The 57671-nt window shown below is 38.4% G+C and carries 53 protein-coding genes (2 of these 53 only partly in view); 27 read left to right on the forward strand and 26 right to left on the reverse strand.

Features of this window, described 5'->3' with window-relative positions:
- From ftsA to lpxC, 3 genes are all read left to right on the forward strand, one after another.
- A protein-coding gene (ftsA, locus tag GQR53_RS05660) for a cell division protein FtsA (RefSeq protein WP_007582937.1) crosses the window boundary here: on the forward strand, positions 1–1033 show its 3' portion. It extends 200 nt beyond the left edge of the window; 1033 of the gene's 1233 nt are visible here — the last part of the coding sequence; its start codon lies beyond the left edge, outside the window; the stop codon is at positions 1031–1033.
- A 21-nt stretch (positions 1034–1054) separates the two neighbouring features.
- On the forward strand, positions 1055–2299 hold the full coding sequence (ftsZ, locus tag GQR53_RS05665) for a cell division protein FtsZ (protein WP_002957998.1): 1245 nt from the start codon (positions 1055–1057) through the stop codon (positions 2297–2299).
- Positions 2300–2405: 106 nt separating this feature from the next.
- The gene (gene lpxC, locus GQR53_RS05670) at positions 2406–3317 is read left to right on the forward strand and encodes a UDP-3-O-acyl-N-acetylglucosamine deacetylase (RefSeq protein WP_165743110.1); all 912 of its coding nucleotides are present in this window, start codon (positions 2406–2408) and stop codon (positions 3315–3317) included.
- Positions 3318–3398: 81 nt separating this feature from the next.
- Here the strand turns inward: lpxC and yjjG are convergent, their stop codons facing one another.
- The 3 genes from yjjG to GQR53_RS05685 form a co-directional block, all read right to left on the reverse strand.
- Positions 3399–4073, reverse strand: coding sequence for a pyrimidine 5'-nucleotidase (gene yjjG / locus GQR53_RS05675; protein WP_165743111.1), 675 nt, complete (start codon positions 4071–4073; stop codon positions 3399–3401).
- A 13-nt stretch (positions 4074–4086) separates the two neighbouring features.
- Positions 4087–4632, reverse strand: a complete 546-nt coding sequence (yjjX, locus tag GQR53_RS05680; RefSeq protein WP_096040826.1) for an inosine/xanthosine triphosphatase — start codon at positions 4630–4632, stop codon at positions 4087–4089.
- A 63-nt stretch (positions 4633–4695) separates the two neighbouring features.
- On the reverse strand, positions 4696–5595 hold the full coding sequence (locus GQR53_RS05685) for a phosphoribulokinase (RefSeq protein ID WP_002958002.1): 900 nt from the start codon (positions 5593–5595) through the stop codon (positions 4696–4698).
- A gap of 157 nt (positions 5596–5752) precedes the next feature.
- On the opposite strand from GQR53_RS05685, the gene GQR53_RS05690 reads away from it, so the two are divergent.
- Together GQR53_RS05690 and GQR53_RS05695 are read left to right on the forward strand one after the other, a co-directional pair.
- Complete coding sequence (locus GQR53_RS05690) at positions 5753–6628, forward strand: hypothetical protein (protein WP_165743112.1); 876 nt, start codon at positions 5753–5755, stop codon at positions 6626–6628.
- 75 nt (positions 6629–6703) lie between these two features.
- Positions 6704–7069 (forward strand): hypothetical protein, encoded by a 366-nt coding sequence (locus GQR53_RS05695; protein WP_007376965.1) that lies wholly within the window; start codon positions 6704–6706, stop codon positions 7067–7069.
- Positions 7070–7146: 77 nt separating this feature from the next.
- Here the strand turns inward: GQR53_RS05695 and GQR53_RS05700 are convergent, their stop codons facing one another.
- The 6 genes from GQR53_RS05700 to GQR53_RS05725 all read right to left on the reverse strand — a co-directional run bounded on the left by GQR53_RS05700 (position 7147) and on the right by GQR53_RS05725 (position 12603).
- Positions 7147–9720 (reverse strand): M1 family metallopeptidase, encoded by a 2574-nt coding sequence (locus GQR53_RS05700; protein ID WP_165743113.1) that lies wholly within the window; start codon positions 9718–9720, stop codon positions 7147–7149.
- Between the two features lie 148 nt (positions 9721–9868).
- Complete coding sequence (locus GQR53_RS05705; protein ID WP_024605975.1) at positions 9869–10549, reverse strand: hypothetical protein; 681 nt, start codon at positions 10547–10549, stop codon at positions 9869–9871.
- A gap of 99 nt (positions 10550–10648) precedes the next feature.
- Entirely contained in the window at positions 10649–10999 is a 351-nt protein-coding gene (locus GQR53_RS05710; RefSeq protein WP_002958007.1) for a DUF2750 domain-containing protein, read from the reverse strand.
- Positions 11000–11016: 17 nt separating this feature from the next.
- Complete coding sequence (locus GQR53_RS05715; RefSeq protein WP_165743114.1) at positions 11017–11595, reverse strand: glutathione S-transferase family protein; 579 nt, start codon at positions 11593–11595, stop codon at positions 11017–11019.
- Positions 11596–11659: 64 nt separating this feature from the next.
- The gene (locus GQR53_RS05720) at positions 11660–11941 is read right to left on the reverse strand and encodes a peptidylprolyl isomerase (RefSeq protein WP_165743115.1); all 282 of its coding nucleotides are present in this window, start codon (positions 11939–11941) and stop codon (positions 11660–11662) included.
- An 86-nt stretch (positions 11942–12027) separates the two neighbouring features.
- Positions 12028–12603, reverse strand: coding sequence for a glutathione peroxidase (locus GQR53_RS05725; RefSeq protein WP_002958010.1), 576 nt, complete (start codon positions 12601–12603; stop codon positions 12028–12030).
- Positions 12604–12684: 81 nt separating this feature from the next.
- On the opposite strand from GQR53_RS05725, the gene GQR53_RS05730 reads away from it, so the two are divergent.
- From GQR53_RS05730 to GQR53_RS05740, 3 genes are all read left to right on the forward strand, one after another.
- Positions 12685–13173, forward strand: coding sequence for a GNAT family N-acetyltransferase (locus tag GQR53_RS05730; RefSeq protein WP_165743116.1), 489 nt, complete (start codon positions 12685–12687; stop codon positions 13171–13173).
- Between the two features lie 119 nt (positions 13174–13292).
- On the forward strand, positions 13293–15287 hold the full coding sequence (locus tag GQR53_RS05735) for an ATP-binding protein (RefSeq protein WP_165743117.1): 1995 nt from the start codon (positions 13293–13295) through the stop codon (positions 15285–15287).
- A gap of 54 nt (positions 15288–15341) precedes the next feature.
- The gene (locus GQR53_RS05740; RefSeq protein ID WP_165743118.1) at positions 15342–16469 is read left to right on the forward strand and encodes a response regulator; all 1128 of its coding nucleotides are present in this window, start codon (positions 15342–15344) and stop codon (positions 16467–16469) included.
- A 34-nt stretch (positions 16470–16503) separates the two neighbouring features.
- Here GQR53_RS05740 and queG read toward each other — a convergent pair whose 3' ends face one another.
- The 4 genes from queG to GQR53_RS05760 all read right to left on the reverse strand — a co-directional run bounded on the left by queG (position 16504) and on the right by GQR53_RS05760 (position 20537).
- Positions 16504–17637, reverse strand: coding sequence for a tRNA epoxyqueuosine(34) reductase QueG (queG, locus tag GQR53_RS05745; RefSeq protein WP_024594635.1), 1134 nt, complete (start codon positions 17635–17637; stop codon positions 16504–16506).
- A 66-nt stretch (positions 17638–17703) separates the two neighbouring features.
- Positions 17704–18924 (reverse strand): methyl-accepting chemotaxis protein, encoded by a 1221-nt coding sequence (locus tag GQR53_RS05750; RefSeq protein ID WP_165743119.1) that lies wholly within the window; start codon positions 18922–18924, stop codon positions 17704–17706.
- 45 nt (positions 18925–18969) lie between these two features.
- On the reverse strand, positions 18970–19674 hold the full coding sequence (locus GQR53_RS05755; RefSeq protein ID WP_165743120.1) for a glycerophosphodiester phosphodiesterase family protein: 705 nt from the start codon (positions 19672–19674) through the stop codon (positions 18970–18972).
- A complete protein-coding gene (locus GQR53_RS05760) occupies positions 19671–20537 on the reverse strand; it encodes a DMT family transporter (protein ID WP_165743121.1) in 867 nt (288 codons plus the stop codon). The genes GQR53_RS05755 and GQR53_RS05760 overlap by 4 nt, the downstream gene beginning before the upstream one ends.
- Before the next feature lie 325 nt (positions 20538–20862).
- On the opposite strand from GQR53_RS05760, the gene GQR53_RS05765 reads away from it, so the two are divergent.
- From GQR53_RS05765 to rlmB, 5 genes are all read left to right on the forward strand, one after another.
- Positions 20863–21963 carry a histidine kinase gene (locus tag GQR53_RS05765; protein WP_165743122.1) on the forward strand — a complete coding sequence of 367 codons (1101 nt, stop codon included), beginning with the start codon at positions 20863–20865 and terminating at the stop codon, positions 21961–21963.
- Positions 21963–22577 (forward strand): response regulator transcription factor, encoded by a 615-nt coding sequence (locus GQR53_RS05770; RefSeq protein WP_165743123.1) that lies wholly within the window; start codon positions 21963–21965, stop codon positions 22575–22577. The genes GQR53_RS05765 and GQR53_RS05770 overlap by 1 nt, the downstream gene beginning before the upstream one ends.
- Positions 22578–22675: 98 nt before the next feature.
- Positions 22676–23410 carry an enoyl-CoA hydratase/isomerase family protein gene (locus tag GQR53_RS05775; RefSeq protein WP_024599311.1) on the forward strand — a complete coding sequence of 245 codons (735 nt, stop codon included), beginning with the start codon at positions 22676–22678 and terminating at the stop codon, positions 23408–23410.
- A gap of 201 nt (positions 23411–23611) precedes the next feature.
- Entirely contained in the window at positions 23612–26107 is a 2496-nt protein-coding gene (gene rnr, locus GQR53_RS05780) for a ribonuclease R (protein ID WP_165743124.1), read from the forward strand.
- Positions 26104–26847 carry a 23S rRNA (guanosine(2251)-2'-O)-methyltransferase RlmB gene (rlmB, locus tag GQR53_RS05785; RefSeq protein WP_165743125.1) on the forward strand — a complete coding sequence of 248 codons (744 nt, stop codon included), beginning with the start codon at positions 26104–26106 and terminating at the stop codon, positions 26845–26847. The genes rnr and rlmB overlap by 4 nt, the downstream gene beginning before the upstream one ends.
- Before the next feature lie 210 nt (positions 26848–27057).
- On the opposite strand, the gene GQR53_RS05790 is transcribed toward rlmB, so the two are convergent.
- Entirely contained in the window at positions 27058–29136 is a 2079-nt protein-coding gene (locus GQR53_RS05790; RefSeq protein ID WP_165743126.1) for a TonB-dependent receptor, read from the reverse strand.
- Positions 29137–29324: 188 nt separating this feature from the next.
- Positions 29325–30176 (reverse strand): LysR family transcriptional regulator, encoded by an 852-nt coding sequence (locus tag GQR53_RS05795; protein ID WP_165743127.1) that lies wholly within the window; start codon positions 30174–30176, stop codon positions 29325–29327.
- Between the two features lie 126 nt (positions 30177–30302).
- On the opposite strand from GQR53_RS05795, the gene GQR53_RS05800 reads away from it, so the two are divergent.
- The 6 genes from GQR53_RS05800 to GQR53_RS05825 all read left to right on the forward strand — a co-directional run bounded on the left by GQR53_RS05800 (position 30303) and on the right by GQR53_RS05825 (position 36448).
- Entirely contained in the window at positions 30303–30902 is a 600-nt protein-coding gene (locus GQR53_RS05800; RefSeq protein WP_002958026.1) for a hypothetical protein, read from the forward strand.
- Between the two features lie 98 nt (positions 30903–31000).
- Positions 31001–32083 (forward strand): glycine cleavage system aminomethyltransferase GcvT, encoded by a 1083-nt coding sequence (gene gcvT / locus GQR53_RS05805; protein WP_165743128.1) that lies wholly within the window; start codon positions 31001–31003, stop codon positions 32081–32083.
- A gap of 73 nt (positions 32084–32156) precedes the next feature.
- A complete protein-coding gene (gcvH, locus tag GQR53_RS05810) occupies positions 32157–32546 on the forward strand; it encodes a glycine cleavage system protein GcvH (RefSeq protein WP_002958029.1) in 390 nt (129 codons plus the stop codon).
- Between the two features lie 175 nt (positions 32547–32721).
- Positions 32722–35613, forward strand: coding sequence for an aminomethyl-transferring glycine dehydrogenase (gene gcvP / locus GQR53_RS05815; protein WP_165743129.1), 2892 nt, complete (start codon positions 32722–32724; stop codon positions 35611–35613).
- A gap of 248 nt (positions 35614–35861) precedes the next feature.
- Positions 35862–36158 carry a type II toxin-antitoxin system RelE/ParE family toxin gene (locus GQR53_RS05820; RefSeq protein WP_165743130.1) on the forward strand — a complete coding sequence of 99 codons (297 nt, stop codon included), beginning with the start codon at positions 35862–35864 and terminating at the stop codon, positions 36156–36158.
- A 5-nt stretch (positions 36159–36163) separates the two neighbouring features.
- Positions 36164–36448 carry an addiction module antidote protein gene (locus tag GQR53_RS05825; RefSeq protein ID WP_007579952.1) on the forward strand — a complete coding sequence of 95 codons (285 nt, stop codon included), beginning with the start codon at positions 36164–36166 and terminating at the stop codon, positions 36446–36448.
- Between the two features lie 599 nt (positions 36449–37047).
- Here GQR53_RS05825 and GQR53_RS05830 read toward each other — a convergent pair.
- From GQR53_RS05830 to GQR53_RS05850, 5 genes are all read right to left on the reverse strand, one after another.
- On the reverse strand, positions 37048–39498 hold the full coding sequence (locus GQR53_RS05830; protein ID WP_165743131.1) for a tetratricopeptide repeat protein: 2451 nt from the start codon (positions 39496–39498) through the stop codon (positions 37048–37050).
- Positions 39499–39862: 364 nt separating this feature from the next.
- A complete protein-coding gene (locus GQR53_RS05835; RefSeq protein ID WP_165743132.1) occupies positions 39863–41011 on the reverse strand; it encodes a hypothetical protein in 1149 nt (382 codons plus the stop codon).
- A gap of 303 nt (positions 41012–41314) precedes the next feature.
- Complete coding sequence (locus GQR53_RS05840; RefSeq protein WP_165743133.1) at positions 41315–41623, reverse strand: hypothetical protein; 309 nt, start codon at positions 41621–41623, stop codon at positions 41315–41317.
- A gap of 237 nt (positions 41624–41860) precedes the next feature.
- Positions 41861–42106, reverse strand: a complete 246-nt coding sequence (locus GQR53_RS05845) for a DUF4235 domain-containing protein (protein WP_002958040.1) — start codon at positions 42104–42106, stop codon at positions 41861–41863.
- A gap of 271 nt (positions 42107–42377) precedes the next feature.
- Complete coding sequence (locus GQR53_RS05850; RefSeq protein WP_165743134.1) at positions 42378–42761, reverse strand: hypothetical protein; 384 nt, start codon at positions 42759–42761, stop codon at positions 42378–42380.
- Between the two features lie 460 nt (positions 42762–43221).
- On the opposite strand from GQR53_RS05850, the gene GQR53_RS05855 reads away from it, so the two are divergent.
- The 6 genes from GQR53_RS05855 to GQR53_RS05880 all read left to right on the forward strand — a co-directional run bounded on the left by GQR53_RS05855 (position 43222) and on the right by GQR53_RS05880 (position 47161).
- On the forward strand, positions 43222–43716 hold the full coding sequence (locus tag GQR53_RS05855; RefSeq protein ID WP_024604742.1) for a general stress protein: 495 nt from the start codon (positions 43222–43224) through the stop codon (positions 43714–43716).
- Between the two features lie 378 nt (positions 43717–44094).
- The gene (sodC, locus tag GQR53_RS05860) at positions 44095–44664 is read left to right on the forward strand and encodes a superoxide dismutase family protein (protein WP_197098184.1); all 570 of its coding nucleotides are present in this window, start codon (positions 44095–44097) and stop codon (positions 44662–44664) included.
- Between the two features lie 16 nt (positions 44665–44680).
- Positions 44681–44914 carry a ChaB family protein gene (locus GQR53_RS05865; RefSeq protein WP_165743135.1) on the forward strand — a complete coding sequence of 78 codons (234 nt, stop codon included), beginning with the start codon at positions 44681–44683 and terminating at the stop codon, positions 44912–44914.
- 232 nt (positions 44915–45146) lie between these two features.
- A complete protein-coding gene (locus tag GQR53_RS05870; protein WP_165743136.1) occupies positions 45147–45761 on the forward strand; it encodes an acyl carrier protein phosphodiesterase in 615 nt (204 codons plus the stop codon).
- Between the two features lie 85 nt (positions 45762–45846).
- On the forward strand, positions 45847–46782 hold the full coding sequence (locus GQR53_RS05875) for a hypothetical protein (RefSeq protein ID WP_165743137.1): 936 nt from the start codon (positions 45847–45849) through the stop codon (positions 46780–46782).
- Between the two features lie 37 nt (positions 46783–46819).
- Entirely contained in the window at positions 46820–47161 is a 342-nt protein-coding gene (locus GQR53_RS05880; RefSeq protein ID WP_024604747.1) for a YajD family HNH nuclease, read from the forward strand.
- 3 nt (positions 47162–47164) lie between these two features.
- Here GQR53_RS05880 and GQR53_RS05885 read toward each other — a convergent pair whose 3' ends face one another.
- The 5 genes from GQR53_RS05885 to GQR53_RS05905 all read right to left on the reverse strand — a co-directional run bounded on the left by GQR53_RS05885 (position 47165) and on the right by GQR53_RS05905 (position 52368).
- Positions 47165–49342 carry a response regulator gene (locus tag GQR53_RS05885; RefSeq protein ID WP_165743138.1) on the reverse strand — a complete coding sequence of 726 codons (2178 nt, stop codon included), beginning with the start codon at positions 49340–49342 and terminating at the stop codon, positions 47165–47167.
- 296 nt (positions 49343–49638) lie between these two features.
- Entirely contained in the window at positions 49639–50316 is a 678-nt protein-coding gene (locus tag GQR53_RS05890; protein ID WP_165743139.1) for a DUF799 domain-containing protein, read from the reverse strand.
- A gap of 1 nt (position 50317) precedes the next feature.
- Positions 50318–50665 carry a DUF4810 domain-containing protein gene (locus GQR53_RS05895; protein WP_008165258.1) on the reverse strand — a complete coding sequence of 116 codons (348 nt, stop codon included), beginning with the start codon at positions 50663–50665 and terminating at the stop codon, positions 50318–50320.
- A complete protein-coding gene (locus GQR53_RS05900; protein WP_076923668.1) occupies positions 50665–51345 on the reverse strand; it encodes a CsgG/HfaB family protein in 681 nt (226 codons plus the stop codon). Before GQR53_RS05900 ends, GQR53_RS05895 begins: the two co-directional genes overlap by 1 nt.
- A 306-nt stretch (positions 51346–51651) precedes the next feature.
- On the reverse strand, positions 51652–52368 hold the full coding sequence (locus GQR53_RS05905; protein ID WP_346774387.1) for a DUF1223 domain-containing protein: 717 nt from the start codon (positions 52366–52368) through the stop codon (positions 51652–51654).
- Positions 52369–53059: 691 nt separating this feature from the next.
- Between GQR53_RS05905 and GQR53_RS05910 the strand changes: the two genes are divergently transcribed.
- Both GQR53_RS05910 and GQR53_RS05915 read left to right on the forward strand, forming a co-directional pair.
- On the forward strand, positions 53060–56131 hold the full coding sequence (locus GQR53_RS05910) for a S8 family serine peptidase (RefSeq protein WP_165743140.1): 3072 nt from the start codon (positions 53060–53062) through the stop codon (positions 56129–56131).
- 317 nt (positions 56132–56448) lie between these two features.
- The gene (locus tag GQR53_RS05915; protein WP_165743141.1) at positions 56449–57126 is read left to right on the forward strand and encodes a glutathione S-transferase family protein; all 678 of its coding nucleotides are present in this window, start codon (positions 56449–56451) and stop codon (positions 57124–57126) included.
- Positions 57127–57178: 52 nt separating this feature from the next.
- On the opposite strand, the gene GQR53_RS05920 is transcribed toward GQR53_RS05915, so the two are convergent.
- Positions 57179–57671: the final stretch of a SulP family inorganic anion transporter gene (locus GQR53_RS05920; RefSeq protein ID WP_165743142.1), read on the reverse strand. Its footprint extends 1247 nt past the window's final position; only the last 493 of its 1740 coding nucleotides appear in the window; the start codon falls outside the window, past its right edge; its stop codon occupies positions 57179–57181.

Below are 57671 nucleotides of genomic sequence, written 5' to 3' on the forward strand. Positions count from 1 at the left end.
GGCCGAGTTAATGGCTGATTGTCGTATAAGCTCTGTGTATTTGGGTATTTCTGGCAAACATATACAGTGCCAAAACGAAAGTGGTGTGGTGGCAATCAATAACACCGAAGTCACTGACGAAGATATTGAAAACGTAATACATATTGCGCGTTCTGTGCCTATTTCAGCAGAGCGTAAAATGCTACATGCATTGCCACAAGAATACAGCATCGATATGCAAGAGGGCATTAAAAACCCACTAGGCATGAGCGGCGTTCGTATGGAAGCGCGTGCACATATCATTACGTGCTCAAACGATATGGCAAAAAATATCGAAAAATGTGTAGAACGCTGTGGTCTTGAAGTCGATCAACTTATCTTTACTGCACTTGCGTCTTGCTATTCTGTACTAACAGATGACGAAAAAGAGCTAGGTGTTGCAGTACTTGATATTGGTGGCGGTACTATGGATATCACCATTTATATTAATGGCGCACTTCGTCACTCTGCGGTTATACCTGTAGCGGGTAACCAAGTTACTGGTGATATTGCAAAAATATTTCGCACACCTATATCACATGCCGAGTCACTCAAAGTACAATACGCATGTGCTAGTAGCCAAATGGCAAGTAGCGAAGACACGATTGAAGTACCAAGTGTAGGCGGACGACCAGCAAGGTTAATGTCGCGCCATACATTATCTGAGGTGGTAGAGCCTCGTTTTAGAGAATTATTTGAGCTTGCGATGGAAGAAATTCGTCGTTCAGGCTTAGAAGACCAAATTGCGGCAGGTCTCGTTATAACAGGCGGAACTGCTAAAATGACTGGTGCTATGGAAGTGGCAGAAGACATCTTCCAAATGCCAGTAAGAATAGGCAAACCAATCGGGATGGTTGGTTTGACAGACTATGTAGATGATCCTTCGTACGCAACCGCTGTTGGTTTGTTACAATACGGGCGTACCATGCAATCGATGAATGCACAAAAGTCGAAAGCAGAGGATAACAATAATTGGTGGAACCGCATTACTAAATGGTTCCAAGGCGAGTTTTAAGACTCAAGTCGGAGAGTAAACATGTTTGATATAATGGAACAACACAGCGAAGAAGCTGTAATAAAAGTAATCGGCGTGGGCGGTGGTGGCGGTAACGCTGTTGAGCACATGGTAAAACAACAAATAGAAGGCGTGCGTTTTATAGCCGCTAATACGGATGCGCAAGCATTACGTAACTCTGCTGCCGATATTACAGTTCAACTAGGCACACAAATAACCTCTGGGTTGGGTGCGGGCGCAAACCCTGAAGTAGGCCGTAAGTCGGCTGAAGAAGATGCAGATACAATTCGTGCCAGCCTTGAAGGCGCCGATATGGTATTTATTGCAGCCGGTATGGGCGGTGGTACAGGTACTGGTGCTGCACCGGTAGTTGCTAAAATTGCTAAAGAACTCGGTATTTTAACCGTTGCAGTTGTAACACGTCCTTTTGATTTTGAAGGTAAAAAACGTGCAGCAGCCGCTGAACAAGGCATTAATGAATTGTCAGAAATTGTAGATTCACTTATTACAATTCCTAACAATAAATTGCTTAAAGTTTTAGGGAAAGGGACTACACTTCTAGATGCCTTCGCTAAAGCTAATGACGTATTATTTGGTGCGGTACAAGGTATAGCAGAGCTAATTACACGTTCTGGTTTAATTAACGTGGATTTCGCCGATGTTAGAACAGTAATGTCTGCAATGGGTACTGCAATGATGGGAACGGCGTCTGCGTCAGGTCCTGATCGTGCACAAGAAGCTGCAGAAGCCGCTATCTCAAGTCCACTACTAGAAGACGTTGATTTAACAGGTGCTAAAGGTATCTTAGTTAATATTACCGCTGGTATGGACATTGCGATTGAAGAATTTGAAATTGTTGGTAATCACGTTAAAGCACTTGCGTCAGAAAACGCAACGGTTGTTGTTGGTGCGGTAATCGACCCAGAAATGACTGATGAGCTACGTGTAACGGTTGTTGCAACTGGTTTAGGCGGCGATCGTCGTCCACAGTTTGGTATTGTTGATAACGGCTTTAAAAAAGCATCAGGTTCTGATGTTGCAAGCACATCAAACCAAACGAGCAGTATGTACGTACCAAGCTTTGCAAGCCAAGATACAAACACTGAAGAAAATACGACTAAAGAGCAAGCGCAAAGTAAAGAAAAAGCGCCTTCAACGAGTTCAAGCAGTTCAAGTTCTTCAGCGCAAAATAGTAAAAAAGCAGATAAATCAGAAGGTGGTGATTATTTTGATATTCCCGCTTTTTTACGTAAGCAGGCAGATTAATATTTAATAATACTTTTGTTTGAAATATATACAAGTATTGAAAGGCAAAAGGATTTATGTTAAAATCCGCCGTCTAACTGTAACTGATTTAAAAGTGAGCATACCTATGATTAAACAGCGTACGATTGCACAAGTAGTCAAAGCCATAGGAATTGGACTTCATAAAGGTGAGAAGGTCACAATAACTCTCCGACCTGCGAGCGCAAATACTGGGATTGTATTTCGTCGTGTCGACCTTGATCCGGTTGTTGATTTTGAAACAACACCTGAAGCCGTTGGTGATACGCAGTTGTGTACCTGTTTAATTAACAAAGATGGTGTTCGCTTATCAACTACTGAGCATCTTATTGCAGCTGTTGCTGCAATGGGCATTGATAATCTAATTGTAGAATTGGACAGCTCAGAAGTGCCGATTATGGATGGTAGTGCATTACCATTCATATATCTGTTACAAAAAGGCGGAATTGAAGAACAAAACGTTGCTAAACGCTTTATCCGTATTAAAGAAAAAGTACGCATTGAAGAAGATGGTAAGTGGGCTGAAGTTGAACCATATGATGGTTTTCATATCGACTTTGAGATTGCATTTAACCACCCCGCTATCAATGAAAGTCGCCAACGTATTGGGTTGGATATAACAACGCAAAGCTTTATTGAAGAAATTAGCCGTGCGCGTACTTTTGGATTTATGAAAGATATTGAATACATGCATACAAACAACCTAGCGCTAGGTGGTAGCATGGATAGTGCTGTGGTACTTGATGAATTCAAAGTTTTAAATCCTAATGGCTTACGTTATAGCGATGAGTTTGTTAAGCACAAGATATTAGACTGTGTTGGTGACATGTTTATGACAGGTCATAATCTTTTGGGTAAAGTAACTGCATTTAAATCGGGTCATGATTTAAATAATAAATTACTACGTAAAATTATGGCTACAGAGTCAGCATGGGAGTGGGCAACATTTGAAACGCCTGTGACGATGCCTGCACCCGGTCTTGAGTTAGCTCCAGCCTAAAAGCAGTAAAAGAACAGCTCACAAACAGTTATAAAAAATGACGCTAATTAGCGTCATTTTTTTTGCGTAAAATTTACTCTATTATAACTCTAAAAGAGCTTGTAACTGATTTAAATGAGTTACTGTATAGGTTGGTTTTATTCCATCGGCTAATTGCTCACCAGGGTGTTGTAACCAGCAAGTATCAATACCTGCATTGTTGCCGCCAAGTATGTCACTTGCAGCAGTATCACCCACCATAAGTATCTCGCTTTTATCTGGGTTACCCATTAGCTCAAATGTGTGCTCAAAAATCGCTTTATTTGGTTTTGCTATACCCACAAGTTCAGATATTACTAACCATTCAAACATATCTTTTAAGCCAGTATGCTCAAGGCGTACGGTTTGTAAGCGGGCAAATCCGTTAGTAATAATACCTAATTGAGCATTTGGCTTAAGTTTATTTAAAAGCTCAATAGCACCAGGTAATGGCTCGCAAATTTGCGCCATAGCATCTAAAAAAGCATCGTTTAGCTCTTTTGCGGGCACATTGAGTTTTGAAGCCCATTCATTAAAGCGTGTTACTTGTAAGTAATCTGCGCTAATAGTGCCATTTTGATAATCAACCCACAGCTGCTTATTGGTTTTTTGATAATGAATATAGTCGTCTTGGCTAAAATCTACGTTGTAAGCTTTAAACATGCGAGTCATGCCCGCTAAAATATCAAACCTAAATAAGGTTTCGTCTGCATCAAACAATACATAGTTGTATTTCATTAAACTTCCTAAATTAATTTGTTTGGCTGTAGAGATCTACGTGTAGAAAGGGCGCCATAGCTAAAGTGAGTGCTTGTGTATAGGTGCTTTCGCGCGTGGCGTGATTGTTTGTAAGTAACCCAATAGCGCCCCCTTTTTGTTTAACGTTGGTGGTATTAAATGCTTTGTCCATTACATCGCCAAGCTCTTCGCCGTTAAGTAATGCGTTATAAAGCACTTGAGGCAAGGGGAGGTTGCTGCTGCGCCCTACAACCTGATTTAAGGCATTATCAATAACTACGTAAGCAAAGGTTGCTGCACCATAGCTAAATTGCTCTGCACCGCCTTCCATTGCCACGTAGTAGTGAGCTTGGTAATGCTCTTTGCAATAATTAACACGGTTTTGTGCGCCAACACGTGTTTCTTCTTCGCCAATAGGTTGATCTGGCACATTGGATAGGGCATCAACACCTTGGCAATCAATTTCATGTTCAGGGAAATACATTGCAAAAATATGTTTAGCCGCGTTAATTTTTACAGGGTTTTTAGAACCCACAATAATTTTTAATGAGTACAACACAATGTCCCTTATTGTTACTAAAATCAGCAGTGTACGTGAGAGAGCTCAATCTTAGAAGAGGAGTTAAATAGGTATATCCAAAGGTGCTAAGTTTTCCAGTGCACGCTTTTTCAAAATAATATCTTTAATAAGTGGAGTAAGAACCAGCTCCATAGCTAAGCCCATTTTGCCCCCTGGTACTACAAGCGTATTAATACGAGACATAAAACTGCCTTCGATCATCCGTAAATAATAAGGAAAATCAACATCATCAATCCCCCTAAAGCGAATAACTACAAAGCTTTCATCAAGAGATGGAATATCTTTGGCGCTAAATGGGTTTGATGTATCAACGGTCGGCACGCGTTGAAAATTAATATGGGTACGAGAAAACTGCGGGGTAATATGATTTATATAGTCATCCATACTGCGCACAATAGAGCCCATAACCGCTTCGCGAGAATGGCCTCGTTCGGATGTATCGCGTATTAATTTTTGAATCCATTCAAGGTTAATAATTGGAACCATGCCTATTAATAAATCGACATGCTTTGCAACGTCTACGTCTTGATCAACTACACCACCGTGTAACCCTTCATAAAACAAAATGTCAGTATTATGGTCAAGATCTTGCCAAGGTGTAAATGTACCTGGTAATTGATTATACGGAACGGCTTCATCAAAGGTATGTAAGTAGCGGCGTAACTTTCCTTGACCTGTTTCGCTATAGTTTTCAAACAACGTTTTTAAAGCGCCAAAGTCATTGGCCTCTCGGCCAAAGTAACTAATATGTTTACCTTCTTGTTGTGCTTCTCGAACTTTTTTATCCATTTCGGGGCGAGTGTAACGATGAAAGCTATCTCCTTCGACAAAAGCCGCTTGAATATTAAGGCTACGGAAAATATGTTTAATTGCATTCGTTGTGGTGGTTGTACCCGCACCAGATGAACCCGTAATCGCAATAATAGGATTTTTAGCTGACATGTTAATTCTCTTTTTTAGGACCAGGTTTTATAACCAGACTAAACTTAACATTATTTTAAGTCGTTTGGGTATCTTAAGAGTTGACTGACTTAGCTCAAGTGACGCCATCAGCAAATAACGTTATCATGAGGTGCTTAAAATTAAAACGAGAGAAAGCATGAAACTTATTAAACCATTACTTGGATTATTTTCTATAGCAGCGCTGAGACCAATAGTGGTGCAGGCTAGCATGCCAAAAAGCCAAGTATTACTTGCTGATTTAAATACACCTTTCGGGGTACAAGTTAGTATAGTGAGCGATAAAAATAGTTATAACAACCAACCGCACTTAACAAGTACAGGTTTATACTTTACTCATGAAGTAATTAATAAAGGGCAAAGCCAAACTGATATTGCTTATTATGATTTCACGTCAAAAAAAGTTACCAATATAACTAACTCTCCTGTAAGCGAATATTCGCCAACGGTTATGCCAAGTGGTGATGCGATATCAGCGATTGTTGTAGAAGCTGACGGTAAGCAAAAATTGTGGCATTACCCACTCAAAAATGAAGATGCGCCAAGTCGTATTTTTGATTGGATTGAACCTGTTGGATACCATGCATGGGGTGTCCAAAATGATTTAGTGATGTTTATTTTAGGAAAGCCTCACACTCTTCAATATACTTCTGTTGCACAAGCGAAGGGGGAAATAGCTGCCAGTAATATTGGCCGAACGCTTATTTATAACAACTCAATGGCTGCATTTTTATTTAGTTACACTAAAAACGAGCAACACATTTTAGCGAGTTTTAATCCACAAGATAAACAAGTTGAAGACCTATTAAGGTTACCGGCTCAAGTTCAAGATTTTATTTTAAAGGATAATGCGACCATTGCTTATGCTATTAAAAACCGCGTTTATCAGCGTAAACTTGATGGAAGTGATGAAGTATCGCAATGGCTTAATTTAAGCACCTACTGCGAAACAAATATAACAAGAATGAGTTACAACAATGAAAAACTCGCTTTTGTATGTGATATAACAAAGTAAAGCAGACAAATAAATTCAGATTTTATTGTGTGTATGCGTTAATCTAATACGCAAATTAACTAATAGGGATTACACGTGGCTTATAGTGCAGACGAGCTGACAGAACAGCTCATTAAATTACAGTGCAGAAGTAATTTTAAGATTAAAAATATTGCAGAGTACATGTTAGTAAACTCTAAAGAAGCATTTTATACCCACAGCGAAAGCGGCAAGGGTAAAATAGTAATTCGCCCTGCATTTGAAGTATTTAGCGATGATTTTAATGATATAGATGGCGTAACACGTGCGCAAGGGTACTTCCATAGCAGTGAGATGACACGCTTTCCTACGCGCATTTTTAAAAGCGCTCAACCTATTCACTACGGTGTTGCGTTTAAAATAAACTCTGAGCAAGCAGCCAAAGATTTTATAGCCAAGCTAACTATGATTATTGGCAACTAATTTTATATAAAAAGTAAAAAGCCGCTGAATTTATATTCAGCGGCTTTTGTATTTTTATAGCTCAATAAACCTAATAATTACTTACTTTTTAAAAAGCTATTAACCGATTCAAGTTCACGTGTTTTAAGCGCGATACAATCGTTTGTGCTTTCTTCAAGCTTACTTAATGTACGAGCGTAACCAGCTACATCAGCTACTTTTTCGTTAAAGAAGGTTTTTGTTGTCGCTAAGCTTTCTGCATCACAGCTTGCAGTTGTAAAGTACGGCAAGTTAGGAATAAAGAAAGGCGGTAAGCTTGCTGTTACTTTATCGTAGTTACTGTAAACCCAATCAATAAATAACGCTTGGCGCTCATCTGTGTAACTTTGACCTGACAAAATAGTACGCATGTCAGATGCCGTTACTTCATCCGTTAAGCTATAAGCTAATACCGCTTTTTGTAACTCAGGTTTACCAAAAAAGCCCATAGCTGCAAGCATGTTTGTGCGTACTTGCGGATCTTTAGTCGTTTTAAACGTTGTCATGAATTGATCAAGCAGCGCTTTGTCACCATGAAAAGCAGCAAGAGTTAAGTACGTACCCGCTAAGTATGGGTCTACTTTTTGTGGATCATTTAAATAAACCTGCGTTTGTTCTTTGGCTTTATTGATGACGTTTTGATCTTCACCATCAAAACCTAAGCGTGATACAACGGCTGCACGAAGTTGTGCAATAGCACCATCTTCACCCGCTTTTGCTTCTAAACCATATTTTTTAGCAGCAGGCGTTACTGCACCGCGAATAAATTCAGGCCATAGGTCTTTATTGCTATCGTCTTTAAAAGTGCGCTGTTGCGACACTAAGTAACCTAGTGCGGTATTTGCTACGCGAGGGTGGCTATCGCTTACGAACACTTCAAGTGTTTGCATTAACTTAGTAGCAGATATAACACCAGCATCAAGTAGCGCATCAGTAGCAGATAGTAACGCTAAGCGTTCACGGTCACTCAGTACGCTTGGCGCCTTTTTAACAAGTGCGCTAAATTGTGCATCATCCATTACCCAGCGGTAGTAGCCTAATGCACCTTGGTCAGGATAAATCCACTCTGGTTCAAAGTCTAAATCTAGTGTTTGGCTTTGTTTATTAAGTAATACGTTTGCTGTTTTTACTTTATCGCCAGCACCATATTTAATTGCAACAGGTACATTCCATAGCTGCTCTGGCGCATCAACGCCTGCGTTTACAAAGCGGCTTTGTGAAATAGTTACTTTGCTACCTTGTTGAGTTACTTTAACTAGTGGGAAAGAAGATTGCTCAATAAACGATTTTAAAACACTCGCTACGTCTTTATTTGATGCTTTACCAAGTGCTTCCCATAAGTCGGCCGCTTCTGCATTTTTATATGAAAACTCTTTTAAATAACTTTGAATACCTTTTTGAAATGCATCTTCGCCAATCCAGTTTTCAACCATAGCAAGTACTGAGCTGCCTTTACTGTAAGCAAGACCTAAACCGTCCATAATGTCGGCTTCGGTTTTAATTGGCTTACGAATAGGCTTGGTGCTTAGGCGTGCATCAAGTGCCATTACGTTGTTTTGTGGCAGGTCTAAGTGCGATTCAAACTCAGGGTTAAGCTGCTTAGTAATTTTTGCAGCCATCCAGCTAGCAAACGCTTCGTTTAACCATAAGTCGTTCCACCATTTCATGGTTACTAAATTACCGTACCATTGGTGAGCAAGTTCATGAGCAATAATTGATACATTACGCTGTTTTTTACTGCGTGTTGCTGCAGCTAAATCAACTAATAAAATATCTTCTCGGTAGGTTACTAAGCCTGAGTTTTCCATTGCGCCAAATGGAAACTCTGGTACCGCTACTGAGTCTAATTTTTTGTAAACGTAAGGAATACCAAAATACGCTTCAAGTGCGCCCAGTACTTTTGGCATGTTTTCTTTTGCGTATTGGGCTAAGTGAATTTTACCTTGAGGGGTAATTACACGACCAGGAATTGGCATGCCTTTAATATCTAATTCTTCAAATGGGCCAACAGCCATCGCGACTAAGTATGAAGGAATTGGCGGCGTTTTATCAAAAAAGTGTGTGGTCATATCGCCATCAACCGTTGTTTTTAGTTCTGGCGTATTTGAATATACTTTTTGTGATGTAGGTGCAGTAATCGTTAACTGAAATGGAATTTTGTAACTTGGCTCATCAAAAACAGGAAATGCACGGCGTGCATCACTCATTTCAAATTGAGTAAATAAATAAGGTGTGCCTTGGTCTAACGTTTTGTATAAACCAACGCTTTGACGATTATATGGCGCTGAAAAATCAACTTTAAGGGTGTATTTACCTGGTTGGATTTGCTCATCACAGCTAAATTTAACTTTACCTGTTTTAAGCATTTCGTTGTTTAAGTCACAGTTTTCGTCGCCAAGCAGTTGCGCCATTTTAACAGCGTAAGCTACGCCATTTAATTCAATGTATTTTGTTGGTTTTAGTACTTCTAGGGAAATCTCAGTTATCCCTGTGAATGTATCTTGGCTCGGATCGAGTGTTAACGATACCTGTTGAGAACTTGGTTTTGCGAGTTTTTCAATAACGAATTCGTTAGCGTTTGCAGCACCCATTGCCAAAGCAACGCTCACTGTTAAGAGGCTTTTAAGAAACATAGTGATCCCTAGATTGTTGTTGTTAGAAACTACCCTAAATAGGCTTTTTTATGCTCATATTATTAGGGGGTTAGATATCCTAACAGTTTTTTTTAATAGAGTAATTGATTATAACGGTGACTTTAAGGGGAAATAGTAACAAAGTTTGTCAGTGGCTTTCGCGTGTTATAAAACGCTGCCAATGCAGGTGTGAGTTAATTATACGTATTTTTTGGATCACGTTATTTAATAAAAGCACGTCCTTAAATTCATTGTGTGGGTATTCGTTAAATCCCATGAGGTAATTAAAGGCGTCTTTAGAGTTGGCTTGCAGAGCATGGATACGCACTTGTTGCTCAAAGTTAAGACGAAGGCTGCTTATTGCTGTTTTCATACCGAGTTGATCAACGTTTGGTATATCACACTTTTGTAAATAGCCGGCTCGCTCACCTTCACCTGAAAACCAAATACGGACTTTTTCACTGTATCTGCCAGTTTTAGCGGGTAAGTCGAACATTAATCGTTGTTGATTTTGTGATTTCATGAATGCTAAGTATTCATTAAACCCGGCATCTATAAGTGCCTGATGCACTGGAACTAAGCGAGGTTTTATCTTACCGTGAGTATGAAAATTAAAACATAAGACATCTTTTTCAAGAGACAGATCATCAAGCGTTAGATAGCCAATTTCATCGCTATATGCACCACTGTAATATGCAATTAGAGGAAGCCAAAAATGCCAGTGTTTTGGTTGCTCACGTGCAACTTTAAAATCACCGTATATATATCCATTATAAAGAGTGTGCAGTTCCATGGCTGAAAAGGGCCGGCGACCAAGATGGGTTTTCAACGTAATACCTTGAAAATAATGATGTGTTTTATTTTATACCCAACTAGCAGTAGATGCTAGTCGGGTTTTATCCGCTCTTAATATAAAGCGTATAAAGTATTACTCACTTAATGCGCGAGCTAAACCAGTAGGTTCAATCTCTGTACATACTTGGTCATCATTCCAGTTAATGCCAACAAGTGCGTTATCTTCATTTAAATCTTCAACCCATGCATCTAAAAATTCATCAAGATTTATTTCTACAGGGCTGTAGTCTTTCCACTCTTCTTTACATTGCGCTTTAGCTGCTTCTTCACTTTCCCAAAGCAGTAGTACGTCAGTTTCGTCAAATTGGTTAGAATCGCACACTACAAAGCCATTATCTTCTGCACCAAGTGCCCAAATTACTTCGCTAACACGTACTTTTTCTACAAAGTTAACTAGTTGTGATTCAATTTCGATATCGCTCATGTGTTTACCTTTTTAAATTAGTGACGAGGATTAGTATCTATTGCTGCTTGACGCTTGCCATATTGCTTATGAAAAGCAACAAGCTCTGAATACTGACTAAAGTCAGTTAATTCACGAAAGCAAATCCAATCAAGCAGGCAGTATAAACTGATGTTGAGGTATTCACAGCTTTTAAATTCTTCATCGCTTAAATGGGTATTTAAAAAGCTTAATGTTTGTTCAATTCGTTCGTTTTGCAAATTAAAAAAGAGTTTATCGCTTTTGGTGTCAAATCCAGAGCGTTCACATAGCAGCATTTCTATTAGCGAATCGTTACAGGCATTTATAGTCGTAAGTAAGTGCTCTTGCGGCCACGTTAGTTTTGGTTGTCCTGTTTTTTCAAGTAAATAGCGCAATATAGAATTAGAGTCACTAAGTGTTAAGTCGCCATCTACCAGAATGGGAATCTTTCGAGCTGGATTTTTACTGGCCATAGTAGGGCGATCTTGCTCAGAAAATATATCAAGACTCACAAGCTCTAGTTTACAGTTGTTTTGTTGTGCCCAAATTCTAATTCGGCGCACGTAAGGTGAAGGTACAGAACCAATTAATTGCATAATTACTCCATAAAAAAGCCGCATAAGCGGCTTTTATAAAACGTTACTTACGATACAGTTAAATTTATTCTGAACGGCTAGTAACTTCAAGTAAATGATAACCAAATTGAGTTTGCACAGGGCCTTGTATTTGGTTAATTGGAGCTGAAAACACAACTTTATCAAACTCTGGAACCATCATACCAGGACCAAACTCACCAAGAGCACCGCCATCTTGACCTGATGGGCAGTTTGAATGCGCTTTGGCTAATTCAGCAAAGTCTTCGCCTTGCTCAATTTTTGTTTTTAAGTCTAAGCATTGTGCTTCACTGTCTACAAGTATATGTCGTGCGCTTGCTACTGTCATAAAATCTCCCGAGTATAGTGTGGTGTTTTTTTAACCGAATTAAAATATCATTCTAGTTAGTTTCAACTAATTGTACCAGTATAAACTTATTTATCAGAAAGCACAGTTTCAATTGCAGCAATCATTTGTTCTGAATCAGGTGCTGCTTTGCTGTTAAACCGCAAAACCGTCTCACGATCAGCAGACACTAAATACTTATAAAAGTTCCAATTTGGAGAGCTAGTTTGCTCATTCAAATATTTAAAAATTGGGTTCGCTTTACTACCACGCACTTCGCTTGTAGCAAACATAGGGAAGGTTACACCATAATTTACAAAGCATACTTTTGCAGTTTCTTTTTCACTATCCTCTTCTTGAAAAAAATCATCAGAAGGGAACCCTAATACGACTAAGCCTTGTTCTTTGTATCGTTGATATAGCGCTTCAAGGCCTTTAAATTGGGGTGTAAAACCACAGTTGCTTGCCGTGTTTACTATTAATAAAGGCTTATTTTTAAATTGGCATAAATTAATAGATTCTTTTGAGCGCAGCTTTCGAATATCGACATTGGTAAAATCTTGACAGTCTTGGGTAGAGGTTTGGTTTATAGTTGATGATGTTTCAGCGTGGAGTGGGGCATTAATAAATAAAGCCATTAATCCTATTATAATTTTTTTTAGCATTACATTACCTAAACTTTTCAATTGTTTGATTGGATAATCATACGCTAATATGAAACAAATTGATCAACCTTTGAATGACCTATGACAACCCGTTTAGCAACTATTGATGATCTTAGTGAAATTGTAGCCATTTATAACGAAACCATTGCAGGGCGAATGGTAACTGCAGATACGCAAGAAGTGAGCGTTGACGAAAAGCGTGACTGGTTTAATAGCCATAACGATAAAAGACCTATTTATGTTTACTGCGAAAATAACCAAGTACTTGCTTGGGTAAGTTATAAATCGTTTTATGGGCGTCCTGCTTACGATGGCACAGTAGAGATGAGCATTTACATTACCCGTAAAGCACAAGGTAAAGGGCTTGGTAAAAAGCTAATGATATTTGCTCAAACACAAGCTAAGCAATTAAATATTAAAGTATTGCTTGGTTTTATTTTTAGTCATAATTTACCCAGTGTTAAATTATTTAAGTATTTTGATTTTGAAATATGGGGCGAGTTACCAAGCGTTGCCATAATGGATGATAAGGCGTATAGCCTTACTATTTTTGGAAAACATCTGAAATAAATTATTTTTCATAATGTTGTAATATTTTTTTACAAAATAAGACGAAGGGTTTATGCCAATTAAATAAAAATAGACTACGCTGTTGGGATATTAAGTTTATTAATTTAAAGTGTGGCTTGATGATTCGAAAAATATTAATTATTGATAGTAGTAGTGTCATCGCGATGCGTGTGAAAGTGCTTTTAGAATTAATAGGGTGTGAGGTCGAATTAATTCATTTCAGCATGCTAGACATGTATACCAATATAGGCGATTACGACTTAGTTGTTGTTGCCCATGGTGTGCCTGTTGATTCTATAAAACCGCTTGTAAGCGAAGTAGCGCAAGAGCGCTTTATGCTGCTTGCGCCAAAAGCACAAAGCGGTGAACAACTAACTGCGTTTAGCGAGCTAAATCATATTGCGCCTGACGCAACCGTGGTCTACCCATTTTTTTCTAATAAAGAAATTACTTCTCTTTTAGAGAGCCTATTAGAATTAGGCTCTAACCATATTTTGCAATTACCTACTATTTTACTTGTCGATCATGTTCCTGAACGTCTCGAAAAAATGAAAAATAGCTTAATCGGTGCTCATATCGAGACTCATACTGCGACAACCTCCGCAGAAGCTTTAGAAATTAGTAAAGAAAAGCAAATAGATATACTGATAAGCGATTTTATTTTAGATGACGGAACAGGTTTAGGAATTTTTTCAAATTTAAAAGTAACCCAACCACATTGCCGTTGCTTATTATTTACCTCACGTCCCGATCAAGTTTCAATGATCGACGCAATTCGTCAAGGCGTAGAAGATGTACTTATTAAACCTTTAAACGATAGCTCACTATTACAATCAATACATAAATTATGGCAAACAGAGTTATTAAAACGTCATAACGCAGAGCTTGTAGAAAGGCTACAAGATACGGTTGATGCCCTAATTGAAAAAGACAGCCTACTTCAGGTTATTTATAAACATACGCCCGATGCAATTATGTTATTTGAAAAGTGCGGTAGAGTGATAGAAGCTAATGATGCTTGCTTGAGACTATTTAACTTACCGTTTAATGAACTCGAAGGTAAATCAGTATTTGATTTTTTAGATGATGATTCAATTTTAGGTATTAAAGATAAGATTTCGACATTAAATAGTAATCGACAATTTAGCTGCGATTTACGTTTATCTAAAACAGCAGGAGGTTATATACCCTTAGTTGGCTCTTTTAATGAGATAGATCACCATGGCGAAATAGCACTTGCGGTCATATTTAAAAATGTAACCCATCTTAAGCAAAAAGAGGATTTATTACTTGAAGCAAAAGATGTTCTTGAAGAGCAAGTAAGAGCACGTACTTCACAACTCGAGCATGCTAAAAATGTGGCTGAGGCTGCAAACTTAAGTAAATCAGAATTTTTAGCAAACATGTCGCATGAACTTCGAACACCTATGCACTCTATTTTAAGCTTTTCGCGTTTTGGTTTAACTAAATTAGAAGCTGGAGATTTTGCAAAAGAAAAACTCATTAAGTATTTATCGCGAATAGAGAGTAGTGGTGAGCGTTTACTGTCGTTACTAAATAATTTACTCGACCTATCTAAGCTAGATGTAAGTAAGTTTCCATTTAACCCTCGTCCCTATAATTTAGCTAATATTATTAAAACAAGTATTGATGATGTGTCTGGTACTGCAATGGAAAAAGAAATTGAGATTATATTTACCGCACAGCCATTACCTGTAATTGCACAATGTGATGAAGATCAAATAAACCAGTTACTTCGAAACGTACTAGGTAACGCACTTAAATTTAGCGAACCTAAAAGTAAAATACGGGTAAATTTAGAGTCAGATAATAAGCTTGCTACTATAGAAGTTACCGATAATGGGGTCGGTATACCAGAAGATGAGTTGGAGCATATTTTTACTAAGTTTGTGCAAAGCAGTAAAACAAATAGTGGTGCTGGTGGCACAGGGTTAGGCCTTGCATTGTGTAGAGAGTTTGTATCTTTACACCAAGGTGAAATCACTGCACGTAACAACGAAAATGGTGGTGCAACTATATCTATACAAGTGCCATTAGAAATAAACTTAGACGAGCATTTAGCTGAAGAACAGTTAATACAACACACTAATTAATTGTTTTTTGGCATACCAAGTAACTTTTTAAAGAGTTTGAATGGATGATAAATTATGGCCTTAACTAAAATACTTGCCGTTGATGACGAACCCTTTAACCTTGAAATTATTGAGGAAATTTTAGAGGAGCTTGATTTTGAATTACAAGTAGCAACAAGTGGTCCTGAGTGTTTAAACATGGTTGAAGGTTATATGCCTCAGGTTATATTACTCGACGTAAGCATGCCGCAAATGAACGGCTATGAAGTATGTAAAGCACTTAAAGCAAATCCAAATACAGCACACATTATTGTTATGTTTGTTTCTGCTCGCGGCACTGTTGAAGAACGCATGGAAGGCTATTCTGTTGGCGCAGAAGATTATATTGTAAAACCTTTTGGCCATGACGAACTTAAATCTAAGCTTAAAAATTTAAATCAAGTACTCGTTGAAAAGCAAAGCCTAGAAAAGCAAGTTGAAGATGCAACATCAACTGCATTTAATGCAATGGCCAATAGCAGTGAAATGGGGCAAATAGTTAACTACGTTGAAAACATAGGCTTTATTAACGATCCTCAAGAGCTAGGTAAAGCGCTTGTAGATTGTCTGCAGTCTTTTGATTTACAAAGCAATGTAGAATTTAGAGAAAATAATGAAATTAGCCTCTTTGCGCTAAACGGCGTGTGTTCACCTATTGTGGTGGAGCTATTTGAAATGCTGAAAAACAAAGGGCGCTTACATGAGTTTTCGCACCGAATTTTAGTTAACTATGAATTGATTAGCTTACTCATTTTAAATATGCCCGATCATGACCCTGATAAGCATGGTCGTATACGCGACCACGTATGTTTTATTGTCAGTGTTACCGAGCAGCAGCTACGCGCCATCATGACCAAGAAAATGCTTGAATCACAACGAGCGAAACTTAATGCCGTAGCAAGTACTGTTCATAGTAAGTTTCATAGCTTAATTAGCTTGTTGAATGAAAACCGTCAAAACAACGAAAAAGTGTTTAAACAGTTACAAGAAGAGCTCGAAGAACGTATCCCATCAATGGGACTGGATGAAGATCAGGAGGTGTTTATTTATAAAAAAGTAGATGAAACTATCCAAAACTCAGTAGCAAGAGAAGAGTCTGTTAAACAAGTCAAAGCAGCCTTTACAGAGATAGAACAAGATCTATCGTTACTTTTGAAAAACTAGTTACTTCGCAATATAAAGGTTTACTTAAGCGGTGCTATGCATCCCTTGGTAAGCCTTTTTCTACAATTCTAATTAACCTAGCTGTTTTACGAATTTGTAATCGTTGTTTATCGTTTTGCTGAGCAAGTGCCCATTCAATATGCTCTAAAACAAGTTCGCTGCATATTTGGCTTTTATCTTGTAGGGCATTAATAATAGCGGGGCTGAATTCTGCATTACCTAAACCAACTGCTAAATTACGTAACCAACGTTCGTGACCAATGCGACGAATAGGGCTGCCTTCGGTGTTTTTTAAAAATGTAGGCTCATCCCAAGCAAACAGCTCAAGTAAATCTTTATCTTTTAATTGAGTGCGAGGATGAAAGTCATTTTCGTCAGTTATTTGTCCATAACGATTCCAAGGACATACCAACTGGCAATCATCACAACCATAAACACGATTGCCTAATAAAGTTCGGTACTGCTCTGGTATTGGCCCTTGGTGTTCTATGGTTAAATACGATATACATTTACGTGCATCAACAACGTAGGGCTCTACAATTGCACCTGTTGGGCAAAGAGTAATACAAGCAACGCATTTACCGCAGCCTTCAAAGGTGTTTTCTGCATCAATTGGTAGAGGTAAATCAATAAATAGCTCGCCTAAAAAAAACCACGACCCAGCTTCTTGGTTAATTAATAACGAATGCTTACCACGCCACCCTAAACCGGCTTTTTCGGCAAGTTGACGCTCAAGTACAGGGGCTGAATCTACAAAGGGTCTAAAGCCATACTCGCCAATTTCTTGCTCTATTTTTTGGCCGAGTTTTTTTAAACGATTACGCATTAATTTATGGTAATCACGACCTAATGCATAGCGGCTTATATATGCTTTTTCTTTATTTTTTAAGGTTTTTGCAAAGCCAGCATCGGGAGGGAGATAATTCATTTTTACGGATATAACACGTTGTGTACCAGGCACTAATTCAGCAGGGCGGGCGCGTTTCATACCGTGGGCAGCCATATAATCCATCGAGCCGTGGTAGCCTGCATCAAGCCAACGTTGCAATTGGGCTTCGTGCTTTGATAAGTCAATATCAGTAATGCCCACTTCGCTAAAGCCAAGCTCTTGCCCCCAGGTTTTTATTTGCAGGGCTAATTTTTCATAGTCTGGGGTAGGGTTGCTCACACGCTTTACACACTTAAATTAATAGCTGCGTAATTTACCATATTTCTCTGAGCCCGAAAACGCTTCTTAGTGCACAAAGCGCTTTAACTGTTGTTGGGTTTGTAAGCTTAGCTGTTGAGATTCCTCGCTATCGGCTAATGCCGTATCTATTTGCAGTTTAGCTTGCTCACCTAAAGCTACGATTTGCTCTACCGATTGGTGAGTCGTACTTTGGGTGCCCTCAAGCAAATGTACAGCACTGGCTATTTGTTGCAGCTGCTGCTGGTTGTGCTCAAACTCACTAAGCATTTTAGTAAAGCCATCACAGGTTGCACTAATTGAGCTTTGTGCGTTATTAGAGTGAGTCATTAATTGCTCTGACTCTTTATTTGTCTCGTTTACCAAATCATTCATCTGACTTATAAAGTCGCTAATCTGCCTAGTTGCGCCACTTACCTTTATTGAAAGCGTGCGTACTTCGTCTGCAACTACGGCAAATCCTCTGCCAGCTTCACCCGCTCTAGCTGCTTCTATTGCGGCGTTGAGGGCTAACAAATTAGTTTGATCAGAAAACTCTTCAACCATTTTTAAAATACTACGAATGTTTTCACTGTTCTCTTTTAGTCCCGCAATTGTATTTGAAAAGCTACCTAGCATATTAGTAATAAGTTTTACCTGCTCTACTAAAGCAGCGAGTTCTGACGCAGATAGTTTTACAAAGTTAAGATGTTCATTATTAACGTTATGTACGCTATCTGTATTATTTACTATGTCTTGTAAGCTTTGGGTTATTTGCATACTGGCATTAATAATACTGTGGCTTAACTGTATTTGTTGCTCACTTGATTGCTCAGTATTTTTCATTGATTCAGTGACTTGTGTATTGCTGTGTGCACTAGCTTGAGCACTGTTATATGTTGTGCTGAGTAACTCACTTAAATGGGCAGTAAATATATTGTATTGTGAACTTAAATCTTTAAATTCGTCATACGAAAAGTGGGGAAGTTTTGCTGCTAAATTTGCATCTTGTTGGTTTATTTCTATCAAAGTATCGCGCATAGCAGTAACAGGGCGAACAATTAAAAAACGCATATAAAAAAGAGTAAAAATAAAACCAGATATGATCACAAGCGTAAGCAGCCAAAATAGCCCTGTACTTTGCTGTTGTTCGCTTAAACTCTGATGCAGCCAAAATAACGTAATTGCTTGAAACAATAATACAAAACTTAAATTACCGACTATTTTACGGGTTAACGTAAAAAAGAATGTTTGCTCTATATAGTTATAAATTTTCATAAAACCACTCATTATGCTCAAGCCCTACGATTGTTATTTAAGTGAGGGGAATGTAAGTTAGCCTTTTTGTAACGACAACAAGTAAGCTTTGGTTCGCGCTGGGTAATTTGTAAAAATTCCGTCTATGCCATACTCAAGCATTAGCGCTATATCTTCTTTCCTATCGACTGTATAAGCATAAATCTTTAGGCCTCTTTTTTTTGCATCCTCGGCAAAAGCCTTATTTATAAAGGTTTTATCTGCATGTACGCTATAAGCGTTTAAATCACTAGCAAACTTTGCATAGTTAATTGGAATAGAAGAAGTAAGGGCGCCTATTTTAAGCCATGGTAGCTTGTTTTTAAGCCACTGTAGTTGATGATGATCAAACGATGATACTAAAATATTGGCTTTCGATATTTTTTTAGTTTCAATGTTTTGTTCTAATTGAGCCACAAACCTTTCTAGTGAAAACGTATGTTTAAGCTCAATATTTAATAAAGATTTATTGTTATTCCAATCAAACAGCTGCTGAAGAGTAGGAATTTTTTCACCATTTCCAGCATCAAGCTTAGAGAGCTCATGAGCGGTAAAGTTACTCACCCTGCCTTTACCGCTGGTGGTTCTATCAAGCCATGAGTCGTGTATTACCATGTAATCATCTAATGAACTTTGAATATCTACTTCAATACCATCAACATCTACTTTTAACGCTTCTAAAATAGCGCTTTTGGTGTTTTCAGGAAAATCCCCACTGGCACCACGGTGTGCAAATACTTTCATTGTCGAGCCTTTTTAGTGATTGACCACGTTTCAAAACAAGCGGCACTAACTATGAGTGCTCCACCAACTAACGTCATAACAGTAGGACGTTCATGAATAATTACTATAGCCAGTATGGTGCCATAAAGTGGCTGCAAGCAAGAAATTAACCCAGCGGTTGCCGCTGATAAATGCTTTAAACTTGCGGCAAATAACGAGTGCGGTGTAGCTGTAAATATAACACCCGCTACAGCAATTAAAATCAGGTCGTGATTACTAACCTCATACACTGGCACTTCTATAAATGCACACAACATAATGCTTGCCACTAAGGTTTGATAAAACATCGTTTGCGGCCCGCCATATTGGCTAAAGTAGCGCTTATGAGTAATGTTTCTTATTGAAAAAAACAATGCCGATATCACACCTGTTATTACACCTAGGGTTACATCGTCGCCCAAGTTTGCACTTGGTACTAATAAGTAAATACCTAAAACAACCACCGCTGCACTTATTATATCTTTTGCTTTTGGCCTGCTTTTATTAAATAAGGGTTCTAAAAACACCGTCATTACGGGATAGCTAAAAAATGCCAGCATTCCAATAGTTATACCGGCCATTTGCATACCAGCAAAATAGGTAACCCAGTGAATACCCACCGCAACACCTAAAAATAATGAAATAAGATAGTCTTTAGGTTTGTTGAGTTTAATTTGTTTTTTTTGAAAATAAAGCATGGCTAAAATAGCCATTCCTGCAATTGCAGTTCTGTAAACGGTAATATCTAAAGCATTTAACCCAATAAGTTTGGCAAATAGAGCGGTCCCGCCAAAAAGTAATACCGCTATGTGTAAATAAATTAAACTTTGTTGCTGAGGCTGCATTTAGTTTCCTTGTTGTACTTTTTGAATATATTAACATTGCTTAAAAATTCTTAAGATGAATTTTTTCCACATGACAAAAGTCATTAAAGTTGATGACACTTCACACTCTTATTATTTTTGTACGCGGGCATAGTTACCTTACTCAACAGGAGGTAATTATGAATTCTTTAATTTTAATCAGCTTAACTATTAATGAAGTGCTAGAGGCGTTAAGTTTTACGATTACGTACGCAGATTGCTTTATGCTGGTATGCATTTTTATGTTATTTATATTTATTAATAAAAATAGTGCTATAAGTAAAAATAATATGCCTGAGGTATTAGTATGAGCTCGTTAAGCAGCTTTTCTCAACAAAGCGATAAAGGTTTTTGGAAATATGGACATTTAATTTTTACCGGCTTTTATTTACTCCCGCTAATAATTAATTTTGCGAGCTTTACCGTTAACCAAATTGTTATGTCTTTAGCCTTCTATGTTGCTTTTATTCTTTTGTATATAAAAGCAATAAACTGTAAAAGTGCAGGGGTGACTAAGTTATTTTTAGCCATGCTCTTAATTTGTTTTTGCGCTACTTTTTACACCACAGGTACGCCTACTTTATTTGGTTTCGTAGCCTATATAGCAGGCTACTCTTACAGCTCCCGTCAAAGAATTTATGCTGCGATCGCAATTATATTCACGGTTTTATTAAGCACATATATTGGTGATATAGGTAAGGTTCAATACTTTTTAGGCGTTGCTTTGATTCTATGCGCCACATTATTTAGTTACGGTATTGCAGCAAAAAGAGAAAGCTTATACAAAAAGCGCGAACAAGAAAGCGCTAACCAACTAGAGCAATTAGCAGCTATTGCAGAGCGAGAACGAATAGCTCGCGACTTACATGATATTTTAGGCCATTCACTTTCATCTATTGCTCTAAAGGCTGAGCTTGCTAATAAATTAAACCAAGGAGAGCGCTACGCTCAAGCAAATAGCGAAATTGCACAAGTGGCCGATTTGGCAAGGCAGTTACTTAGCGATGTAAGAAGCGCCGTAAGTGATTTAAAACAGCTTAATCTTGTCAGTCAAGTAGCACAGTTAAAGCAAAGGTTAATAGAGCAAGGATTTAACGTTTCATTTAATGTGGTTTTAAATGCTCTGCCCGCTAAAGTAGAGGGTATAGCAGGCCTTGTAATTAAAGAGGCAGTTACTAACTTATTACGCCATAGCAATACAAAAAATTGCGAAATAAATATAGAACAAACAGCGCAGCAGTTACTTATAACCGTAATTGACCATGGTCCGTGCAGTACATTGAATTCGGGCAATGGCCTAAATGGTATTAAAGAGCGAGCAGAGCAACTAAATGGCAGTGCAGTATTTGCCTGTGGCGATAATTTTACTTTAAAAGTAGTGCTGCCAATTACAGCTAAGAATTTATAATGATCAGAGTATATTTAGTGGAAGATCAGGCGCTTGTACGCGACGCAGTAGCAGTATTGTTAGGGCTTGATTTTAATATTGAGATTATTGGTCAAGCAAGTAACGGGCAAGATGCACTTAATGCAATTGAGGCGCTTGATAGTGATTTGCATCCCGATATAATTTTAACCGATATAGAAATGCCAACCATGAATGGTATAGAGCTTAGCGAAAAAATAGCCGCTAAATTTCCTGCTATAAAAATGGTTATTATGACTACATTTTCTCGTGCGGGTTATATTAGGCGAGCGCTTACGACTGGCGTAAAAGGTTTTATTTTAAAAGAAGCACCAAGTGAAGAGTTGATAAATGCGCTTAAAAAAGTAATGCAGGGACAAAAGGTAATTGACCCAGAGCTTGCTATTAATGCATTAGACGACGCAGATCCACTTACCGACAAAGAACGAAAAGCCCTTAAACTTGCAAGCGATGGCCTTAAAACAAGCGACATAGCCAAGCAGCTATTTATTAGCGAAGGGACTACGCGTAACTACCTATCGGACGCCATTGCAAAATTAAACGCCACTAACCGCATAGATGCTGCGCGTATAGCTAAACAAAAAGGGTGGCTTTAATTAGTGGGTTTATAAATTATAAGCAAAGTATTACTATGATATGTAAAAGTAACGAACAGCGCTTAAAATTGGCTTAAAAAGCGCTAAAAGAGGTTTTAATGGCAAATTTAATAGAACTAACAACTAAAAATAATATCGCTATACTCACCATGAATACTGCTGAAAACCGCCACAACCCAGCGTTTTTGGCTGAGTTTAATTTACACCTAGACCACATTGAAGCTGAACAAAATATTAAGTCAGTTATTTTAACGTCTTCAAGTGATAAAAACTGGTCATTGGGTATCGACCTTCAATGGATGTCTAATCCAAGTATTTTACCTGCAGCAATTTCTGACTTTATGATTCAAATAAGTGACTTATTTAAACGTATAGTTACTTTTCCTATGCCTATTATTGCTGCGTTAAACGGGCATACCTATGGTAATGGTTCTGTACTTGCGTGTGCGTGCGACTTTAGATTTATGAAATCAGACAAAGGCTTTTTTTGTTTTCCTGAAGTGGATGTAATGGTGCCATTTGTTCCGTCGATGTTTCCTATAATTAATAAGGCAATTTCGCAAACTTTCTTTAATCGTCTAGCTATGTCAGGAGAGCGGGTTGGTGCAGAGCAGTTGCTAGAGAACAAAGTAGTTGAAGCTGTGTTTGCAAATAACGACGAACTACAAGCGGGTGTACTTGAGTTTGCCCAGCAATTTAATAAAAATCGTTGGATTTACGCTCAAAATAAAATACAAATGAATAAGCAGATTTTACTTACAATGAAAGAAGAAGACCCAAGCTTTATTGATAATATAAGTAAACTGCTGTGGAAAAACCTACAAAAAAAATAGTATAGATTTTAGCATTGCTACGAGATGACTAAACACTTTGCAGTTAAGGGGTCGTTAAGCCCCATTGCGCTAGATTTTTAAACTATACAGCAAGGTAAACAGCAAGGTAAAAGTGCTTTCTTAAAAGTTTAATAGCTTTTACCTGTCTCATTATAACTATATGGGTTAAAATACCTACATAACCAACTAACAAGATAGTGAATGTCAAACCAAGATCCAAATCTCAGTCGAGAACAAGAAAAGTACGAAAACCCAGTCCCTAGTCGTGAGTTTATACTTACTCACCTTCAAGAGCGTTCAAAGCCTGCTAACTACGCGCAATTATGTGAAGAACTAGCAGTAAACGATGACGAACGCCAAATAGCATTTAAACGCCGCCTTCGCGCTATGGAGCGTGACGGACAGCTGTATTTCAATAAATTTAAATGCTACGCCCTAATTGACGAAGCCGGTTTAACCAAAGGCAAAGTAATAGGCCACAGAGACGGTTTCGGCTTTTTAGAAGTTGAAGGCGAGAGTAAAGATTGGTTTATTGCTAAGCACCAAATGAATATGGTGTTACATGGCGACATTGTACTAGCTAAAGGCACTAAACGTGGTTCTGGCTCAAAATGCGATGCACGTATTATAAAAGTGCTTACTAACGAGCGCGCGCCAATTGTTGGCCGTTACTTTGTTGAGCACGGTGTTGCTGTTGTAGTCGCTGAAGACCCGCGCATAACGCAAGATATAATGATTTTACCAGGCAACGAAAACGGTGCCCGCCATAACCAAATGGTGCAGGTTAAAATTACGCAAAATCCAAGCCGTAACATGAACGCGGTAGGTAAAGTTATAGATGTACTTGGTGAGCATTTAGCCCCAGGTATGGAAATTGAAGTTGCACTGCGCAATCACGATATTCCACATGTATGGCCAGAAGAAGTTGAAGCACAAGTTGCTCATCTAGGTGAATTTGTTGAAGAAGCTGACAAACAAGGTCGCGTAGATTTACGTGATTTACCACTTGTAACTATTGATGGCGAAGATGCACGCGACTTTGATGACGCCGTATATTGTGAACCTAAAAAATCAGGTGGCTGGCGCTTATGGGTTGCTATTGCTGATGTATCGCATTACGTAGGAATGAACACGCCGCTTAACAAAGAAGCAATTTTGCGTGGTAACTCAGTGTATTTTCCTGAGCAAGTAATTCCGATGCTACCAAAAGTGCTTTCTAACGGATTATGTTCACTTAATCCAAAAGTAGATCGCTTATGTATGGTTGCCGAAATGACCGTGTCGAGCGCGGGTAAACTTTCGGGTTATAAGTTTTACGAAGCGATAATGAACTCGCATGCACGTTTAACTTACACCAAAGTAAATGCCATTTTACGAAACGACGAAAAACTACGCGAAGAATACTCAGCCGTTGTGCCACATTTAACTGATTTACAGCAAATGTACATGGCACTTAAAGCAGCACGCCAAGACCGTGGTGCCATAGAGTTTGAAACCCTAGAAACACGTTTTGTATTTAACGCTCAGCGTAAAATAGAATCAATAGTGCCTGTTATTCGTAACGACGCGCACAAACTCATTGAAGAATGTATGATTTTAGCCAACGTATCAGCGGCTAAAATTCTTGAAAAGCATGAAGCGAGTGCGCTTTATCGTGTGCATGACGAACCAGATCAAGAAAAACTAGGTAACTTTACTAAGTTTTTAGGCGAGTTAGGTATTGAAAGTACATTAAGCGACGAGCCAACACCAAAAGAAATAACGCAAGTATTAGCGCGACTAGGTGACCGCCCAGAAGCTGAACTTATTCAAACTATGTTACTGCGTTCAATGAAACAAGCTGTATATCAGCCAGATAACATTGGTCACTTTGGTTTAGCGTTATCGGCTTACGCGCATTTTACATCGCCAATACGTCGTTACCCAGATTTAGTAGTGCATCGTGCTATTAAAGCAGTAATAAAAGCACAAGGTCAGCAAACGTCTGGCGAATACGCTTACACCGACGATGAAGTTGATCAACTAGGTGAGCAGTGTTCTACAACAGAGCGTCGTGCTGACGATGCAACTCGCGAAGTAGCTGATTGGCTTAAATGTGAGTTTATGCAAGACCATGTAGGTGAAGAGTTTGATGGTGTTATTTCATCGGTTACTAATTTTGGTTTGTTTATTCGTTTAGACGATTTACAAATTGATGGGCTTATACACGTTACTAATTTAGGCGACGAGTTTTTTGCGCATGATGCTGCAAAACACACCCTAATAGGTGAGCACTCTCACAAAGTTTATCGCCTTGGCGATAAAGTAACAGTTAAAGTTGCGTCGGTTAGTTTAGACGATCGCCGTATAAACTTAACGCTTAAAGGCGATGTTGCACAAGACAGATACTCACGTCGTCGTGCACCAAAAAAAGGTTCAGGTAAGTCTGAGCATGCGCCAGCAAGTGTGCGTTCGCAATTAAAAGCAGGCAAAGTACCAGGTAAAAAGTCGCACAGCGATGACAAACCAAAAGGTAAAAAAAAGCCAGCAAATAAAGATAAAGGCAAGCCTGCAAATAAGTCTGCAACAAAATCTGCAGATAAAAAAGCAGCAGACACTGCCGTAAAGAAAAAACCAAAGAAGAAGGCCGTTAAAAAGCCTAAAAGAGCAGGCAAAAATGCCCGCAAACGTACTAGCCCAGGAGCAGACAATACGTGAGTAATGAATTAATTTTTGGCTTTCATTCTGTTGAAGCAATTTTAGAAAGCGAACCAGAGCGCTTTGTAGAAATTTACGCCCTTAAAGGCCGTGACGACAAACGCTCAACTCCGATTATTGATGAAGCACGTAAATTTGGTATTTCAGTACAGTTTATGCAGCGTAAAGCCCTTGATAGCAAATCAAAGGGTGAGCAGCATCAAGGTATTATTGCTAACGTAAAAGCAGCGCCAACATTTAATGAAAAAGATCTTGATGCGATAATCGCTCGTGAAGACACACCGTTTTTACTTGTGCTTGATGGTATTACCGATCCGCATAATTTAGGTGCATGCTTACGTAGTGCAGACGCGGCAGGTGTTCACGCTGTGATTGTACCTAAAGATAAATCGGCTAAGCTTAACGGTACTACACGTAAAGTGGCCTGTGGCGCAGCCGAAACAGTACCGCTTATTCAAGTGACTAACCTTGCACGTACGCTTCGCGAAATTAAAGATGCAGGCGTATGGGTTGTAGGTACCGCTGGCGAAACTGATAACCACGTATTTGATGCAAGCTTAACGGGGCCAATGGCTATTGTTATGGGCGCAGAGGGCGAGGGCATGCGACGCTTAACGCGTGAGCATTGCGATATGCTTGTTAAAATCCCAATGGCGGGTACTGTTTCAAGCTTAAACGTATCGGTAGCCACGGGTATTTGTTTGTTTGAAGTATTACGCCAACGTAACGCAAATAACTAATATATAAAACGATAAGTTTTATGTATTAAAAAGCCGAGATTGAAATTCAATCTCGGCTTTTTTGTGTCTGTAATTTACGCTTTTAATTTTATATCAATTGATGCTCTATTATAGCGATAGGAAAATAACTCTATAGCAAGACAAAAATAACGAAATATAGTTGTTCTTATATGAGTTATTTTTAACGCAGCTAGAGAGCTATTTAACTCGTTAGAATGAGTAAGTGTAGCCCATCTGTACAGTACGTGGCTTACCTGGTTGAATGCCACCGTTTGAACGGTTAGCAACGTATGTTTTATCAAACAAGTTATCAACGCTTAGGTATACTTTTTGATTTTCATCGATTAAGTATTTAGCAGCTAAATCCCATACTACGCGGCTATCAATTGCGTTTAAGCCCGCCTCAGTTAAGTTAGCATGCGCATCAGATACGTAACGTATTTGGCTGTTAACTACAAACGCAGAAAACTCAGCACCTAACGATAACGCTACTTGGTTTTCTGGTACGTAAGGCATTGCATCGCCTTTTTCTACCGCGCCCCAAATTTCTGAATCAAAATCGTTTTTAAACTCAGAGTCTGTGTAGGTGTACGTTAATTTAACTGGGAACATCGCTGTATCAGTTGCAAAAGTACGTGCTGCACTAAATTCAAAGCCTGCTACTTCTACTTCACCGTAGTTGTATTGGTCGCCAATGTTGTCGTCGCTACAACCAACCGCTGCAGTACAGTTACCGTGCATGTTGTCGTAGTCTGAGTAAAAGGCAATTACTTCACCGCTAAAGCCATCCATATTAAAGCGAGAGCCAAACTCAATGTTTACACTTTCTTCTTCTTGGTCAGCATTACCAGGTGCTGCTGGTGCATACCCTTTTTGAATGCCCGCAAGTAGCGTTACGTTTTCGTTAAGCGTGTAAGTAGCACCTAACGACGGCACTAAAATTTCAGTGTCGTTCGACACATCTTTAGTTAAACCGTTGCTGCGTGTTGGATCTGATTTAGACCACTCTTCACGCGTAATAGTAATGTCTTCATAACGAAGACCAGCACTTACTACTAATGCGTCAATTGTCCACTCGTCTTGAATAAACAAGGTGCTTGCTTCTGCGCTATCTACGCGGTTGCTATCAGAGCCCGGAACGCCTTGCTCTGTAAGCGTTAAGCTTAGGTCTTGATTAAGTGTGTATTTGTCTTCCCATTGAAAACGATCCATTTCGTCTTCGTGGTAACGTACGCCAACAGTCACATAGTGATCGCCTGCCGGAATATGTAATTCAGACTGAATACCTTTAGCTTGGTAATCGCGGTTATTAGCTTTAACGCCAATACCTTCAATGCCTTCGCTTGTTGGGTTTGCTTCAAAATCGCTGTACTGCTCAAGAGTACTTAAACCTACGCTGCTGGCTTTATACCAGTTACGGTGAAAATCGTTTAAGTAAGCCGTAGCTAAAAACTCATAGCCATCACCAAAACGGTACGCGTAGTTAAGTTGGTATGCGTTGTGGCGCGTATTCATTTCATCGTTTTGCGATGCAGCATAACGACGGTAAGGACTTTCTTGATAGTCTTCGTCAGTTAAGCCCATGTATGTTTCGTCTGATGTTTCGTCAGAGTACTTAATTTTTAGCTCAAGATTATGCGCATCGTTTTGACCAAACGTATGGCCAAACTTTAATAGTAAATCTGTTTTTTCAAAGCCGGTGTTGTCATTGCCTACTGGCAGCTCTTTAAAGCCGTCTGCGCCGTAAGTAAATACTTCAATTAAACCTGCTGTGTTATTTTTTTCTTTACCAAAGTAAGCGTGGCCTTTGTAGTAACCGTCGCTACCAAGGGCTGCATCTACCATACCTTTTGAGCTATTTGGCTCAGTTGGTAAGCTGCGCGAAAGTAAGTTTAAAACACCACCCGTAGTACGCGGGCCGTACTTAACTGAGGCTGCGCCTTTTAATACTTCAATAGATTCCATACGACCCATAGTAGGGAAGTAGTATGCAGAAGGTGCTGAATATGGTGCTGGTGCAACTAATACACCGTCTTCCATTACTGATATTTTATCGTTACGGCCAGTACCTGTACCGCGCATACCAATATTAGGACGAAGGCCATAACCGTCTTCTTCAGAAATAAACGTAGCTGAACCAGGAATATCGTTAATTGCTTGCTGAGAGCCAATAACAGTGATTTGTTCAAAGCGTTTTTCTTTATTGCTGGTGTCTTTTGCTATTGCAGTAGCACTAAAAGACAAAGCAATCGCAGTTGCCAAAGTAGATACTAAAAACTTAGGGTTCATTGTGTTCCTAATCATGTCAATTATCTTAATTGGCGTAATTTAAACACGTTAACGAATACGAATTAATGTTATTAAGTACTTAATTATTCAGTTTAATAGAACTAAAAGCACCTACTTATGCAACTTTGTTAACTAAATTGTTTCTTTTGTATTAGTTTGTAATTGCTTTACTCGTTATAAAGTTTTGATTAGCTATAACCTAAACGTAGCGCTATAAACTCCGCGAGCTTATCTACTGCATGATCCGATTCACCCGAACTTTTAATTAAACTAATACCAATATTACCAAGAGTGGGTAAATGTTTGGTTTGAACCTGATAGTTAAGCTCACTCGGTACTGTACTTTTGGCAAGTACCGTAATACCTAAGCCTTCTTTTAATGCAGCAATAAGGCCGGTTAAATCGGCGTTGCTATAAACTATTCGGTATTTAATGCCTGCACTTTTTAATGCATCAGTAGCACGGCGACGATAAATACACCCCTCTGGTGCGGTAACTAGGGTAACCACCTCGTTATGCGCAAGTGAAAGGTCGCCCACCCACACTAGTTCGTCTTGCATAAAAATAGGAAACTTATCAGAGTTGAGTCGCTCATTTAGCGCAAGTACTAAATCAAACTGATCTTGGCGAGAAGCCGAAAGCAAATGCTTACTTAAACGCGACTTAACCTCTAACGACACCTCAGGGTAGAGCGCCACAAAGTCGCCAATAATTGAGGGTAAAATACGCGCTGCAAATTCGCTCGGAATACCCAAGCGCACTTTACCTGCAATGTTTTCTGAGGTGAACTGCTGCAAAATAGCATCGTTGTGTTGCATCATTTGTTTTGCCAAAGGCAATAATAACTCGCCGTACTGGTTTAATACTTGGCGCTGCCCTTGTTTTTTAAATAGTTTATAGCCAAGCACGTCTTCTAAGCGCTTTATTTGCAAACTTACAGCAGGTTGCGACAGGCCAAGTAAATCGCCTGCTTTAGCAAAACCACCTATTTCAACTACCATTACAAAAGTACGTAAACCGTCTGTTGATATGTTTTTCATATTTAAAATTACAATTTATATGGCTATATATATAAGTATTATTTATCAATTGATAAATAATTACAATTTGTTGTTGATAGGCGTGGGCAATATACTTTTGTAATCAAAAATACACAGGTGTTTGTTATGACTTTTAACCCAATAATGTTTGCCCGCCACAGCAACGCAAGTAGTGCGGTTACTAACGCTTTGCAAACTAACAACAATCACGTTGTAATGGATTTTAGCGGCACCGAAACCAGTGTATTTTTAAGCACTATTTTAGGCCTTGATTTAACTAAGCTTACCGCCAGTGGTTTAGGCTTAAAAGGCACGCTTGATGGCGACTATAATTCTGACTACAGTTTTGCTGTTTATTACTTTAGCGAAACCGCCTTTAGATTCGTACTGCCACACAACGCAAGCCTTCAACTACAAGCACTTATAAACGAGCAACAACTACGTTTTGATATTGATTATGTAGTACGCACCGACCTAGCAAGCTTTATTTTAAGTGGCGACAACGCGTTTGATACTCTAGTAAATGCTTTTAAATTAACACCCGGTTTGCGCCTTTCTGACGCGCAACTTTGCTACGGTGCACAAAGCGGTGATGTATTTATTACCGCCATTGATAAAAACGACGAACAACACTTTGTATTAGTCGCTAAACAACAAGAATTACAAAAATGGCAAAGCTACATGCAAGCGCAAGGTTTTGCACTTATGCATAGTGAAGCCGCATAACGAATACAAACAACAGGCGAGCATAACAATGTTTACCTGTTTTTATATCTATTTAAGCCACGCCCTAAACAGGGTTAATTTAAACGTGAAGGAATGTTATGACTTCTAAAACTGTACTACATGCTAAGCACCTAGAAGCGGGCGCAAAAATGGTTGATTTTCATGGCTGGGAAATGCCAATCAACTACGGCTCACAAATAGAAGAACACAATAGCGTGCGTACCGACGCTGGTATGTTTGATGTATCACACATGACAATTGTTGATATTAAAGGGCCTCAAGCACAAGCATTTTTACGTAAGCTAGTAGCTAACGACGTTGCAAAATTAACCGTACCAGGTAAAGCGCTTTACACAGGCATGCTTAACGAGCAAGGCGGTGTAATAGACGACTTAATTATTTATTTCTTTAGCGAAACCTTTTACCGCCTAGTTGTTAACTCAGCAACGCGCGAAAAAGACCTAGCGCATTTAGCTAACGTATCGAGCGACTTTGACGTCACTGTTACAGAGCGCCCAGAGTTTGCAATGATTGCAGTGCAAGGGCCTAACGCTAAAGCAAAAACAGCTACTCTTTTAAATGCTGAGCAACAAGCCGCTGTTGAAGGTATGAAGCCGTTTTTTGGTGTTCAAGTAGGTGATTTATTTATTGCCACAACGGGTTATACTGGCGAAGACGGTTACGAAATAGTAGTACCGAACGACCAAGCAGCCGATTTATGGCAACAACTGCTAGACGCAGGTGTTAAGCCTGCTGGTTTAGGCGCACGCGACACGCTACGTTTAGAAGCAGGTATGAACCTTTACGGCCTAGATATGGACGAAAGCGTATCACCACTTGCAGCTAACATGGCATGGACCATTGCATGGGAACCAGAAGATCGTGACTTTATTGGTCGTGACGTACTTGTTAAGCAACGCGCAGAAAAAAGCACTGACAAACTAGTTGGCTTAGTGTTTGAAGAAAAAGGCGTTTTGCGTAGCGGTTCTAAAGTAATTGTTGATGGTGGTGAAGGGGTTATTACCTCAGGTACTTTCTCACCAACACTTGGTTTTAGTGTAGCCCTTGCACGTGTACCACGTTCAACAGGCGATACAGCTCAAGTAGAAATGCGTAAAAAATTAGTAAACGTTAAAGTAGTAAAGCCTAGCTTTGTACGTAACGGTAAATCAATAATTTAAATAATTTGGTTATATCAATCAGTGTAATTACAGTGATTGATATCCTCCCAATATAAACCAAAGGACAAATAAAATGAGCAACATTCCTAGCGAGTTAAAATACGCACCTTCACACGAGTGGGTTCGTAACGAAGGCGACGGTACATTTACTGTTGGTATTTCTGAGCATGCACAAGAACTTCTTGGCGACATGGTATTTGTTGAATTACCAGAAGTTGGCGACGAAGTAGACGCTGGCGAAGACTGTGCAGTAGCAGAGTCAGTTAAAGCAGCATCAGACATTTACGCACCTATCAGTGGCGAAATTGTTGCTATTAACGAAGAACTTGAAGACTCTCCTGAAACGGTAAACAACGACGCTTACGGCGACGGTTGGTTATTCCGTATTAAAGCATCTGACGAGTCTGAGCTAGACAACTTATTAGACGCTGAAGGTTACTCGCACACTATCGACGAAGAATAATTATTCTTTGTAGATAACTAAAAGCCCCGCGTGTTTTATTTAGATATCGGGGCTTTTATGATTTTACAGTTAACTTTTCCATACAAAGTAAGCTGTTAAATCATAAGAATTTTAAGTTATTGCTATTTACCCATCAGCAGTAGCCACATTTTTTGGATCATAGGAATCTGGACACATGTCAAACGCCAAATCTCTTGAAGAACTAGAGCAAAAGCAAGATTTTATTCGCCGCCATATTGGGCCAAGCCCAGCACAAGTAAGCGATATGCTAAGTGCTTTAGAAGTATCGAGTGTGCAAGAGCTCATTGACCAAACTGTACCGGCTAGCATTCGTCTAGAGCAGCCGCTAACAGTTGGACAAAGCCGTACTGAAGTTGAAACACTAAGCTACTTAAAATCAGTAGCCAGCAAAAATAAAGTTTTCAAATCGTACATTGGCCAAGGCTACCACCCAACTAACGTACCGCACGTAATTTTACGTAACGTACTAGAAAACCCAGGTTGGTATACAGCGTACACACCGTATCAGCCAGAGATTGCTCAAGGGCGTTTAGAATCATTATTAAACTTCCAAACTATGACCCTAGATTTAACTGGTCTTGATTTAGCAAGTGCGTCACTACTTGACGAATCAACAGCCGCTGCAGAGGCTATGGGCCTTGCAAAACGCGTATCAAAAGCTAAAAAAGCCAATGCCTTTTTTATTGCCGACGACGTACACACACAAACAATCGACGTAGTAACAACGCGTGCCGAGCAGTTTGGTTTTGAAATAATTGTAGGTAAAGCAGAAGATGCCGTAAACCACGACATTTTTGGTGCATTGTTCCAATACCCAACTACATCAGGCGAAGTGGTAGATATAACTGACCTAATTGCTGGCGTACAAAGCAAAAAGGCCATTGCCTGTGTTGCTGCCGACATAATGAGTTTATTACTATTAAAAGCACCGGGTAAACTAGGCGCAGACGTAGTACTTGGTTCGGCTCAACGTTTTGGCGTACCTATGGGTTACGGCGGTCCACACGCTGCATTTTTTGCAACACGTGACGCATACAAACGTTCATTACCAGGTCGTATTATTGGTGTATCTAAAGACCGTTTAGGTAACGACGCACTACGTATGGCAATGCAAACGCGCGAACAGCACATTCGCCGCGACAAAGCCAACTCAAACATTTGTACAGCACAAGTATTACTTGCCAACATGGCAGCGTTTTACGCGGTGTACCACGGCCCACAAGGCTTAAAAACTATCGCGCAGCGTATACATCGCTTTGCTGATATTTTAGCAAGTGGTCTTAAAGCTAAAGGCATCGCACTTAAGCACAGCACTTGGTTTGATACACTAACAGTAGTAAGCGACAGCAAAGACGACGTAATAGCGCGTGCAATTGCAAAAGGCGTAAACTTTGCAACAAATCACGAAGGCGAGTATTCAATTTCGGTATCAGAGACAACAACACGCGCCGATATTACTGAGTTATTCGATATTATTTTAGGCGAAGGCCATGGCCTAAGTGTTGACGCTATTGCAGCCGACGTTGAAGCAAATGGCAGCGAGTCAATCCCTGCAAGTTTAGTACGTGACGATGAAGTACTAACGCATCCAAACTTTAACAGCTACCACAGCGAAACAGACATGCTTCGCTACATTAAGCGACTAGAAAGCAAAGATTTATCGCTTAATCACTCAATGATCTCGTTAGGCTCATGTACCATGAAACTAAACGCGACTGCTGAGATGATCCCAATTACGTGGCCTGAGTTTGCAAACCTTCACCCATTCTGCCCGCTTGATCAAGCAGAGGGTTACCAAATAATGATTGGCGAGTTACACGACTGGCTAGTAAACATTACCGGTTACGATGCAGTATCACTTCAGCCAAACTCTGGTGCACAAGGTGAATACGCAGGCTTAATCGCGATTCGTAAATACCACGAGTCACGCGGCGATGCACACCGTAATGTATGTTTGATCCCAAGCTCTGCGCACGGTACTAACCCTGCATCAGCGCAAATGGCGAGCATGAAAATTGTGGTAGTTAACTGCGACAAAAACGGTAACGTAGACATGAGCGACCTTAAAGCGAAAGCTGAGGAAGTGTCTGAAAACTTATCGTGCATCATGATCACATACCCGTCTACGCACGGTGTATACGAGGAAACAATTCGCGAAATTTGTGACATTATTCATGAGCACGGCGGCCAAGTTTACATGGACGGCGCAAACATGAACGCGCAAGTTGGCGTAACAAGCCCAGGCTTTATTGGCTCAGACGTATCGCACTTAAACTTGCATAAAACGTTTTGTATTCCACACGGTGGCGGTGGTCCAGGTGTTGGCCCAATTGGTGTTAAATCGCACCTTGCGCCGTTTATGCCAAACCATAGCGTAATTAACGTACCAGGTACTAACATCGGTAACGGTGCGGTATCGGCAGCGCCTTACGGCTCAGCCGCTATTTTACCTATTTCATGGGCTTACATCACCATGATGGGTTCAGAGGGCTTAAAGCAAGCTACTGAAATGGCCATTGTTAATGCTAACTACTTAACACACGAGCTAAGCAAGTACTTCCCAATTTTGTACCGTGGTCGTAACAACCGTGTTGCTCACGAATGTATTGTTGACTTACGCCCGCTTAAAGAGCAATCAGGCATTACTGAAATGGACGTAGCTAAGCGCTTGCAAGATTACGGCTTCCATTCACCAACTATGTCGTTCCCAGTAGCTGGCACATTAATGATTGAGCCAACTGAGTCAGAATCAAAAGGTGAGATTGACCGCTTTATCGAAGCAATGGTGTCAATTAAAGGCGAAATTGAAAAAGTAATTTCTGGCGAATGGTCAATCGAAAACAACCCGCTAGTGTTTGCACCACATACACAAGGCGACGTGTTAGGTAACGAATGGGACCGCGCGTACGACCGTTTTTACGCTGCATTTCCAGTGCCTGCAGTGGCTAAAAACAAGTTTTGGCCAACCGTTACACGTATTGATGACGTATACGGCGACCGTAACTTAGTATGTTCATGCCCTGCGGTTGAGACATATAGAGATTGATAATTTTTAAAATTTCCAATTAAAGATTGGGAATTTATCAAAATTATAAAAGCCGTTGCAGCGATGCAGCGGTTTTTTTGTGTGTGGTGATTCCTAACAAATCACAACTATACTTACTCGCTCAAAAGCCAAGAGTATGTGTTATTTGTTATAGGCGTTTAGCTTGCTGACGCGTTGATTGTTAAATCAAAATTCGGTAACCCTTAAATAAAATTGCACGTGTGTAGCCCTTGGGCTACAATTGTTTTATGAAATATCGTATTAAGAAAACCGACGAGTTCGATAAATGGCTTAAAAAGCTCAAAGATCGTCAAGCTTTTATGGCGATAGCTAAACGTATTACACGTGCCATAAATGGAAACTTTGGCGATAGTGAATCTGTTGGTGGTGGCATATCTGAAATGCGAATTTTCGTAGGGAAAGGCTATCGTGTTTATTACATAATTAGAGGCGGTGAAGTTATTTTACTACTCAATGGTGGACACAAAGGCACACAAGGTAAAGACATTACCAAAGCAAAAGCCCTTTTAAGTGAATTGGAGTAATTACTATGGCGCTACAAACATCAGATTTTAACCCGTTTGACTATATGGAAACACAGCAAGAAATTAATACATTTTTAGAAGAGTGTTTAGCTGATGATGATCCAAATACCTTTATTGAAGCACTTGGCTTATTAGTTAAAAAGCATGGCGTGAGTGATATTGCTAAAGCAACGGGGCTAAACCGTGAAAGCTTATATAAAGCAGTTAACGGTAAAACTAAACCACGTTGGGAAACTATTTTTAAAGTGATGAAAGCACTTAACTTTCGCCTTACAACACAAGTTGCATAGGCTAGGTAGAGTGAAACGAAGCCCAACAATTCACAAATATACTTACTCGCTTAAAAGCCAAGAGTATGTGTTATTAGTTGTAGGCGTTTAGCTTGCTGACGCGCGGGCGATAGCCCGAATAAGTATTTAAATAGGTGCTTGAGGTTACTATTACAGATAACGCGAATACGTTTGGCACTTTTTAAAGATTAGAAACCTTATTCAAGGTTTTGTCGCGCTGGCGACGGCAGCCAAAGAGGGGCTGCCGCTGGTCCCTCTCTGGACGCTCTCAGCGCACCCGAGCATCACGCTTAATCCTTCAATGCACAATTGATGTGAACGTAAACGGCGAAGATAGGCCATCCATGGCCTAATTTCGCCTTATCGCGCATCCATGCGCGACATCACTCATCAATTGTTTATTTTCAGGGCGTGATGACGGGGAAGGGGGTTAAACGTGAGGTTGGTGTTTGGTCATAGCAAAATGCAATATTTATCAACAAATATCTTGATGTATGAAGTCAAAATTTCCCCCTCTGGCTTGCTGAGCTCATAAATTAAAAAGCGAACCATAGATGGTTCGCCTTTCTAAGAAAAAATGAAGTACAGTTAGCTGTCTATTAGTTGTTTTTTATAATTTTCTCCAGTTCTGAAGCTTGCCTTAACAAAAATTGCTGATATTTTTGGATGTTAACTAGGTTTTTTGCATCGTAGCCATCTTTTATTTGATTCTGTTTTTCTGCTTTTGTAAGCATATTTCGTGCTACTTGATTAAGTTGAACTGCTTGTTTTATGTCTACATCGGTTAATTTTCTGGCTTTGTGGTATCTCGCCATTGCTTTCCTAAGTAAAGCAAATGATAAAGTTCTACCTAATGTAACTGAGTTATCAATGTAAGAGTCTGCAATTTGTAATTCATCTAAGCGGTAATATATTAACGCTAAGGTTACGACAGCATCACAATTTTTCGGATTAAGTTGTATAGCTTTTTCAGCTATATTCTTTGCTCGATTAAAAAAATCGGTTTTATTTAGTAAAAGCAAGGCGAAACGATCGTGTAAAGCCGAGTTTAAAGGATCTTCTTCGAGCGCCAACTCAAACATATCTATAGCTAATTGAGTATTACCTTTATCTGACTCTACTTTAGCTGCCTTTGCATATTCATTTCTAAATGCTTCAGCAACTCGGTCTCTTCTGTAAGCTTGCTCAATATCGTGTCTTTTAGAGCTATATAGGTCTACTTCAGAGGCCAAGCGCTGCATTTTTTCTTGTATCTCTTTAGGTTGCTCATTTAGTTTCTTTTGAAAAAAACGATGGGCTAGATCTGCCAACTCTAATTCGTAATAAGAACCGTAATCAGTGATTGTAGAGAAGTGGGTTTCAGAAAGGCTTGCTTGAAACTCGCTATGTTGAATTTCAACAAATTGGCAGGCACGGCTAACAGAGTATTTATCTAAAGGGCACGTTAGAGAGACGATGACATAAAAAGCTTCTTTTTGTAAATCAGTTATACGTTCCCATGCGTCTTCATACAAAAACTCTAATAGCTCGTCATTTGATTTTCTATATAAATTTTCCAAAGCTTGCTCTATACCAACTTTAGCTCTGCCAATATAAACGGCAAGCGCTTCTAAAAGTATTGGTTTTTTCATTAGCTTTCTGGAAACTTTCCTTAAATTTGATTCTCCAGCTTTGGTTATTGACTCTGCATTATGTTCTTTAGCGAGAGCTTTTAGTAAGTTTACGCATTCTGATTCAGATAAACCTTCTATTAAAACTTGTTTCGCTTCAATACTTTCCTGTCGTCTTGATGTGATAATTACTCTACCGATAGTTTTACCTATTAGCTCTATTAACCGGCCTAATTCTTTTGTTTGTTGTGACGTGGTAGCTAGTGTTTCGGTATTATCTAAAATAATTAATATATCATCTCTAGTAAGCTTATTGCTCTTAAGCTCATTAGCAGCTTTATCAACGAGAGCTCTTCCACTAGTCTTATACCATTCGGAAGGTAAAACAGTGAATAGGCACTTAAGTAGCTCTCTTATACTTTCATCAATTACAGGTTCAACACTAGTATAATAAGTTAACCCTTCAGAGGTCCATCTAGTTTTTTTTGCAGTGTAATAGCAAATTACGCTAGGTAGTTCCCTGTTTATATTTAGATCCCCTTCCAACAATAGGTTTAGAGCTTCAAGCACTAAGGTTGTTTTACCATACCCCCCATCCCCATATATTAAGCACCTCCTAGAGTCCTCATCCTCCAACCAGTCTTTAAGAAGGCCTATTTCGTTTTGCCTCCCTTCAAAGTTGTCTGTTAGTCTAACTGGAATATTGTGTTCTAATATTTGTTCAACTTCATTATTTAGAACTTCTACAATTTTATATATATCGGCAACACTTTCTAAATTAGCAAATACATTTGACTCTATTAGATCTATTGTTCTTACTTCTGAATTTGTATTAGATAAGAGCTGAACCTTCATTTTCCATCCTGAAGGTTTCTGGACTACTTTTGAAATTACAACTGCGTGGTTGTTGACTAAAAGTGGAGTTTTAATGTTTAGGTCGCTTTTATTAAAAGAGATTTTTAGTTTATCTTTAGGCTGAACTTCGGGAATAGCTTGTTTGAATATATCAAGACAAGAGATTATTAACGATTGAGTTTTCTCAGACCATTTTTTAGTTTTTTGCTGATCTAAAACTCCATGTGCACTGAAAGTATTTCTGAACTCAACCCACTCTTGTAATTGCTTACTAATACAGGGATTGTGTCTAGCTGTCGCTTCAAACCACCCAGTTAAAAACCGAGGATCAACAAAGCTACGGATAATAGTAATGGTTTTATCAAGAATCTGTATTGGCATTCCATCAGATGGAGTGCGAAACCTTTCAATTAATTCATCAAGAGCGGGATCATCAGTAGGTGTTAATTCTTTTACCACTTCTAATGAAGTCGTTCCACATAATTGCAAAAGAGATCTCAATATTGCGGTTAGAAACGACAACTTCTCGCTTGGGTTTTTTAAATTTTCAGCATGAGCTAGTTGTTGTTGATAAATATTTATCATTTTAATCCTATCTATTTTTATTATTGTCTCAGTTATCAACCAGTGTTATATAAGTTTTAAAAAACTAATGGGGCAAATCTTAATTTTATTTATCAAAGGTCTAGATTTATAGTTTACTGCATATAAAGTTAATTGCTACAAATCCAAAAGATGACCCATTTGAAACTTAAGGCGCCAAACTTTTATTACACATCAAGTACCTAGGTTTTTAGTTTATTGCTCATCGAGTTAATTTCTCTGTCGAGACCACGACGAGTAGAGTTTAAGAATGCGTTTACCATGTGATTAACCGTGTGAGAGTGCGTGAGAAAATAAAGGGCAATGTTATTGCCTTTCTTTATACGCTTAAACTGGTAGTTATAAACTATAGCGCGACTAAGCTTTGCTCTAGCATTGCCTTTATTTGTTTTACTATTTTAGCTTCTGTTTCAGGTTCGAACTGTTGTATACGTGGGGTATGAATATGCCCTGTAGGTATACTTGAATTAAGCGCATCGCGTAGGCGAATACTCCTATACGATATTTCGTTAGACAGGTAACCACCGCCGCCGCCATTTACCGCAATACTATTTTTAAGCTCGCCGTACGAACCCGCTTTATAGGTTTTTTCAAGCGTGGTGACTTCGTGATTGTCGATAACTTTATAAGGGCCTTTAGCTTGTTGCATGTAATTTACTGGCAAGCTAAATTTTACAAACTCGTTGCCCGGGAGTGGTCGGCCATTAAGTTTTGGTATTACTGGGCTTGTTTGCGTTCCACCATACACAATATTGGCATTATCGGGGGCGGTTACACTGCGGCGTTTACCTGGGAAACGCTCTAAATCAAATTCTGTTCTGCCCATACTTACGGTTACTACCATGTCTACATTATTAAGTGCGTAGTAAGGGGCAAGTAGTGATTCTATTATACCTTGATCAAAGTCTTCGTAGCGTACAGGCACCATAACGGTGTTAATTTCTGCGCTTATGCCGTTGTAATTAATAACTTGGCCGTCGAGTAATAACGCCGCAACACCTGAGGGGTTACTTTGGTTTATGTTTTTATCGAGTAAAAAAGGGTCAAAGCCTGTAAGTAATATTTTTTTAGTGCTGCCTGATGAAAAAGTAAGATCGGTACGTCCTCTGCTGCCTTCTTCAAGTAGGGTTAGTAAAGTATTTAGTTGAGCCTGCGTAATTGAAAATTTAGGTGACGTTGTGCGTATTACTTTGCTTGAAAGCAGGCGTGCCCAGTAGAGCTCTCGGTCGTCGTAGTTATTGGTTTTTATTATGCGTTGTTTTGCGTTTTCCCATAGTTCAAAGCTAAAGCTTTGTACTAATATTTTTGCACTTTTAAAGTCGTTTAATTCTTTAAATTGTTGCTCAAAACTTGATACTTGTGAGGTAAATGCATTTAAAACATTTGGCATTGCAGATTGGGCTTTGTTGATACGCTGTTCTTCAACAGTTAAAGGATTACTTAAAGCAGCGAATGAAGAGGCTATTAAGCTGGTCGCTAATAATACTTTGATCATAATATTCCTAATATAAGGCTATTTTTTATGTGTAATTTACTATCCTACTATTGCTAACTTAGGGCAACCGATTAACGTTGAATCGACTGAAATTTGCTTTTGCCGTGCATTAGTATTGTTGAACGGCCAATTAGTATCATCGGCTAATAAAAATCCCTGAGTCAAAAATTGATCTTTATAGGTACTACTTTAAGCTCTAATAAAAGTAAAAAACCGTAGCATTAATGCTACGGTTTTTCATTATAGTTTTATGCGCTTCGGCTACACGAGTAAAAGGCTTTATACCCCTTTAAAAACCTCGTTTTAATCGTCAGGCCCTTTGAGCGTAAATTTTAAATGTTTACGCATATCTTTTAAAATAACGCCTTTTTTAAGCATTGCGCCGCTTAAACGCTTTTGCCACTTTAATAAATCAGGCTCTGCGACGGCTAAGGCTTGCTCGTTTTCAAACTGAAAGCACAGCAGTAATGAACTTGGAAATAAGTGATATTCCACATCAAACCAGCATTGCAGCATGCCTGGGAGCTCAGCGCGGCCTTGTTCTTCTAATTTTTCGGCAGTATTAAGTACAAGTGCTTGCTGTTTTATTTGCACTGCAGAGAGTTTTTTCATTATTAAAATCCAAGTTAGCGGCTAAAAAATGCAGCCGGAATGTGGGCATTATACGCAAGCTTGTAGGCAGGCAACAACTTTGAAAGGGAGTTAATGTGTTTTAACTCTATGGTTAAATAACCTTGTTTGAGGTTTTTTTAAGTTGCTTGCGACAACACAGGAGTAGCTGTCGCAAGCCGCCTTTTGAGCCTCTCCGTATTACGTTTAATACTTATAAGAGGTATTAATTGGGACGGTTTATTTGGAGCGGCGCTTGTCTAGTACGTAGCGTACGGCCATTCTTGCAACACCCGCACCAATACCTGAGACTACTGCCCATGTAACGGCCTCTTTAAGATCTGTTTCTTCGCTTGGTCTATCTTTTGGTGCTGGTTCGTTGGTAACCTTTTCCCACGATTTTTGTAAAGTTTTCCTTGTTAACATACCTGCAGATGCAGCGGCCAGACCTATACCTATTGTCGTAATTAGCTGTTTATTACTCATATTATCCTCGATTATTTAGTTGTAACTTGAGTTATTAATAGGTAACTCTTTAAGTAAGAACAGTATTAACAGCAATTTATATACCGATAGGCTTAAAATAGGTATTACGAGAAACACAAAGCATTTATATCTACCCGCAATAATACCAATCAATTTGAAGCATTAGCCTGATGCTAACTTAGTTGAGGGGTGGTGGTTATAGAGCAACCAATACCGTGGCATTAGTTAGAATATTAAGCTAAAGATTACTCTACTGTTGTTAGGGTATTTCTTAAGTTAGTAACTCAGTACCTAGTAAGGCGTCAATATAGGCGAGCTCTTCGCTAAAAATGCCATTCAAAAAAGCGTTTTGCTCAATTATTACAGCGTCATTAGGTTGGGCTTTGTATTCTTGTTGGCATCTTGTAAGCTCGCTGGCTAGCCATTGGCAGGCGTTGCTAGCTATGTTTATTGCCGTTTTTAAAAATGATGACCATTTTATTTTTTGTAAATTAAAGCGATAAAGCATAACTGCAATAGCCCCATAAGCTTGTTGCTCAAGCGAAGGTACATCTTCACTATTTACTGAAAGGCGACTTAAAAGCTTGGTATTAATTAGCGATTGTTGAAGTGCAGCTTGCTGTGATTGACTTAAAAAGTTGTTTTCGTAATCCATGGCCGGCCTATATCTGCTAATAGCAGGGCAATATAAAAAGGAGATTTAGCACAGTATTTTACGATTTATGCGCACCGAAAAATTAGCCGTAGTGATAACAAAATTAGGCTGACTCTTTACTGAATTAATAAAACACAATTGTAACTGGGTAGGGGGTTGAAGAGGGTAAGCGTCTTTTTTAACCTTTAAAGCGTATGAAAAAATGCTCTTTTGGTGTTTTTAATTTTATTGTTAAGCACGGTAATAACCATAAACAAAAGAGTAATAAAAACCTCCCTTTATTTCGTAAGGCGTTTTTTTGTAGATAGGAGTTTTTTACAAAATTTGGCAATTTTTACTCTAACAATGAAAGGGTTAGTTATGGGTTTTGTTTTATCTTATTGATTTTAAATAGTAAATTTATTGGTTTGGGTTTTGCTTAGTAGTAAGTGTATTTTCTTAAATAAATAAAGGAGTTATTATGAGTACCGTTATTACTGGGTTATTCGAAAGTGCATCACAAGCAACACTCGCAATTTATAGATTAGAAGCTTTAGGTATTAATGAAGCTAACATAAGCATTGTAGCCAATGACTCATACGCAAAGGAAGATTTTGCTGTAGACGAAGGTACAAAAGCGGCTGAAGGTGGCCTTGTAGGCGCGGCTTCAGGTGGTATTCTTGCTGCTATTATTGGCGGTTTTACTGCAGTGGGTACTGTAGCAACAGGTGGTACGGGCTTATTAGTTGCCGGACCATTAGTCGCAGCATTTGCAGCTGGTGGTGCAGGCGCCGCAGTAGGTGGTACTTTAGGCGCTGCAATTGGTGCGTTTATCCCTGAGCACGAAATTAAATATTATGAAGATGCCATTGAAAAGGGCTCTATATTAATTGGTGTTAAGTACGATAGTGACAACAAAAACGCTATTGAAGAAATACTTAACAATGCAGGCGCAAGTAACGTTTCTACGGCTTAACGCTAACTAATTAGTTTCAAAATTAATTATAAAGGTGAAACTTAGTTTCACCTTTTTTTTCGTTTTTTTAACTTGGTTTTTTGAGCTGGATCGTTGGTAATCTCCTTTTATGAGTTTTGTAAAGTTGCCATTTTGTTTGTAAATATGCCTTGGTTTTTGCTCAATCTTTGGCTGAAAGTCAGTTTTGTTAGTTAATTAGCTACTTATTTAAGTTTAATAAAAACTATAAATTTACTTTCTAATCAATAAATTAAAAATAAATTGTTCATAAATAATGTTTTCGCGTAGGGCTGGTATATACATTGAAACTACTTGTTTAATAGTCGCTTAATTTAGCGTTATTGTTTTATTAATTTGATACTAAACGAGGAGATGATGATGAGTTGTTTACAGTTTGATTCAAACGCTAAAAGATCTTTAACCCGCGTTTTAAAACCCACTTTTGCAATATTACTTACTGGCGTGTTACTACAAAATAGCGCATTGGCTAATGTAAAAGTTCAAATGCACCAAGTAACTAAGTCAGGCCAAGGGCAATCACTAGGTACTATTACACTAACAGAAAATGATAACGGTGTTGTTTTTTCACCAAGTTTAAAAGGTTTAACACCGGGGCAGCATGGTTTTCATGTTCACCAATTTGCTAGTTGTGAACCCAAGAAAAAAGGCGAGAAAGTTGTGCCGGGGGGCGCCGCTGGTGGGCATTTCGATCCAAAAGCTAGCGAGCATCATGATGCTCCTTGGGGGGATGGCCATTTAGGCGATTTACCGGCGTTGTATGTAAATGAAAGTGGCCAAGCTAAATCGCCTGTTTTAGCGCCAAGGCTCACGCTTGAAAAACTTAAACAACACGCAGTAATGATTCACGAAGGAAGTGATAACTATGCAGATAAGCCAAAGCCATTAGGTGGCGGTGGCAAACGTGTTGCTTGTGGCGTAATTGAGTAAATACAAGGAGAAAGTTATGCCATATAAAAATCGTGATGAATTACCTGAGTCGGTAAAAAGTAACTTACCTAAACATGCTCAAGAGATATATCAAGAGGCGTTTAATAGTGCATGGGATACCTATGAAGACCCAAGCGATAGAATAAACGATGATGACCGCGAAACAACAGCGCACAAAGTAGCTTGGTCAGCGGTTAAAAACAGTTATAGCAAAAATGATAATGGAAATTGGGTAAAGTCGAGTAACTAGCTTTGATCAAACTAATAACAAAGCTAACGCATTAAAAAGCCGCTGTAGCTGATGCAGCTGATATAGCGGCTTTTTATATACTCGTTTTATAGTTGCGCTGTTTATACAATACTTTGCATTATGTTTGAGTAAAAACTGGTAATCAAAACCATAAGTACTGCTTTAAACACGAATGTGAGTTTGGTCTAAATTTACGTTATTATTTATTTGTATTAGCCAATCAGAGAACACTTTGAATTATTTAGCTCATCTTTATTTAGCACAGCCTACAGCCGATTCTCACTTTGGGAACTTGTTGGGCGACTTTGGTGGTAAAAGGCATGTAGAACACTTATCAAATACGGTTATAAACGGGCTCGATAACCACTATTTAGTCGATAAATTTACCGACTCTCACCGCGCAGTAAAACACGCTAAACAGTACTTTTCACCCGAGCGTAAGCGCTTTGCTGGTGTAGCTATTGATGTGGTGTTTGATCATTTTTTAATTGTGCATTGGCAACGATTTAGCAAGCAACCTTTAAGTGATTTTAAGTACACCAGCTATCAGCTTTTAAATAACCGTATACCTGTTATGCCAGCGCGAATGCAGCATGTTGTAACAAGCATGACTAAAAACGATTGGTTTAAAGAATACGAAACCATAGATGGAATAGGGCTAGCACTTGATAATATTGCCAAGCGTATTCGCTTTACGAACACTTTTGCGGGCGCGGCTGATGATATAACTCGTAACTACAATGAATTAGAAGCCGTGTTTTTAGCGTTCTTCCCGGAGCTAATTAAGCATGTGAATGAGTTTGACCTTGAAAGCACCTCAAAAAATGGCATAAAGCGCATTATTTAAAGTTTTCATCAATTGTTAATCTTTTGTGATAAGTTAAGATGAAAAAAACGCTACTCTAATACAAATTAATTTTTGAGTGTTTTTAATGAATCGTAATTACTTGGTTATTGTGGGCTTTGCTGTTTTAGCGGCATTTCAATCCAGTGCTGTATTGGCTTTCGACTTCGACTTAAAATCGGTACGAACCACTATTTCAAATCCAAGCACTAGCCACGCGCTAATATACGATGACTTGGCGGGGAGTAATCAAAAAACACTGTTTTCGTTAGAGCCCATAAATAACCAGCGTGTGGGTGTGTTTTTTGATATTAACGACATTGAAATTGGCTACTCAGCCGATATTTTTGAAGATGATATTGAAACAAAAACACAAGATATACTGCTCTCGTATAGAAAATTTAAAAATTCTAAAATCACATTTAACTATCAAACGCTTGAAGGGCTGCAAAGCACGGCTAGCAATTTAAGCGGCAATCAAACGGATCAAATTTTCTCGCAAAATACACGTTCAACCAAGTTTGAGCTATCTGGCCAACACAACTTTTATACCTTCAATAATAAAGAGTCTTTGTTTGGGCATTTTTTTCTTAATAGGCCAAAGCTAAGTAACAAATTTGATATGTCGTTAAGTATTGTTGGCGCTTGGTCTTTCAAGCATGTATCTCTTGAGAACAAAGATAATATTGTGTTTCAGGCTGATTTTTTAAATTCACCTGTGCCACAGATCACTAAATTAATTTCTAATTCTTATGGGGCGAGTATTGGCTCGCTTTTATCATTTTCGTTACCGCATAATGTTCACGTATTTGCTGAATACAAAGTAGGTAAAGGGTATATTCAAAACACAACCCCTGGGCTGGGGTTAAAAGATTCGGGCGCCAAAAAAGTTGAAGCATACAGCGGTGGAATTTCTTGGACTTCTGACAATAAAAAACTTATGGTCGTACTACGCGCGTGGGAGCAAACAGGCCGGCATATAAATACTTCTTTTGGTGATTTGTCAGTAATTAAGTTTTTTTAGTATTGATCACTGAAATAGTAAATTTACCAGGAATACTATGAGTAAGAATAACGCAGTACCTCAGGCTTATGTGAAGCAAGAGGAAGGTTACCGAATTAAAGCCTTAAGATTGTACCCTTGGGTATGTGGGCGTTGTGCCCGTGAGTTTGAGTACTCTAATTTACGTGAGTTAACGGTGCATCATATAGATCATAACCATAGTAATAATCCAGAGGATGGCAGTAACTGGGAGTTATTGTGTATTTATTGCCACGACAATGAGCACAATAAATACCACGAACATATTATGTATGGCGGGTCGACTACAGAGCGAAAAGTTGAGGCTGCAACGCATTCTCCATTTGCCGATTTAAAAGCGATGCTTAATAAATCAAAGTAGCTACTATGATTTCAACTGTTTGGATAAAAACAAGGTTGTTACATCAGCTACTTTAATAAGTGACAGTTTATCTGCATGGCTCCATGAAATTTTTGAGCCAACACTTTCACAACAAATAACACCTAGCGGTTTGTTATCAATAAAGTAGATGTAATCAAGCAAGGAGTAAATGTTTGATGGTTCAAAATAAACCTTGGTTAAGTTTTTAGTGATTTCGTGGTTTCTCGCATCTGATGCGTCTAATACTTTATGCTCTAAAATATAGTCAAAGTATGCAGGAAAATCTTCAGCTTTTAAAACTGCATTACTTACTATCTCATTTTTTTCATCAAGGCAAATTAAGCTATTAATGGCAGTATAGTCGTGATTAAACAACCAGAGACTGACTCTGTCGGCATTTGAAATTAACTTTTTTAGCTCATTGCATATCTGTTTTAGCTTACGTTCACTCGTAATGTTTGGGTTACTAACTTTAACTGCTAAATTTTTGAGATTTGAGTTTTTTGGATTATAAACATTGAGCAAGCTATTTAAATGATCTTTATTAAATGGCTTCGTTAAATAGCCATCCATACCAATATTCAAATAGTGTTCAATATCTGGTTTCATGGTGTTGGCTGTCATGGCAATAATTGGCGTTGTTTTATCTGTTTGTTGCTCTCTAATTATCTTAGTGGCTTGCACTCCATCCATCACTGGCATTTGAATGTCCATAAAAATTAAATCAACATGGTTGGCAAAAAAGTAATCAACGCATTCTTTGCCATTTTCGGTAAATATTACTTTCGCATTATGAGCTTGTAGCATTTTACTTACGACAACTTGATTTACTTTATTGTCTTCGGCAACCAAAATAGTGCACCCTTGTAAATCGGTTATTTCTTTATTTGGTTTTAATAATTCATCGAGTTCTGATGTTTCAAAGCTTTGTTGGTAAATAAATACAGAACCTTTATCTTCTTTACTCGTGAAGTTGATTTTGCCATTCATTAAATCACTTAGCTTGGTGCAAATGGAAAGGCCAAGGCCCGTGCCCCCGTACTTTCTAGATGTAGATGAATCTGCCTGATGAAACTCTTGAAATAAATTTTGCTGTGCAGCTTTACTAATACCAATACCCGTATCGATTATTTCAAATACAATATTTTGCGTGTTTAAGAGGTTCTCCTTTACAGTGACTTTAAACTCTACCTGGCCTTGTTGTGTAAATTTAATCGCATTTGAGCATAAGTTATTTAAAATTTGAGAAACTCTGACAGGGTCGCCTTTTAGGGTTGTAGCGATATTTTTATCTATAGATGGAATAAATTTTATGCCTTTATCTGTGGCTTGTTTCATTAGTGGATTAATTACATTGTTAATGACTTCGCTCAAGTTAAAGTTAATATTCTCAATATTTAATTTACCCGCTTCAATTTTTGAAAAGTCTAAAATGTCATTTACAATATTTGAGAGTATATTCGCGGAGCTTAAAATACTCTTTAAGGCGTTATCTTTTTCTATATTTGAAGTTTCTGCTAGTCCAAACTCAGCTAAATTTAAAATGCCGTGCAGCGGGGTTCTTAGCTCGTGCGACATATTTGCTAAAAATCGACCTTTTAGAGTGTTAGCTGTATCAGCTTCTTTTTTTAGTTCTTCAAGATTTTTATTATGTATTTGTTGTTGTTTTAATGCAGTGGCCAGCTTTCTGTTGTTTAACCTGAGCTCAAGTTGTGCAATAACTTCTTTGCCAAGTATTTTCAGTGCGTTAATTTGTGTTTGAGTTAGCTTTTTTGGCTGGTCGCTGATAACACATAATGTACCAATTGTGCTGCCACTAGGTGTAACTAGCGGTGTGCCCGCATAAAACCGAATGTTTGGATCGCTGGTTACTAGAGGGTTATCATAAAAACGTTCATCAAGTAGAGCGTTTTGTATTTCAAATACTTGGTCTTGCAGTATTGTATGAGAGCAAAATGCGATATCTCTTTCGGTGGAGTCTACATCGATACCATACTTTGATTTAAACCACTGCCTTTGTGGATCAACTAAGCTTATAAGTGATATGGGGGCTTCACAAATATCAGAAGCAAGTTGAGTTAAATCATCAAATACTTTTTCGGCTTCAGTATCTAATATTTCATACTCGTAAAGGGCCTTTAATCTAGATTCTTCGTCAGCTGGTATTTGTGCTTTTATCATAGTAATGCTCAATATTTATATAGATTCACTATAAGAGTAATTTAGTGATAATGACAACTTTAACATGTAGAACCGGCTAAAAAAAAGACATTGCATTTTGCTACTCTATTATTACTTTTTTGAAATGTTTTTTCTATTGTGACTAATATTGGTTTTTAAACTCGTATTTTAAAATCTGCTCTAAATACTTAAAAGTAACTTTGCTAAGGTTTTTAGCTAGGTAAGCTTTTATTAAAAAGGCCGAATCCCATTTAATGATTCGGCCTTTTTAAGATTTAGGTTAATAACAATAAGAGTTATTTTTTCTTTTCGCTTGGTGCTGGTTGGCCATAATTAGGTGAACGAGGTCCATATAATAAGCCGTTGTAAACATCTGAAGAAAGTAAGCGTGTTGAAGTCATTGCTGCGATTTCAAAGCCTTTATCGGTTACCGTTTCAGCAATTTGATTGATTGCTGCAATAACAAGCATACCTACAAGGCCACCACCGCCATTACTTTGTTGTTCAGCTGAAGAGGCTCTTGCTTTGCCTTGCCATAATTGCTCGCCAGTGCGTAAATCAACTAGTGAGGCTGACACAGTTACAGCTGTTTCGCTAGAAATTACAACATAGCTAGTGCCGTATTCTTCAATAGTGATGTAAAGCGCAGAATCTGCACCAAAAATTTCATGTAATTTATTCGCCGGTACTTGGTGTACGTCGCTTGCAACAGTGAGGCCATTACCTTTAAAGGTTTGATCAACTAAAGCAACAGGAAAAACATAAAAACCCGACTCAGCTATAGGCGCGACCATTTGAGTCATCACACTGTATGGTGCAATTACTTCAGGTGTATTATTTAGCGGAGGTAAAATAATAACTGAGTGAGGGTCTGCTTGTTTAAATGCTGTGTAGTCATGTGCTGGTGGAGGTGAAACACAACCAGCGAGTAATGCGACTAATGCGATCGCTGTGTATGATTTTAAATTAAGCATATTAAGCGCCTTTCGCAGATTTTAGAAGGAAGTCGATGTAATGAACTGATTCTGGAAAAAGTGATTTCTCAGTTTCGAAGTGAGTAGTGCCTAATGAAGGATTACCCGTTTCAAAGTACAGCATACCTAGGTGAGCATGTAGGCCAGGTGCAACATTCTTACTTTTGTTTGCGGCATCGGCAATAATTTGCTCAAGCATACTAATTTGCTCTTCGGCTGTTACGTCATCTGCTTTTAAATAGGCGTATACGGCAGTACTATAGTCGCCGTAATAGTAAATAGGTTCTTTCGTTGAGTTACAACCCGTTAGGGCTATACAAACAAATGCTAAGGTAATTAGCTTTTTCATTATTTATTGCCCCATTGGCCAGCTTCAAGACCAGTAACTAACTTGTTAACGACTTCGCGAATAGCTAGGTCAAGTACTTTGCCATTTAATGTGGCATCATATGAAGCTGTGCTACCAAAACCAATAACTTCACGTTCTGATAGGCTGTATTCACCAGCACCTTGCACTGAATAAATAACTTCTGATGTAGTAACATCAACAACATTAAGCGTTACTTTAGCATAAGCAATTTGCGATTTACCTTTACCCAATAAACCAAAAAGCTGGCGATCGCCAATGGCTTTACGGCCAAACTCTGTTACATCACCAGTTACAACAAATTTAGCACCGCTAAGAACTTGTTTTGTACCTGTTAACTTTGCCTCTTCCGCAAGGGCTGCCATATTGTCGCGATCAAGCACACTAAAGCGATTTGTTTGTTGTAAGTGGCTCATTAGTGTTGTTTTTGCTTGGCTACCTAAACGGTCTTGGCCTGATGCAAATATACCATTTTGAAAGCTCGAACGGTTTACAAACTGACCTACGACTAGTTTGCTTTTTGCACCTGAGTAGGTTGTGTTATAGCTAGCAACAGTTGGTGTTTCTATTACTTTTGATGATGTTGTAGCACACCCAGCTAAAGACGAAGCTGTAATTGCAGCGATTACAATTGTTTTAATGTGGCTTTGGTTAATTCGCATAAATTTTTGTCCATATAGATAATTGCAGAAGTTTTTATTGATAGGCGCTTGGTTTTTATACTTATAAGTCAATTACTTATTTCAAGAGTCCATTCAACCTACTTTATAAACAAAAGTTGATGTAAATACAATGTTATTTATGTTTTATACAGATACACACAATAAAAAAGAATAAATGTTTTGTAATAACAATGCTAATTCATTAGTTTTTAAATTATTGAAAGCCTTTTTCTATAGTTGATATACAAGGAGATTTATTGCGCGCTGAGTTGTTAATTAGTAATTTTATTCAATTAACTGTAATTTTTAAAACCAATCGGCTGCAACTTGTAGTGGAGTAGGGTCGCCTTTTTTAGATACCCAAAACACTAAGGCTTGCTTTGTTGGCGATATTTTTTTAACGCGAGGCAGGGTTAAGTCAGTTAATGATAATTGCTGCTTGGTCTGCATGTCATTTTGCTCGTAGCCAATAACAACAAAGTCGTGTTTTAACTTATGGCCTGCGTTTTCGCCGCTGTGTATTTGTGTTTCTATACCAAAGCCTAACAGAGCTACATGGGCTATTAAGTTTTGGTCAGTATTATCTTCGATATTAACAGTATCGTATTCGAGATTAATTTTACTGTTGTTTATAGTCGCTTTTAAATTACCTAAATAACGGGCTTTAGCTACAGGAATAGCTTGTTTATAAAACCAACCTTGCCACCCGTTGCCGTTAACCATAAATCCTGGAGTAGCTACAATCCTACTTTTACCAAGTGCCTTATAAGTGCGTTGTCTTTTACTAAAAACAGCAGAGGCAAACGGGTCTTTCCAACCCAAATAATTCCAATAAGTAACATGAAAATTAATAGGGATTAAATCAGTCCATAGTTTTTCATCATCTGTAAACGTTGAAATCCAGCGCTCTGCTGGTGGGCAACTACTGCAACCTTGCGATGTGTAAAGCTCTAAAAAGGTAGTCGGATTAGCTGTACTGGAAATAGTTACTTGCTCAGCAGCTTGGCTTTGAAAGCAAAAAATTTATTAACCCAACAAGTGAGATTAAAAATGGATGGGATAGTGCTTTAAAAGGCATGTTACTTCTCGCAAAGGCTGATATTGCATTCAGCCTAAATGATATTTACGAATGAAGTATCACGAAATACTCACAATTAAATCACGTTTTAACTGTGTATTTTATTTAGCTGCTCAATTATTGAAATACTTTACATGACTAAATTTTATTTTTAGGAAATATTATACTTAATTTGATGGTTTGTTAGTTAAAAGCGTCAACCTTTAGTGTGTAAGTGTTTTTTTTATATAGAGGTTATCAAATTTTGAGTTTTTATTTAGTTATTGGCAATAAAAGTTGCGATATTTATCAAGGCTATATTTACCTAATAAATATTATGCTAATTAGTTTTTTAGCCTTTTTTATCTAGAAATAAGGGGGGAGTGAGTTGTTTTAGGAAGTATCGCTTCGTTTTATTATTTTAATTAAGTTAATTATTTGTGTTTTATTTTTTTTATTGTTCTGATAAGTGGTACGGTATTGTGTTGCTTAAGTTGCTATCCTGTTGTTTTATTTGACTTTTAATTGTTGCCTTTAAGTGTCATTTAGTTAAAATAAGGTTTCAGTATAACTTTTTATTGGGTCAAAACACCCGGTTTTAGTTTAAACGGATGTTTGATTTACTAAAAATCAGTAAATTTCAAAAGGATTTATTAAATGAAAAAGACAAAGTGCTTTGCATTGTGTTTAATCGCAACCTCTATTTTAACTGCGTGTGGCAGTGATAAAGACCCATCTAGTACTAGTGAAACACCTAAAGTAGTAGCCAATACAGCACCTTCAGTAAATGCAGGAGCTGACCTTATCGTAGATGAAAATCAATCTATTTCATTTACAGGAACAGCTGAAGACTCAACCGGTACAATAGTAAGCTATGCATGGCAGCAAACCTCTGGGATTGATTTAGAGCTTAGCGGCTTAGATACAAGCACCCTTTCTTTTACAGCGCCAGAAGTAGATGAAGAGCAAGTTGTTGTATTTGAATTAGTTGCTACTGATGATGGTGGTTTGACTGCATCTGACTCTATTTCAATTACTATTAAAAATGTACTAGTAGAACCAACATTGAGCTTAAACGAAAGAGTCACTGTTGAAGAAAATACAGAAGTAGAAATTACAAGCATAGTAGAAGATTCTAATGGCTCAATAGTGTCGTATGCTTGGCAACAAACTGACGGCATTATCATTGAAATTGATAACTTAACTAATAATTCTTTAAAATTTATTGCTCCAGAAGTTGATTTTGATACAACGTTAACTTTTGACTTAACAGTGACAGATAATGATGGTCAAACAGCTACAAGTAGTGTTTTTGTTGATGTGACTAATGTTGCCGCAAGTGTTATGTCTATACCTGGTGGTAGTGAAAATATTGTTATAGATGGGCAAACCGTTGAAGCAGCGCTGAATGAAGTATTAGTACATTTAAACGATGATGTTACAGAAGCTGAATTAGAAGCTGTTTTTGATGAGATTAGTAATAATGATGCTGGAATCGCAAGTTTTGATGATGCATTAAAAGTATTACAGATAAGAGTTAGAGAAGGCGCTTCTGAAAATAGCTTGATAACAAAAATTGGGGAAATGGGTGGCGTTAGGCATGCAGGTTTAAATACTGTTATAGAGTCAAAAAACTTAAGTCTGATTAGTAATTATAGTCATGTAATCAAAAATAAAAACACTGTAATACAATATATTGCAGAGGAAAGCACTGATGAGTCTCTTTTTTCTGGAGATTATTGGGTTAAAGCTGTAGCCGCAGATAAAGCATGGGATGCATTACAAGAACGTACTTTAGCGCCAGTGACATTAGGTGTTGTTGATACCGGTATAGGTGCAGGACAAATTAGCATTGAAAGTTCTCGCTTAACTCGTCTTCGCGCACAAGATAATGGCCAATTTGGTGTTGTTGAAGGTGATGATACAGAAACTGATAGTTCTCATGGGTTGTGGGTATCTAGCTTTATTGCAGGACATAACACGAGTGAAGGCAGTGCTGTGTATGGTGTTGATCACAGTGCCAACTTAATACATACCGATATTTATGTTAAGCGTTGTAAGGATGGATCAACTACTGAAGAGTGTTCATCTGAATCTCCTATTAAAACTTATATAACAGATTTAATAGCAGGAACTAAGGCGACTATAGATAGCGGTGCGAGCATTGTAAATATATCTTGGGGTGATACAAGCACTTGTGCTGACGACTCACAAGTTAGATTAAAAAGTAATAGAAATTGGCGTCTACAACAAACTAACTTAGTGGAATACGCAAAAGAAAAAGATGTATTACTAGTTTATTCGGCTGGTAATAACTGTGAAAAAAATGATGATCAACTTTTAGTTGATATCAATGATATCGCCCAAGATGCTTGGCAAACAAATACATTGATTGTAGCGGCAACAGATGCAGATGATAAAGAAACTGATTTTACACGTATGGGTAACGTCGTAAATATTGCGGCTCCTGGTGATCAAATGGGGTGGGGGAATACTGATGGTAGCTTAGGCGTAGGTACATCATTTTCAGCCGCTTTAGTAACAGGCTCTGCAGGGATTGTGAAAGGAATTAATAGTTCATTAAAAGCAGCGGAGATTAAAGATATTTTAGTTGCTACATCTTCTAATTTAACGCTTTCTGAAGAGTCAAAAGCTCTAGGCACAACCGGTCCTACGCAGTTACTAAATATTCACTCTGCAATACAAACAGCCGATTTAACTGTTGATTCTGTTTTAGATGTTAAGGCTCCAATTGCTTTATCTAAAGGGGATAAAACTACTTCGCAGTTAAGCTTTACCTTACCTGAAACTACTGTGACAGCAATTGATGTCATGTTTTTAATTGATGTTAGCGGTAGTTATACTGATGATATAGCCAGCTTAAAAGAGCAAGCTGACAATATATTAGAAAACTTATCTGGTCGTGGAATTAATGTTGCTTTTGGGGTTTCTGCCTTCTCAGACTTTCCTATTGATGGATACGGCCATGAATACGATGGTGATGAAGCGTTCTATTTATTACAGTCGGTGACTACAGATATAGATGCCGCAAAAACAGGAATCAATAATTTAACCATTTATTCAGGTAATGATTATCAAGAATCACAGTTAGAAGGTTTGTACCAAGCTGTAACTGGAGCTGGTAGAGATATAGACAACGATGGAAATTATACTAGTTTAGGTGATATTGAACCTATGAATATTGGTTGGCGTGAAGGTGCTTTAAAAGTTATTTTATTAGCGACAGACGCGCCATTTCATGATTCAGATATAGATGAGAATTACCCGGGTGCGGGCAAAACTGAGGTCATCAATGTATTACAAGAAAAAGGTGTGACTGTATTTGGATTGCAAAGCGGCTCAATTGGCTTAGCTACAGATGATTTAGATTCAATTGTGTTAGCTACCAAAGGACAAACATTTTTATTGTCGTATGATAGTAACGAAATTGCAGCGGCTATTTCTTCAGCTCTTGATGAGGCTTTAAAAGAAATCGATCTCTCAATTGAAGTGATTTCAGGAGAGCAGTGGGTTGAAACTATTACCCCTGTATTAATTGAGAACGTTAAACCAAATGAAGAAGTGACCTTTGAAATTAATTTGAAAGGGATTAAAAATGCCTCTCTTGAGGAATTAAATTACGAAGTGATACTTTGGATAAGAGGTGATGGTAGCGCAGTTGTAAGAAGGGTTGTAATTCCTATTACAGTTCCAACTTTAGCCGATTAATTTAGACAAAATTAAATGATTAATAAAGCCGATATTGAGCGTTGCTCAATATCGGCTTTTTATTTAATGGGCCAAATATGAGTAGTGCTAATACTTGCCATGCTTTTAGTTTGTTGCTTCTGCAATTAATTTTTAAGCATATTACTTCTTACAAAAGTTTATTTTTTCTTTAGCATAAGTGATATTTACGAATGAAGTATCACGAAATACTCACAATTAAATCACGTTTTAACTGTGTATTTTACTTAGTTAAAACTCAATTTGAACACCCGCTCAAGTTGTGCTTTAATCGTTGCTCAATTATTGAGGAACTTTACATGATTAAATTTTATTTTCACCATACTCCTAACCCAATGAAGGTTGCGCTCTTTTTAGAAGAAACAGGCTTACCGTTTGAACTTGTTCCTCTTGATACTTTAAAAGGTGAGCAACATACACCTGAATTTAAAGCAATTAATCCAAACGCTAAAGCGCCAGCAATTGTTGATGGTGAAACGCGTGTGTTCGATTCGAATGCTATTTTAATGTACCTTTCTGAAAAGTATGGGAAGCTTGAAGGCAAGAGCGATGACCGCGCTGAAATGCTGTCGTGGTTAATGTTTATCGCATCGGGTTTAGGTCCGTATTCAGGGCAAAGTGTACACTTTAGACACATGGCGCCAGAAGGGCTTGATTACGCGGTTAATCGTTATTTACGTGAAGCGCAGCGCCATTACGAAGTACTTGATACTCACCTTGAAGGTCGTGACTTTATAGTGGGTGATACATATACCATTGCTGATGTATCTGCATGGGGCTGGATTGATAAAGCACCGGTTGTACTAGGTGAAGAGGGCTTAGCGCCGTACCCAAATCTTAAGCGTTGGTTTGAAAGCATTGATAGCCGCCCAGCGGTTGCACGTGCACGCGCAATTGGTACTGATATAGCCTTTAAAAAAGAGTTTGATGAAGACGCTAAAAAAGCGTTTTTTCCTTCAAACTACCCAAAAGTATAAAAAGTAATTAGTACTAAACAGCAGATCAGTTAGCTGATCTGCTTATTGTATTTTATTGCTGTGTGAGCGGTTCTTTATTTTCGTCTGACTCAAACAAGCTAACTTCTTGTGTATGCTGCCTTACGCTATTTCTTTTTAGGGCGATGTATAAGTCTGAGTGAATATATATACCTTCTTTTCCAGACTTCATTCCTGCAATATCAAACCACGAAAGTAACTGACGTTTTCTACCTGCAAGCTCAAGCCTTATATCACGCTTTTTAAATATAACGTCGAGATCTGCAAGCATCGCCATTACGCTTAAATCTAAATGAGTAAAGCAGGGCACAGCGTCAATTATTACACATTGAGTGTCGTCTTTTTGCCTTGCATATTGCTCAAGTAATCTGCGTTTAAAGTAGCTGGCATTAAAGTAAGTTAAAGGTGAATTAAAGCGGTAAATAAACACGCCTTGCACTGCTTTTGCTTTATCTGTGGCGTCTAAACTTCTTACTACACCGTTAACATCTACGCCGAGAATATTGTCGGTTGGGCGCATAACAGTG

This window comes from Pseudoalteromonas sp. Z9A6 (genome assembly GCF_011378805.1).
GTDB lineage: Bacteria > Pseudomonadota > Gammaproteobacteria > Enterobacterales > Alteromonadaceae > Pseudoalteromonas > Pseudoalteromonas distincta.

What these genes read in the sequence shown, in the direction of transcription:
- ftsZ (WP_002957998.1), top strand. Translation starts at nt 1,055, where the DNA reads ATGTTTGATATAATGGAACAACACAGCGAAGAAGCTGTAATAAAAGTA.
- lpxC (WP_165743110.1), top strand. Translation starts at nt 2,406, where the DNA reads ATGATTAAACAGCGTACGATTGCACAAGTAGTCAAAGCCATAGGAATT.
- yjjG (WP_165743111.1), bottom strand. Translation starts at nt 4,073, where the DNA reads ATGAAATACAACTATGTATTGTTTGATGCAGACGAAACCTTATTTAGG.
- GQR53_RS05685 (WP_002958002.1), bottom strand. Translation starts at nt 5,595, where the DNA reads ATGTCAGCTAAAAATCCTATTATTGCGATTACGGGTTCATCTGGTGCG.
- GQR53_RS05690 (WP_165743112.1), top strand. Translation starts at nt 5,753, where the DNA reads ATGAAACTTATTAAACCATTACTTGGATTATTTTCTATAGCAGCGCTG.
- GQR53_RS05700 (WP_165743113.1), bottom strand. Translation starts at nt 9,720, where the DNA reads ATGTTTCTTAAAAGCCTCTTAACAGTGAGCGTTGCTTTGGCAATGGGT.
- GQR53_RS05710 (WP_002958007.1), bottom strand. Translation starts at nt 10,999, where the DNA reads ATGAGCGATATCGAAATTGAATCACAACTAGTTAACTTTGTAGAAAAA.
- GQR53_RS05715 (WP_165743114.1), bottom strand. Translation starts at nt 11,595, where the DNA reads ATGCAATTAATTGGTTCTGTACCTTCACCTTACGTGCGCCGAATTAGA.
- GQR53_RS05720 (WP_165743115.1), bottom strand. Translation starts at nt 11,941, where the DNA reads ATGACAGTAGCAAGCGCACGACATATACTTGTAGACAGTGAAGCACAA.
- GQR53_RS05725 (WP_002958010.1), bottom strand. Translation starts at nt 12,603, where the DNA reads ATGCTAAAAAAAATTATAATAGGATTAATGGCTTTATTTATTAATGCC.
- GQR53_RS05730 (WP_165743116.1), top strand. Translation starts at nt 12,685, where the DNA reads ATGACAACCCGTTTAGCAACTATTGATGATCTTAGTGAAATTGTAGCC.
- GQR53_RS05735 (WP_165743117.1), top strand. Translation starts at nt 13,293, where the DNA reads ATGATTCGAAAAATATTAATTATTGATAGTAGTAGTGTCATCGCGATG.
- GQR53_RS05740 (WP_165743118.1), top strand. Translation starts at nt 15,342, where the DNA reads ATGGCCTTAACTAAAATACTTGCCGTTGATGACGAACCCTTTAACCTT.
- GQR53_RS05750 (WP_165743119.1), bottom strand. Translation starts at nt 18,924, where the DNA reads ATGAGTGGTTTTATGAAAATTTATAACTATATAGAGCAAACATTCTTT.
- GQR53_RS05755 (WP_165743120.1), bottom strand. Translation starts at nt 19,674, where the DNA reads ATGAAAGTATTTGCACACCGTGGTGCCAGTGGGGATTTTCCTGAAAAC.
- GQR53_RS05760 (WP_165743121.1), bottom strand. Translation starts at nt 20,537, where the DNA reads ATGCAGCCTCAGCAACAAAGTTTAATTTATTTACACATAGCGGTATTA.
- GQR53_RS05765 (WP_165743122.1), top strand. Translation starts at nt 20,863, where the DNA reads ATGAGCTCGTTAAGCAGCTTTTCTCAACAAAGCGATAAAGGTTTTTGG.
- GQR53_RS05770 (WP_165743123.1), top strand. Translation starts at nt 21,963, where the DNA reads ATGATCAGAGTATATTTAGTGGAAGATCAGGCGCTTGTACGCGACGCA.
- GQR53_RS05775 (WP_024599311.1), top strand. Translation starts at nt 22,676, where the DNA reads ATGGCAAATTTAATAGAACTAACAACTAAAAATAATATCGCTATACTC.
- rnr (WP_165743124.1), top strand. Translation starts at nt 23,612, where the DNA reads ATGTCAAACCAAGATCCAAATCTCAGTCGAGAACAAGAAAAGTACGAA.
- GQR53_RS05790 (WP_165743126.1), bottom strand. Translation starts at nt 29,136, where the DNA reads ATGAACCCTAAGTTTTTAGTATCTACTTTGGCAACTGCGATTGCTTTG.
- GQR53_RS05795 (WP_165743127.1), bottom strand. Translation starts at nt 30,176, where the DNA reads ATGAAAAACATATCAACAGACGGTTTACGTACTTTTGTAATGGTAGTT.
- GQR53_RS05800 (WP_002958026.1), top strand. Translation starts at nt 30,303, where the DNA reads ATGACTTTTAACCCAATAATGTTTGCCCGCCACAGCAACGCAAGTAGT.
- gcvT (WP_165743128.1), top strand. Translation starts at nt 31,001, where the DNA reads ATGACTTCTAAAACTGTACTACATGCTAAGCACCTAGAAGCGGGCGCA.
- gcvH (WP_002958029.1), top strand. Translation starts at nt 32,157, where the DNA reads ATGAGCAACATTCCTAGCGAGTTAAAATACGCACCTTCACACGAGTGG.
- gcvP (WP_165743129.1), top strand. Translation starts at nt 32,722, where the DNA reads ATGTCAAACGCCAAATCTCTTGAAGAACTAGAGCAAAAGCAAGATTTT.
- GQR53_RS05820 (WP_165743130.1), top strand. Translation starts at nt 35,862, where the DNA reads ATGAAATATCGTATTAAGAAAACCGACGAGTTCGATAAATGGCTTAAA.
- GQR53_RS05825 (WP_007579952.1), top strand. Translation starts at nt 36,164, where the DNA reads ATGGCGCTACAAACATCAGATTTTAACCCGTTTGACTATATGGAAACA.
- GQR53_RS05830 (WP_165743131.1), bottom strand. Translation starts at nt 39,498, where the DNA reads ATGATAAATATTTATCAACAACAACTAGCTCATGCTGAAAATTTAAAA.
- GQR53_RS05835 (WP_165743132.1), bottom strand. Translation starts at nt 41,011, where the DNA reads ATGATCAAAGTATTATTAGCGACCAGCTTAATAGCCTCTTCATTCGCT.
- GQR53_RS05840 (WP_165743133.1), bottom strand. Translation starts at nt 41,623, where the DNA reads ATGAAAAAACTCTCTGCAGTGCAAATAAAACAGCAAGCACTTGTACTT.
- GQR53_RS05845 (WP_002958040.1), bottom strand. Translation starts at nt 42,106, where the DNA reads ATGAGTAATAAACAGCTAATTACGACAATAGGTATAGGTCTGGCCGCT.
- GQR53_RS05850 (WP_165743134.1), bottom strand. Translation starts at nt 42,761, where the DNA reads ATGGATTACGAAAACAACTTTTTAAGTCAATCACAGCAAGCTGCACTT.
- GQR53_RS05855 (WP_024604742.1), top strand. Translation starts at nt 43,222, where the DNA reads ATGAGTACCGTTATTACTGGGTTATTCGAAAGTGCATCACAAGCAACA.
- sodC (WP_197098184.1), top strand. Translation starts at nt 44,095, where the DNA reads ATGAGTTGTTTACAGTTTGATTCAAACGCTAAAAGATCTTTAACCCGC.
- GQR53_RS05865 (WP_165743135.1), top strand. Translation starts at nt 44,681, where the DNA reads ATGCCATATAAAAATCGTGATGAATTACCTGAGTCGGTAAAAAGTAAC.
- GQR53_RS05875 (WP_165743137.1), top strand. Translation starts at nt 45,847, where the DNA reads ATGAATCGTAATTACTTGGTTATTGTGGGCTTTGCTGTTTTAGCGGCA.
- GQR53_RS05880 (WP_024604747.1), top strand. Translation starts at nt 46,820, where the DNA reads ATGAGTAAGAATAACGCAGTACCTCAGGCTTATGTGAAGCAAGAGGAA.
- GQR53_RS05885 (WP_165743138.1), bottom strand. Translation starts at nt 49,342, where the DNA reads ATGATAAAAGCACAAATACCAGCTGACGAAGAATCTAGATTAAAGGCC.
- GQR53_RS05890 (WP_165743139.1), bottom strand. Translation starts at nt 50,316, where the DNA reads ATGCTTAATTTAAAATCATACACAGCGATCGCATTAGTCGCATTACTC.
- GQR53_RS05895 (WP_008165258.1), bottom strand. Translation starts at nt 50,665, where the DNA reads ATGAAAAAGCTAATTACCTTAGCATTTGTTTGTATAGCCCTAACGGGT.
- GQR53_RS05900 (WP_076923668.1), bottom strand. Translation starts at nt 51,345, where the DNA reads ATGCGAATTAACCAAAGCCACATTAAAACAATTGTAATCGCTGCAATT.
- GQR53_RS05910 (WP_165743140.1), top strand. Translation starts at nt 53,060, where the DNA reads ATGAAAAAGACAAAGTGCTTTGCATTGTGTTTAATCGCAACCTCTATT.
- GQR53_RS05915 (WP_165743141.1), top strand. Translation starts at nt 56,449, where the DNA reads ATGATTAAATTTTATTTTCACCATACTCCTAACCCAATGAAGGTTGCG.